This is a genomic window from Methylosarcina fibrata AML-C10 (assembly GCF_000372865.1).
In the GTDB taxonomy this organism is placed as follows: domain Bacteria; phylum Pseudomonadota; class Gammaproteobacteria; order Methylococcales; family Methylomonadaceae; genus Methylosarcina; species Methylosarcina fibrata.
In genome coordinates, this window is record NZ_KB889965.1 from 837,553 (window position 1) to 895,223 (window position 57,671).

The 57,671-nt window shown below is 53.5% G+C and carries 35 protein-coding genes and 3 tRNA genes (1 of these 38 running past the window's edge); 26 read left to right on the plus strand and 12 right to left on the minus strand.

Going from position 1 to position 57,671, the window contains the following annotated elements; genetic code table 11:
* The 3 genes from gltB to A3OW_RS0104245 all read right to left on the minus strand — a co-directional run.
* Positions 1 to 70, minus strand: partial view of a glutamate synthase large subunit gene (gltB, locus tag A3OW_RS0104230; protein ID WP_020562182.1) — the start only. Its footprint begins 4,550 nt before the window's first position; the window shows 70 of its 4,620 coding nt (coding positions 1–70); its start codon is at positions 68 to 70; the stop codon falls past the left edge of the window.
* Between the two features lie 702 nt (positions 71 to 772).
* Complete coding sequence (locus A3OW_RS0104240) at positions 773 to 1,483, minus strand: TMEM165/GDT1 family protein (protein WP_026223323.1); 711 nt, start codon at positions 1,481 to 1,483, stop codon at positions 773 to 775.
* Between the two features lie 185 nt (positions 1,484 to 1,668).
* The gene (locus A3OW_RS0104245; RefSeq protein WP_020562185.1) at positions 1,669 to 2,625 is read right to left on the minus strand and encodes a ZIP family metal transporter; all 957 of its coding nucleotides are present in this window, start codon (positions 2,623 to 2,625) and stop codon (positions 1,669 to 1,671) included.
* Positions 2,626 to 2,900: 275 nt separating this feature from the next.
* Here A3OW_RS0104245 and A3OW_RS0104250 point away from each other — a divergent pair, with 275 nt between their 5' ends.
* Positions 2,901 to 5,198 carry a TonB-dependent receptor gene (locus A3OW_RS0104250; RefSeq protein WP_020562186.1) on the plus strand — a complete coding sequence of 766 codons (2,298 nt, stop codon included), beginning with the start codon at positions 2,901 to 2,903 and terminating at the stop codon, positions 5,196 to 5,198.
* 740 nt (positions 5,199 to 5,938) lie between these two features.
* On the opposite strand, the gene A3OW_RS0104255 is transcribed toward A3OW_RS0104250, so the two are convergent.
* The gene (locus A3OW_RS0104255) at positions 5,939 to 7,393 is read right to left on the minus strand and encodes a beta-barrel assembly-enhancing protease (protein ID WP_020562187.1); all 1,455 of its coding nucleotides are present in this window, start codon (positions 7,391 to 7,393) and stop codon (positions 5,939 to 5,941) included.
* A 401-nt stretch (positions 7,394 to 7,794) separates the two neighbouring features.
* Between A3OW_RS0104255 and A3OW_RS0104270 the strand changes: the two genes are divergently transcribed.
* On the plus strand, positions 7,795 to 8,676 hold the full coding sequence (locus A3OW_RS0104270) for a c-type cytochrome (protein ID WP_020562190.1): 882 nt from the start codon (positions 7,795 to 7,797) through the stop codon (positions 8,674 to 8,676).
* 45 nt (positions 8,677 to 8,721) lie between these two features.
* On the opposite strand, the gene A3OW_RS0104275 is transcribed toward A3OW_RS0104270, so the two are convergent.
* A complete protein-coding gene (locus tag A3OW_RS0104275) occupies positions 8,722 to 12,324 on the minus strand; it encodes an EAL domain-containing protein (RefSeq protein ID WP_157385788.1) in 3,603 nt (1,200 codons plus the stop codon).
* A gap of 432 nt (positions 12,325 to 12,756) precedes the next feature.
* Between A3OW_RS0104275 and A3OW_RS0104280 the strand changes: the two genes are divergently transcribed.
* Complete coding sequence (locus A3OW_RS0104280) at positions 12,757 to 13,875, plus strand: glycosyltransferase (RefSeq protein WP_033411558.1); 1,119 nt, start codon at positions 12,757 to 12,759, stop codon at positions 13,873 to 13,875.
* A gap of 147 nt (positions 13,876 to 14,022) precedes the next feature.
* Here A3OW_RS0104280 and A3OW_RS0104285 read toward each other — a convergent pair whose 3' ends face one another.
* Positions 14,023 to 15,027 carry an OmpA family protein gene (locus tag A3OW_RS0104285; protein ID WP_232422327.1) on the minus strand — a complete coding sequence of 335 codons (1,005 nt, stop codon included), beginning with the start codon at positions 15,025 to 15,027 and terminating at the stop codon, positions 14,023 to 14,025.
* Between the two features lie 725 nt (positions 15,028 to 15,752).
* Here A3OW_RS0104285 and gltX point away from each other — a divergent pair.
* The 4 genes from gltX (at position 15,753) to A3OW_RS0104310 (ending at position 17,549) form a co-directional block, all read left to right on the plus strand.
* Positions 15,753 to 17,156, plus strand: coding sequence for a glutamate--tRNA ligase (gene gltX, locus A3OW_RS0104295; RefSeq protein ID WP_026223325.1), 1,404 nt, complete (start codon positions 15,753 to 15,755; stop codon positions 17,154 to 17,156).
* A 48-nt stretch (positions 17,157 to 17,204) separates the two neighbouring features.
* Positions 17,205 to 17,280, plus strand: a tRNA-Ala gene (locus A3OW_RS0104300).
* Positions 17,281 to 17,306: 26 nt separating this feature from the next.
* Positions 17,307 to 17,382 (plus strand) — tRNA-Glu (locus A3OW_RS0104305).
* A gap of 91 nt (positions 17,383 to 17,473) precedes the next feature.
* Positions 17,474 to 17,549, plus strand: a tRNA-Glu gene (locus A3OW_RS0104310).
* 169 nt (positions 17,550 to 17,718) lie between these two features.
* Here A3OW_RS0104310 and A3OW_RS28180 read toward each other — a convergent pair.
* Positions 17,719 to 17,889 (minus strand): hypothetical protein, encoded by a 171-nt coding sequence (locus A3OW_RS28180; RefSeq protein WP_020562196.1) that lies wholly within the window; start codon positions 17,887 to 17,889, stop codon positions 17,719 to 17,721.
* A gap of 541 nt (positions 17,890 to 18,430) precedes the next feature.
* A complete protein-coding gene (locus A3OW_RS0104325) occupies positions 18,431 to 19,771 on the minus strand; it encodes a dicarboxylate/amino acid:cation symporter (protein WP_232422328.1) in 1,341 nt (446 codons plus the stop codon).
* 369 nt (positions 19,772 to 20,140) lie between these two features.
* On the opposite strand from A3OW_RS0104325, the gene A3OW_RS0104330 reads away from it, so the two are divergent.
* The 11 genes from A3OW_RS0104330 to A3OW_RS0104380 all read left to right on the plus strand — a co-directional run bounded on the left by A3OW_RS0104330 (position 20,141) and on the right by A3OW_RS0104380 (position 33,748).
* Complete coding sequence (locus A3OW_RS0104330; protein ID WP_020562199.1) at positions 20,141 to 21,826, plus strand: SulP family inorganic anion transporter; 1,686 nt, start codon at positions 20,141 to 20,143, stop codon at positions 21,824 to 21,826.
* A 44-nt stretch (positions 21,827 to 21,870) separates the two neighbouring features.
* Entirely contained in the window at positions 21,871 to 23,997 is a 2,127-nt protein-coding gene (gene hyfB, locus A3OW_RS0104335) for a hydrogenase 4 subunit B (RefSeq protein ID WP_020562200.1), read from the plus strand.
* Positions 23,997 to 24,941, plus strand: a complete 945-nt coding sequence (locus A3OW_RS0104340; protein WP_033412065.1) for a respiratory chain complex I subunit 1 family protein — start codon at positions 23,997 to 23,999, stop codon at positions 24,939 to 24,941. Before hyfB ends, A3OW_RS0104340 begins: the two co-directional genes overlap by 1 nt.
* On the plus strand, positions 24,941 to 25,618 hold the full coding sequence (locus A3OW_RS0104345; RefSeq protein ID WP_020562202.1) for a formate hydrogenlyase: 678 nt from the start codon (positions 24,941 to 24,943) through the stop codon (positions 25,616 to 25,618). The genes A3OW_RS0104340 and A3OW_RS0104345 overlap by 1 nt, the downstream gene beginning before the upstream one ends.
* Complete coding sequence (locus A3OW_RS0104350; protein WP_020562203.1) at positions 25,615 to 27,099, plus strand: hydrogenase 4 subunit F; 1,485 nt, start codon at positions 25,615 to 25,617, stop codon at positions 27,097 to 27,099. The genes A3OW_RS0104345 and A3OW_RS0104350 overlap by 4 nt, the downstream gene beginning before the upstream one ends.
* Positions 27,096 to 28,724: a hydrogenase large subunit gene (locus A3OW_RS0104355; protein WP_020562204.1), complete on the plus strand. Its 1,629-nt coding sequence runs from the start codon at positions 27,096 to 27,098 to the stop codon at positions 28,722 to 28,724. Before A3OW_RS0104350 ends, A3OW_RS0104355 begins: the two co-directional genes overlap by 4 nt.
* Positions 28,725 to 28,733: 9 nt before the next feature.
* Entirely contained in the window at positions 28,734 to 29,255 is a 522-nt protein-coding gene (locus A3OW_RS0104360) for an NADH-quinone oxidoreductase subunit B family protein (protein ID WP_020562205.1), read from the plus strand.
* A gap of 49 nt (positions 29,256 to 29,304) precedes the next feature.
* On the plus strand, positions 29,305 to 29,901 hold the full coding sequence (locus tag A3OW_RS24025) for a DUF2780 domain-containing protein (RefSeq protein WP_157385789.1): 597 nt from the start codon (positions 29,305 to 29,307) through the stop codon (positions 29,899 to 29,901).
* Positions 29,902 to 30,181: 280 nt separating this feature from the next.
* A complete protein-coding gene (locus A3OW_RS0104370; protein WP_232422329.1) occupies positions 30,182 to 30,823 on the plus strand; it encodes a DUF2490 domain-containing protein in 642 nt (213 codons plus the stop codon).
* Between the two features lie 67 nt (positions 30,824 to 30,890).
* Positions 30,891 to 32,363: a sensor histidine kinase gene (locus A3OW_RS0104375; RefSeq protein WP_026223326.1), complete on the plus strand. Its 1,473-nt coding sequence runs from the start codon at positions 30,891 to 30,893 to the stop codon at positions 32,361 to 32,363.
* Complete coding sequence (locus tag A3OW_RS0104380) at positions 32,360 to 33,748, plus strand: sigma-54-dependent transcriptional regulator (RefSeq protein ID WP_020562209.1); 1,389 nt, start codon at positions 32,360 to 32,362, stop codon at positions 33,746 to 33,748. The genes A3OW_RS0104375 and A3OW_RS0104380 overlap by 4 nt, the downstream gene beginning before the upstream one ends.
* 84 nt (positions 33,749 to 33,832) lie before the next feature.
* On the opposite strand, the gene A3OW_RS0104385 is transcribed toward A3OW_RS0104380, so the two are convergent.
* Both A3OW_RS0104385 and A3OW_RS0104395 read right to left on the minus strand, forming a co-directional pair.
* Positions 33,833 to 35,647, minus strand: a complete 1,815-nt coding sequence (locus A3OW_RS0104385; protein WP_020562210.1) for an ABC transporter ATP-binding protein — start codon at positions 35,645 to 35,647, stop codon at positions 33,833 to 33,835.
* Positions 35,648 to 36,044: 397 nt separating this feature from the next.
* A complete protein-coding gene (locus tag A3OW_RS0104395; RefSeq protein ID WP_020562212.1) occupies positions 36,045 to 37,412 on the minus strand; it encodes a cytochrome-c peroxidase in 1,368 nt (455 codons plus the stop codon).
* A gap of 465 nt (positions 37,413 to 37,877) precedes the next feature.
* Between A3OW_RS0104395 and A3OW_RS0104400 the strand changes: the two genes are divergently transcribed.
* From A3OW_RS0104400 to recJ, 8 genes are all read left to right on the plus strand, one after another.
* Positions 37,878 to 39,356 carry a NarK family nitrate/nitrite MFS transporter gene (locus A3OW_RS0104400; protein WP_020562213.1) on the plus strand — a complete coding sequence of 493 codons (1,479 nt, stop codon included), beginning with the start codon at positions 37,878 to 37,880 and terminating at the stop codon, positions 39,354 to 39,356.
* A gap of 31 nt (positions 39,357 to 39,387) precedes the next feature.
* Positions 39,388 to 41,118: a bifunctional protein-serine/threonine kinase/phosphatase gene (locus A3OW_RS0104405; protein WP_020562214.1), complete on the plus strand. Its 1,731-nt coding sequence runs from the start codon at positions 39,388 to 39,390 to the stop codon at positions 41,116 to 41,118.
* Between the two features lie 306 nt (positions 41,119 to 41,424).
* Complete coding sequence (nirB, locus tag A3OW_RS24030; RefSeq protein ID WP_033411560.1) at positions 41,425 to 43,992, plus strand: nitrite reductase large subunit NirB; 2,568 nt, start codon at positions 41,425 to 41,427, stop codon at positions 43,990 to 43,992.
* Positions 43,989 to 44,321 carry a nitrite reductase small subunit NirD gene (gene nirD, locus A3OW_RS0104415; RefSeq protein ID WP_020562216.1) on the plus strand — a complete coding sequence of 111 codons (333 nt, stop codon included), beginning with the start codon at positions 43,989 to 43,991 and terminating at the stop codon, positions 44,319 to 44,321. Before nirB ends, nirD begins: the two co-directional genes overlap by 4 nt.
* A gap of 3 nt (positions 44,322 to 44,324) precedes the next feature.
* Positions 44,325 to 45,236, plus strand: coding sequence for a PhzF family phenazine biosynthesis protein (locus A3OW_RS0104420; protein ID WP_020562217.1), 912 nt, complete (start codon positions 44,325 to 44,327; stop codon positions 45,234 to 45,236).
* Positions 45,237 to 45,347: 111 nt separating this feature from the next.
* Positions 45,348 to 47,540, plus strand: a complete 2,193-nt coding sequence (locus A3OW_RS0104425; protein WP_020562218.1) for a molybdopterin oxidoreductase family protein — start codon at positions 45,348 to 45,350, stop codon at positions 47,538 to 47,540.
* A gap of 14 nt (positions 47,541 to 47,554) precedes the next feature.
* Complete coding sequence (locus A3OW_RS0104430) at positions 47,555 to 49,471, plus strand: DmsC/YnfH family molybdoenzyme membrane anchor subunit (RefSeq protein ID WP_020562219.1); 1,917 nt, start codon at positions 47,555 to 47,557, stop codon at positions 49,469 to 49,471.
* 180 nt (positions 49,472 to 49,651) lie between these two features.
* Positions 49,652 to 51,397 carry a single-stranded-DNA-specific exonuclease RecJ gene (gene recJ / locus A3OW_RS0104435; protein ID WP_020562220.1) on the plus strand — a complete coding sequence of 582 codons (1,746 nt, stop codon included), beginning with the start codon at positions 49,652 to 49,654 and terminating at the stop codon, positions 51,395 to 51,397.
* 14 nt (positions 51,398 to 51,411) lie between these two features.
* Here the strand turns inward: recJ and A3OW_RS26245 are convergent, their stop codons facing one another.
* Positions 51,412 to 55,617, minus strand: a complete 4,206-nt coding sequence (locus A3OW_RS26245) for an EAL domain-containing protein (protein ID WP_020562221.1) — start codon at positions 55,615 to 55,617, stop codon at positions 51,412 to 51,414.
* Between the two features lie 534 nt (positions 55,618 to 56,151).
* Entirely contained in the window at positions 56,152 to 57,276 is a 1,125-nt protein-coding gene (locus A3OW_RS0104445) for an aminotransferase class V-fold PLP-dependent enzyme (protein ID WP_020562222.1), read from the minus strand.
* Positions 57,277 to 57,671: the final 395 nt, after the last annotated feature.

Consider the following 57,671-nt stretch of genomic DNA (forward strand, 5'->3'; position numbering starts at 1 on the left):
CGCCGCACGCATCATGTTCATTGCGGGGATCATATAAACCCTGTCTGGCCGGTAGTCTGTTCTGATTCATTGTCACCTCCAAAAGTGAATTAATTTAAGGGTTATTCTCCCGTCCCTTACAAAACCATAGCCCCAAGTGCACGAAGTGCTTTTACTTTTAATTGAATTTAAAGGGTTCATGTGGGGGCAAAACTGTTAAATTATACGTATCAAGGGCTTCCTTGTCACGCAGTCTTTTCTGCCCGAGTGGCGCCATGAAAGTCAAAAAATGCCGTAAGTTGAAGATTGAATTAGAAATCGATTCCATCTCGCTGATTTTTAATTGAAAGTTCATTATTTTCTTCTTCAAACCGTTTTCATCGCTGACCATTGCCGCCTTGCAACGCGCCAAACAATAACCGACCTCAGCCCAAGTGAGTGGAGCGCCTTTTTAAAAATCAATGAAATTCGGGTTTTCGAGTGGTCTCGGCTTATGGGACGGTCCGCTTGTGGCTAATAAATTAAAGCGCCGCTATCGAATTTTTTTTGCAGCGCGTCGGTAGCTCATAACGATGCGCTTTGTGACGAATGACGACGTCCGGCGTTTGATTTGTTCGGGATGTGTCTGAGTTCCAATATCGCTCATTGAGAAAAACAAAGAAAAAACTTTTCAAAGCAGTGACGTTATGTTAACGGCTATGATCGTTTTGTCAAACGGAATTATCGGCGGCCGCATTCGGCCTTTATTTTTCAGTGAGATGGAGACGGTTCGCCATGACATCGGCGCTTTGGGCTACCGACTCGCATATTCCAGATAACTGCGATAGCCGGCGAGGATGGCAATGGTAAGAAAGATGAGCCCACTGATTTTATGCAATAAAGTCAGGGGCAGTTTTTGTAGAATCGTCCGGCCGGCCAGAATGCCCAAAGCCGAAGTGAACGCCAGCGCGGCGGTCGAGCCTAGCCATATCGCCGCGGGCGTGGCCGTGCTGCTGAGCGCGACCACGGCCAGTTGAGTTTTATCGCCGAATTCGGCCACGGTAATCATTAGAAAGGTTGTGATAAAGATGCCGTGTCCGCTTTTTTCCTTAATCTCGTCATCGTCGTCATCGCCATTGGCAGCCAAAAGGGCGTGAATTCCAAAAACGGCAAACAACACCGCGACCGCCGCAGCGATCATGCTCTCGGGCAGCCAGTGAGCGATGGCGGCACCAAAGACAACCGCCAGCGTGTTCAAGAAGGCAAAAGCGATCACGGCTCCCCACAGCACCGGCATGGGCCGATGGCGCGAGGCAAGCGTCATGCAAACCAACTGACTTTTATCGCCTATTTCAGCCGCCACGATTAAAAGAAAGGTGGTGGCTGAAGCGGCCGAGAATTCGGCGATGTTCCATTGCCCCAATAGTAACAGTATGGAATCCAACGCCTGGCGGAGTATCTCGTCAGGATGGAGCGCATTTATCCGGGAGAGAATGTGTTCAAGACAATTGGAATACTTATCCATGGGAAATAGCGGAGTTGATGCGTTGGAAGAGTTGCAGAGGATTGGCGCCGGTTCGGAAAAAATTTTTTGAATCGATTAATCGGCGGGAAGAAACCCGAGCGGAAAACGTACGGGTTTCGAGATGGCAAGCAATTTCCGGAGCGCAGAGTTTTTTTGATCTTGAGATGGCGTACTCAAGCCTCAATTCAGCCCAGCAAATTATCCAGAATCATCATGATGATGAAGCCGATCATCAAGGCAAAGGTGGCGTAGCGGGAACGGTTGCCCGTACTGCCGTGGGTTTCCGGAATAATTTCCTCGCTGATGACGAACAGCATGGCGCCTGCGGCAAAGCCCATGGCAATCGGCAGGATGGGCTGGAATAAAGTCACCATGGTGATGCCGAGCAATCCTCCGACCGGCTCGACCAAGCCGGTGACGGTGGCGATGCCGACCGCATGCCATTTATTGTAATTCAATCCGACCAGAGGCAGGGCGACGGCCAGCCCTTCCGGAATATTCTGCAGGGCGATTGCAATCGCCAACACGGTGCCCGTTTTCATCTCTCCGGTACCGTAGCTGACTCCCACCGACATCCCTTCCGGAAAGTTATGAATGGTAATGGCAATAATGAACAGCCAGATTTTATTCAGCGATGTTCTGCGAAGATCGGCCACCGCGTCGAAATGAACGTGTGGCAATTGCCGGTCGGCGTAGTGCAAAAACAAGGCGCCCAGCATCATGCCGAACGACACGAAATAAATGCCTTTGCCGGGCCAGACGGCATTACCGAAGCTCATGCCCGGAACCAGCAGGGAAAAGGCGGTGGCTGCCAGCATGACGCCGGCGGCTCCGCCCAGCATGCTGTTGAAAAGATTGTTCGAGATGTTTCTGAAGAACAGCGCGGGCAAGGCGCCGACGCCGGTCGCCAGCCCGGCCAGAATGCTGGCCAGAAAACCGATGACGACGATTTTGCCGAAAATGACGTATAAACCGCCGAAAACGATCGCCTGAGACAATAAAAACAGCCCTGCCACGCTCGCCCAGCGTTGTACAGGCGGAAGACTCATCAATTTTCGGTAAGATTCGCTGGCCGTAATCCGGGCCAGTTGCGCAGTCAAAAAGAGCTGCAATTTTTTTACGGTTTGAATGCTGGTTGTCATGAAGGGTGCCTGTTCCGCCTTTTGCATCGTATGAGTCGAGCATTATAACCAAATCCCAACAATTTGTAAGGTTACTGCGGTTGACGTGGAGAAGGAGCCGGTTGGGTTTGTCTCTTCGACAAAAGACCGGGGAGTACCCGGAGACAAAAGATCTGCAAGTTTTCACAGGAGCGGTCTCGGCCCGATGGGAAATTTTCCTTTTTGCGGCCCGCTTATGGTTGTTGAAAAACGATTTGTCTATGATGCCGCCTTTGTCTAATTCATCAGAGTCGAATATGAAAAAACTTGCCTTTATGGCGCTGTCCGGTCTGACGATTTTCTCGACGGCGATGGCCGAGGACCGGTCGGCCGACGAACTGGAGACGGTCGAGGTTCTCGATGTCTCGCCTTTGCAGGGGAGCGGCGTCGAGGCCGAAAAAATACCGGCCAATATTCAGACGGCGAACGCCAAGCAACTGGAGAAAGCTCAGAGTCTTTCCTTGTCGGACTACATGAACCGTTATCTCGGCAGCGTTCATGTCAATGAAGCGCAAAACAACCCGTTGCAGCCGGATATTTATTACCGGGGCTTTGTCGCTTCGCCGTTATTGGGACTGCCTCAGGGTTTGTCGACTTACGTCAACGGCGTTCGCTTCAACGAGCCGTTCGGCGATTCGGTCAACTGGGATTTGATCCCGCGCGGTGCGATCGACACGATGGAGTTGTATCCGGGATCCAATCCGCTGTACGGACTGAACAGTCTGGGCGGCTCCATTTCGCTCAAGACCAAGACCGGTTTTTCGGCCCCCCGGCATCAATTCGAAGCGTACGGCGGCTCCTGGGACCGGCATTCGGAAGAACTGATGAGCGGATGGAATAACGGGACCTGGGGTTATTTCATCGACCTGCACCATTTCGACGAGGAAGGTTGGCGCAATTTTTCACCGACCGAAGCCAATCAAGTATTCGGCACGTTAAGCTGGCGTAACGACCGAGGCTCGCTCGACCTGACCCTGGGCGCCAACGACAACGATCTGCGCGGCAACGGCGCGGTGCCGATCCAGTTGCAACAACAAAACCGGGAGGCGGTGTTTACCCATCCCGATCAGACCATTACCCGGATGTTCTTTTCCGAACTGGCCGGCAGCTATGCGTTGACCGACCAGATTGAGTTGAGCGGCAACGCTTATTACCGGCAAAACCGGATCAAGACTTTCAACGGCGACGACAGCGACTTTGAAGAATGCGGCACGTTCATGTGCGATGAAGAAAATGAAATCGCGGAAGATGTTTTCGGCAATCCGATTGCGGCCGGAGACAACGTCGAAGGCGGCACCAACAATACCAGCGCGACCTACAACCGCAGCCGCGGCGGCACCGTGCAGGCGATGTTCGACCATGACTGGTTCGGACATAAAAACAATCTGCTTCTGGGCGGCAGCTACGACTATGCGGACGTGCATTTCGAGTCCGATACCGAATTGTCGCAGTTGACGCCGGACCGGGGCACGATCGGCAGCGGGATTCTGGTCGAAGAGGCGAGAGTGCGTCTGAATACGGTCACCGAAACCTACGGCTTTTACCTGAGCGACAGTTTTTCAATTACCGACAAACTGACCGCGACGCTGGCCGGGCGGTACAATCACGTCAGCATCACGATGAAAAATCAGTACATCGAAGACAGTGAAGACAAGCTGAGCGGCAAACACAGCTACGAACGGTTCAATCCGTCCGCGGGCCTGACCTATCAGATCTTCGACAATCTGGGCGTGTACGGCAGTTACGGCGAATCGTCCAGAGTGCCGACGCCGATGGAACTCAGCTGCGCCGATCCGAATGATCCCTGTCGGCTGCCGAATGCGTTCCTGTCCGATCCGCCGCTCGATCAGGTGGTCGCGAAAACCTGGGAAGGCGGTTTTCGGGGCAATTTCAACAAGCTGATCGGCAAGGGAGACACCCGATGGAATCTCGGTTATTTCAATACCACCAATCACGACGACATCATTTTCCGGCGCGATGGCGACAGCATCAGCGAGGGCTACTTCAGCAATGTCGGAAAGACCCGCCGCTATGGGGTCGAAGCGGGCGTGAGTTCCTTGATTCCTGCTCTGTTCAGTCCGATTGACGACTGGAATTTTTCGGCAAACTACACCTATCTGAATGCCCGTTACCTGGACAGCTTTTTGATTCAAAACCCGTTGGATAATGATCAAGCGGCGACAGTCGAGCGCGGCGACAAGATTCCGGGCATTCCGGAGCATATCTTCAAAGCATCGGTCGGTGTCCAGCTTTGGCAGCGCTTGTCGTTGGCGATCGACGGCTTGTACAGCAGCGATCAGTTTTTCCGGGGCGACGAGGCGAATGTAACCAGTCAGTTGCAAGGGTACTGGCTGTTCAATGCGCGGGCCGAATACAAGTTCAACAAGCATTTCACGTTGTTCGGCAAGGTCGATAACATTTTCGACAATAACTACAATTCCTTTGGTACATTCGGCGAGCCGGACGAGGTGCTGGGCGATGCCTACAACGATAACCGGTTTGTTTCTCCCGGCGCGCCCAGGGCGGGGTGGATCGGAGTTCGGCTTACCTTATAAATAGGCCGTTTTCTTTCATGGGTTGGGCTTCCGTTCGCCGGAGGCTCGGCCCCTTCGAAAGCCTCGGATGAATGCGGGGATGTCTTTGCCGGTTTACTCTGCGCATGTTGCATAAGCTTCCGCAAGCCGTTGCGAAAGGACATGCTTGCTTAACTCGGCGGACGTAGGGAAATAGAGGGCTTTAAGCGAATGCCGGACCATTCGAAAATCTTTTTTCACCGGAAATAAAAAGCCCGCATAAAGCGGGCATATTGAGCTGTTTTCTTATTATTATTGCGTTGTATTTACGTATCGCAAATACAACTTTTTTACTCAAGTTAGGTTAACTTCATTTATTATTGTTATCAGCATAGTCTAAAAGACTATCCTCCTCAATGCCGGTAGCTTAACCAGGCTTGCTCGTTATGAGCGGGCTTATTCTATTACTAAGAGTTATCGGTGTCTATTAAAAAAAATAATTTTTTTGTTAAAAAACTCATAAATTAAAAAAATATAATAAAAACATAGCGATATATATTAGTTTAAAGCATGTCCGATCCGCATCGCCGGTAACCATTGCTTCCGTTAAGCTGGCGTTCATAATTGTTGTGATAGAAGCCCCGAATTCACTTCATTTTTACTGAGCCGGCGGAAGTTTTATTCGCTGAAGCATCCCTTTTCTTCGGCATCGCGCTTTTCATTGATTATCCGGAAATTTTCATGTGGCAGGCTGTTCGCTATCCATGAAATTATCTGTCTGACTAATCGTGTTCTCTTGCTTGTTTTTCTTCGTTAATGAAAAAAACGAGCCGGTCGTTAAGAATGGAAGACAAATGGAAATTCAGCCCCTTCGATTTTTGGGCCAATCGGATTTGCAGGATGGCGTCCCGGGTCTGGCCGACCGCATAGTAGTATTCGGCCAGATAACGATGCGATTCGGCCGGCTGATGCAGAGCACCGTAAGTCTGAGCCAGAAGCTCGAAATAGATCGGCAATTGCCGGGTTTTAGGCGGAAGAGAAAATAAACAGGTTTTTGCCGGTTCCGGTTTGCCGGCTTTCAATAGAGCGGAAATGTATTCGAGCTTGACGGATTCGTTATTGGGAAATTGTTTGATTGATTTTTCATAACGAGCCAGGGCGGCCGGATAATTTCTGGCTTCCTGAGCGGTATGCGCGAAGGCGGCGGCATATTGCGGCTGGTCCGGAAAATCGGCCGTCAGTTGGCGAAAGATCGTTTCCGCTTCGTCGCCGTTTTGCGATTTCAGCGCCGCCAGACCCAGGCCATATTTGGCTACCGTGCGCTGCTCCGCCGTTCCCTGAGTCAGTCTGGACTGAAAATATTTCCGGGTTTCCGCCAGATCGGTACTGGTCAGGACACGGAGTTTGGCTTTGGTCAACTGATAGCCGAGAGAGTCGGGATATTGTTTGTAAGGATAGGCTTCCGCGCGATTGCGGGAATCCGATATGCGCGACTCGGTGACCGGGTGAGTACGCAGAAATTCCGGAATATTCTGGCCATAATAGCGGGTGGATTGCTGCAGACGTTCGAAAAAAGTGGGCATGCTGCGTGGATCGTAATGTGACTGCGACAAGGTCTGCATGCCGACGCGGTCGGCTTCTTCTTCATTTTCGCGGGTAAAATCGATTTGAAATTGAACGTTTCCCGCTTGTATTGCAACCAAAGCCGCCTGACCGAGAGCGGGCGCCTGAGTGCCCAATAAAATGGCCGCCAAAGTGGCCGCCGCGGTAGGAATCGACAAGCGGCCGGCCGCTTCGGCGGCCCGGTACAGGTGCCGTTGAGTCACGTGCGCAATTTCGTGCGCCATGACCGAGGCCAGCTCGCTTTCCGCTTCGGTGGTCAGGATTAAACCGGAATTCACGCCGATATAGCCGCCGGGACCGGCAAACGCGTTGATGTCGTTCTCCATGACGACAAAAAAATGGAAGGGATTCCCTGGCGCATCGCTGTTAGCCACCAGCTTTTGCCCTACGGACTGGATATACTCCTGAATTTCCGCGTCCTGATTGATGGTGATTTGAGAATGCAGGCTTCTGAAAAAAGCCTCGCCCAACTGTTTTTCTTCCTCCGGAGTGATCAAGGTTCCCGAAGAATCCCCCATATCGGGCAATTCGATTTTACTGATCTCGACGGCTTGTTGCGCAGCAGGATAAAAGGCAAGTAACAAGGCCAGGATTAAAATAGGTTTTTTTGACATGACGGGCCAGATTATACAGTCGGTTTGGTTATGAGCCGCAAAGTAAATTGCATTTGACGACAACGCCATGCGCCGACTGAAGAAAAATCGCCGAAACCTTTAAATCGAAAAAGGGATAACGCATCCTCATGCATCCGGCCGGTAATGTCCGGCCCGCCTCCAGAAAAAACGAGAGTTTTTGCCACAAGAAGATCGTCGACGGTTCCGAAATTATCATTGATACAGAAATCGGCAATAAGTTTCAGCAGGCAAGAATGTATTGCGCGGCATTTTCAGGCGGCAGTTCAAACAAACCAATATTTACGTTTATTAACAGTCTAGGCGTTCGGCAATAAAAAATCGATCGGATTCGCCGGAGTTTGAAAAAATTGTTTTCGGCTTGTCCGGATTTCGAGGCACGCATGAATAAAATGCCGGAGAATCATGAGCAATGGGTATATAATCCGGAAATCGACAACCAATCAATGAGAGCCGGCATGGGTATGAAAAATCGGGGGCTTTTTTATATCTTGTTTTTTTTGTCTTTAATGATTCAATCGGTTTTTGCCGCCGAAAAATGGCCTGAATTCAATCTGATCAAAGCCGGAGATTCGCAGTTACCGCCGGCGCGAACGGTCGCGGTCGGACACGATCCTGTCTATAAAACGTCCAAAGAATACCAGGCTTATTCTCTACGGGAAATCCTTGAAAAACTGCCGATGCCGCCCTCGACTGCCGAAGATCGGCTGATCGTTTTTACCGCGGTCGACGGCTATAAGGTGGCGATGGCCTACCAGGATGCCCTGAGCGAAGAAGGGTTTATTGCTTTTAAGGATAATGCGGCGCCGGCAAATAAGAAATGGCTGGAATTCAAATTCGGCAAACAAACGATGACCCCGGCTCCGTATTATCTGGTCTGGTCCAGGAAAGGCCTGGACGAATGGCGCTATCCATGGCCGTTTCAACTGGCTTCCGTTTCCTTGCAATCCGCCAAATCTTATTTCGGCGCCGCTGCGCCTTCGGTGACGGATAAAAAAATCAATAACGGCTTTAATCAATTCAGCCGTTATTGCATTCGTTGCCATTCGGTGAATCTGTCGGGCGGAGAAGTCGGTCCCGAACTCAACATTCCGAAAAACATTACCGAGTATTTTAAAGAAGAAGAACTCGTCGGATTCATTTTGAATGCAAAGAATTACCGAGCCGGCACCAAAATGCCCGTTTTCGAAGAACTGATCGGTAAGGACGGTGCCGAGGACATTGTCAGGTATCTGAAGCAGATGAAACTGGAAAAGAAAAATTGATGGGGAATGGCCTTCGAGGTTTCGGCGCAGGCAAGACGGTTATTTTTAATTCAGGGCGTTGTCCTGCTGACTCAGGACCGGCCGGTTTGAGTCCGCCAAATATTTTTCGGCGTACAGAATGGACGAGATCGGCTCGCTGAAATAATAGCCTTGAAAATGGCGGCAGCCTTTTTGTTTCAGAAAGTTCATCTGGTGAAACGTTTCCACCCCTTCCGCGATGACGTGCAGATTCAAATGACGGGCCATGCTGATGATGGTTTCAACAATCACGGCATCGCTGGCATTGTCGGTAATATCCTGGATGAACCCCCGATCTATTTTCAATACGTCGATCGGCAATTGTTTCAAATACATCAACGAAGAGTAGCCGGTACCGAAATCGTCGATGGCGATGGCCACGCCCAACTCTTTCAGAGCTTTCATTTTTGCGATGGTTTCTTCGATGTCGGCAATCATCAGGCTCTCGGTGAGTTCGATTCCGAGTAAACCGGCCGAAATTCCGGTGTTCTCAATGGCCTCCTGAACCTGGCCTACAAAGTTTTTCTGTCTGAATTGCCGGGCGCTGATGTTGATGGAGATATGGGGCGAGACAATTCCTTCTGCTTGCCAGGATTGAATTTGCCGGCACGCTTCCATCAGCACCCAGGCACCTATTTCCAGAATGACTCCGCTTTCTTCAGCCACGGAAATAAAGTCTTTCGGAGTCAACACGCCTTTTTCCGGATGATGCCAGCGAATTAAGGCTTCGGCTCCGGATACCGTGCCGTTTTCGCGGACCTGCGGTTGATAATACAGAAAAAATCTGTTTTTCTTCAGGGAATCCCGGATGTGGGATTCCAGATTGACCCGGTGGTTGGCCTCTTCCTGCATGGCCGGATGGAAAAAACTGATGGTATTGCGCCCGCTGGCTTTGGAACGGTACATCGCGATATCGGCTTGTTGCAAAATTTTAGCCGGAGTTTCCTGGTCCGACGGAAACAGAGCGATGCCGATACTGGGCGAAAGCTGATGCTGATATTGATCGAGGAGAAAAGGCTCGTTCAGTTTTTCCCGGACCTTTTCCGCGACGGTCAACGTGTGTTCTGCCGCAATAGCCGGGCTGTCGGACTGGGCAGGGAGCAATACGACAAACTCGTCTCCGCCGAGACGGGCGGGAGTATCCTCTTTTCTCAACACCGAGGACAGACGCGCGGCGACCTGAATCAGCAATTGATCGCCCACCAGATGCCCTTGCGTATCGTTGAGCCATTTGAAATGGTCCAGATCGAGGAATAAAAGGGCGCCGAACTTTTTGTTTCTTTGGGCCACGGCCAATTCATGATCGAACCGGTCCAGCAATAATCGCCGATTGGGCAAGCCCGTCAAGGGGTCATAAAAGGCCAGGGCATGAATTTTGTTTTCGGCCTCTTTTTTCTCGGTAATGTCGGAAAAAACCGAAACATAATGAGTAACTTCGCCTGAGTCGTTCCTGACGGCATTGATCGTTTGCCATTGCGGATAAATTTCGCCGTTGCTCCGCCGGTTCCACATTTCTCCTTCAAAGCGGCCTTCCTGGATTAATTGGTTCCAGAAGTTTTCGTAGAACTCTTGGTCGTGAAGACCGGATTTTAGAATGCCGGGAGTTTTTCCTTCGACTTGTTCCTGAGAATAGCCGGTGATTTCAGTAAAGGATTTGTTTATTCTGAGAATCCTGGCGTTTTTATCGGTAATCAGAATTCCCTGCTGGCTTTCGAAAGTGGTAGCCGCCAGGCGAAGCTGCTCTTCCGCCTGCTTTTGCCGGGTAATATCGACCATGAAGCCATAGAGTTCGGACACTTCGCCGTGCTCTACAGTCAAGTCGATAAAATTTCGCAACCATACGCAACGCCCGTCCGCAGCGTACATGCGAAATTCGACTTGATGGCTGTTCTGCCTTGCGGTTTCCGCCATGCAAACCGCTCGGGTGCGTTCGAAGTCGTCCGGATGAATATGTTTTTGACAAAAAGAAGGGTCGTCCAGCCAATCCCTGACGGGATATCCCAGGATGTTTTCGGCTTCGTCGTTGACAAATAAAAATTGCATCGTCAACGGATTGGCCCGCCAGACGATGGCGGACTGGGTATGCACCAGCTTTCTGAACTGTTCCTCGCTGGCGACAAGCTTGCTGTTGCTGAGTTTGAGTTCTTCGGTGCGTTTGTAAACTTCCGAGCGGACCGATTCGGTATGTCCGGTAAGAACCAACAAAGAAATACCGGTCAAGCCGGTGAGAAACATGCCGCCGGCCAACAACTGCCATACCGACCACGAGTAATTTTCGCTCAGAAATTTATTGTCCGGAGTCACATTCAACATCCATTGGCCGGGACCGAGCACCACCGTTTGCCGATTGAACAATGCCAGAGAATTGGCGCCGTCCTGCCCTACATGCGATTGAAAAATCGGTAGCCTCCTGTTTTCGCTCCGATTGTTGAACAGTACGATGGCCATATGATTCACGTTAATACCGGTCAACGAGTCCTGGACAAAGCGGCCGATATTAAAAACTCCGGCAACCACTCCTTTCAGGCAGTGGCAACCGTTCTTACGAGTATCGGCTACGGGCATCAGAACAAGAAAATCGTATTGTTCGGTTACGACCACCGTTCCCGAGCCGAAGTCAACTTTCCGAACCGTCTCGGTTATGGACGAATCACTGGTTTGGCCGGTCCATTCCTGCACCGAATAGCGTTTAATCCAGCGCGAACCGGGCCTGTTGTCGACCGGCTCCAGCCAGATCAGATTGGCAGCATTCGAAAGCTGATGGATGATTGAAAGCGAAACGGTGCGAAAATTATCCTCTTTTATTTGGGTAATCCCGGCCAGACCTTTGTAGACGCTCATGATCGTCAATTGATGCCGAAACTGATTCTCCAGATTTTTCCTGAGGTTGCAGGCTTGATCTTCGATGATTTTTTGTAAACGTAGAACCTCGTGTTGCTGCGCAAATAAATAAGCGGATGCGGTGATGAGAAACATCACGATGAGCGGAAACCCTACCGCAAACGACCGTTGCCGCCAGATCGGGCTGGAGCGGTTGAAAATGATGAAAAACAGCGGAGTGAAAACGGCAATCCCGGTGCAATCGCCGAGCCACCACGTCAGGAATGCGAATACGATATCCTCCCGGATGATGACGTTGTTATATAATAAGCCGAAGACGCTGAAAACGGCGGGAAAAAAAGTGGCCACCGGGCCCGCCATCAAAAAAAACAAGGCAATCAGCCTGGCCGAGACCATGTCGTGGGGATAGGCGGCGAATTTCCTGACCAAAATACAGCCGAGCCACGCTCTTGCCACGCTGTTGACGGGGTTAAGAAAAAAGACCAGCAACACGCCCGGCGAATCGACCATGGACGGAGTATTGTAGACTTCATAATGAATCATCAATTCGGCCATGAAGATTCCGGGCAACACCTTGCCTCCCCAAAGCAAGGCAGCGCCGAGAGCAATGCCGGCAGGAGGCCAGATCGCAGTAGCGTAACTGGGCGGCACCGAAAGCGGCAGAGTCAGTTTCCCGGCGATATAAAACAATACGGCGGTGATCACGATATGAAGCAAGCTTGTGCCTATCGTCGTTTCTATAACGCTTTTCTTGCCGCCGTATTTGCGAGGATGAAGCAATTCTTTCATGATTTGTATGGGAATTTGAAAATCCGGAGTTTTCCCGATGCCGCAAAGCGGATAATCAGATGAATTCACGGAATGGTTCTGAAAGATCTTCGAGTAGGCGCCCGGTATTAATTCTAGATCAAAACTCAGTGGTTTGCTTGTCGATAAACTCTCGTGGCCGGACGTCAATTCCGGCAGAATTCGAACACGACATTGAAAACATGGGATTGAAGTTTTCTTATCCGTATGTCTATTGTATACGGGGGTTTCGGAATTTCAAGAAAAAGACTAGTTGCCGTACTCAGGTTCCTTGGTGAAGCGGATGAAAAGCCGCTGGCTTAATCTTATCCATGACCTAGAATGACCAAAGTTGGAAAATGGCTTCGGAGAGGATATTGCCATGAATTCATGTTCAGCATAAAGCTTGTTTGTTTATACACAAGGATTCCTGCCATGCGAGACAGCCGCATTTGTCTTAATATGATCGTCAAAAACGAGACTCCCGTGCTCGGGCGTTTGTTTGCCTCGGTGAAGGACGTCATCGGTTACTATGTCATCGTCGATACCGGTTCGACCGACGGCACGCCGGAGTTTATCAAACGGTGGATGAACGAAGCCGGAATTCCCGGAGAGATTCATCATCATTCCTGGGTCAATTTCGGACACAACCGTAATCAGGCCCTGGAGCATGCTTACCGCTGCGGACAGGCGGACTGGGTATTGTTAATCGATGCCGATGAAGAGCTGGTTTATTCGGATCCCCTGTTTTACCGGAAGCTCGAACCCGGAATGACGTACACTCTGGAAAAACAATATGGCGAATTAAGTTATGCCGTCGCCAATTTGATCGATATCCGGAAGACGCGATGGCAATGGCAGGGCGTCGTACACGAATATTTGCATAACGTTGCCGGAACGGGAGAAAAAAAACATTTATCCGAAGTCCGGATCATGGTCAGGCCCGGAGAAGGAGCCAGATCCAGAGGAATCACCGCCGAAGAAAAGTTCCTCAAGGATGCGCAGCTTTTGGAGGCCGAATTGAAAAAACATCCGGACGATTGCCGCAGTCGCTTTTATCTGGCCCAGTCCTATCACGATGCCGGTCGTTTCAAGGATGCTTACGAGAATTATCTGATTCGGGCCGAAATGCCCGGCTGGGATGAAGAAAATTTTGTTGCCCAGTATCGCGCGGGAAAACTGGCCGTCCGGCTCGACAAACCCTTCGGCGACATTCTGGCCCTCTTGTTGAAGGCTTTTGAAATGCGTCCGGACCGCGGAGCCGAACCCTTGCATGAGCTGGCCGTCTATTGCCGCAATAAAGGATGTTTCTGGCAAGCCTACATGTTTGCTAAAACCGGTTCGGAAATTCCTTGTCCGGACGACATTTTATTTGTTGAAAAAGAAATCTATCAATGGCGCATTTACGACGAACTGGCCGTCGCCGCTTATTGGACGGGACATTACCGGGAAAGCCGGGAAGCTTCGGAAAAGATTCTCCGGTTGCCTTTGAATTTGCCGGATGCGGAACGCATCAGGAAAAATCTGGACTTTGCCCGGCAGAAAATAGGGTAGGGCCAAGAGGGCTTGACAAGGGCGGGGTACGGAATGGGCCGGCCCGAGAAAGCCGAAGACGGCTATCTTGCCGCTGGCTTTCGGTCCGGCCACAGTGACTTTGGCGGATCCGGGAATTTTTTCATTCCCGGATCAAGGTCAAAAAAATTACCGGAGGACTTTCAGTTCCACGCGGCGGTTATTGGCGCGGCCTTCTTCGGTTTCATTGGTATCGATGGGTTGAGTCAAGCCGTAACCCCGCTCCGTCAAGGTGGCGTTTGCGCCCACTTTGTCGCGCAGGTAATTGGCCACCGCCCGGGCGCGGCGATCCGATAAAGCCAGATTGTATTCGGCCGATGCTGTATTGCTGGTATGGCCTTGTACTTCAATGTGAACGCCGGGATTGTTCATGATGACCTGGACAGCGCTGTCGAGCTCGCTGTAATATTCAGGCTTGATATTGCTCTTGTCGTTATCGAATTTAATGTCGACGATCCAGCAGCCGAATTGATTGACGTGAGCTCCTTTCAATGTGTCGGGACATCTGTCGTCGCAATCGTTGACTCCGTCCGCATCGGTATCCATGGATTTGCAATCAGGCGCTGCGGCAGGTTTCAGAAACACGCTCTGAACGAATTTGGCCATGCCGCCGCTGGAAGCAATGTCTTCGGCCTGCGCTCGAAATCCGCACCTTGCGATATCCGAAAGCTGATTCAAAAGGAGTTTGCCGCCTTCTTCCTCTTTATTGCCCACCCAGACCGAATAGACGCAGAGCCGGTCGCCGTATTGTTGTTTTAATGCCTGCACCGCAGGCACCGGACTGCCGTCCAGATCATGGCCGTCGCTCAGGATCAAGACGGCTATTTGACCGCTGGTGGCCGATAAATCCATCGTGGTGCCTTCAATTGCACTGGCCATCGGAGAGCCCCCGCTTGAACAGGCCAAGGCATCGATACCCGAGTTGAAAGCGGGTTTCGAATAAGCCGTAGGAGGCAGATTAAGCTGAGTGTCTCCCCAGGAGGTGCAGGGGCCGAAGCCAAAACTGCGGATACTCGTAGTCAAATTCAAATTAGGGATGGTCTGGTTTATTCTGTTTAAAATTTCCTTTTCGATTGAAAACTTGTCGGGTTCCTGATCCAGATTGAATCCTCCCCCTTCATATTCTTCCGACATTGAGGAAGAGGAATCATTGATAACAAAAAAATTGTCGGTTTTTTGCTGATATAGGCCGGAGGCAAGCAGCGGATTCAGGTCGGTCGCTTGAAAGGATTCGGAAATGCTTGTCGGGTGCGAGGCGCATCCGACAAGGAGTGCAACTGCAATTGACGTAGCCGTTATTAGTGTTTTTTTCATTTCAATATCTCCTTGTTCACAAAACGATGAAATTTTATCGGTATTACAGTTTCGAGCATTTTCGATTTTAGCATTGTGCCTATTGATTTCAAAACAGTAGATTTTGTCTTTAATTTCCATAACGAAATAATTCTTTATTTAATAAATATTAAATAAAGAATTATTTCGAATTAAAAGCGATTCTCATTAAGTGCGGTTATTTTTTTCGGCGATCTCGGTCGGTACTCTGCTCCGAATGAATGTTAAAATTTGCCTGCCGGAAAAGCATGGGGCCAAAGCGTCTGCTTCTTGGCCGGCATGGACGAGGCCATCGAATTGAATTTTGAAAATTTGCCGCACGGAACCCGGGCGGAAAGCCGTTTTTCCGTCCGTACTCCATAAAAGGATTGAATGAACCGGAGATAAAATGAGCGGAGAAATGTCAAAGCCGCCGATGATAAAAAGGACGCAGGAGCCAAGTGATTTAGACGTTTTGTAGTCATTGCTTTTTCTGGCCGAGCACAAGATGTGAATTTAAATTTTTCTTAACGACAATAACATTATCAATGAGTATCACGACACGTTTTGCCCCCAGCCCGACGGGTTATCTCCATATTGGCGGAGCCCGGACGGCCTTGTTTTCATGGTTGTACGCGCGCAAGCACGGCGGCAGCTTCATCTTGAGAATCGAAGACACCGATCTGGAACGGTCCACCCAGGAATCGGTGAACGCCATCCTGGAAGGAATGACCTGGCTGGGTCTTGAATACGATCAGGGGCCTTTCTATCAAACCCACCATTTCGACCGGTATAAGGAAATTATTCGGCAGTTGCTGGATCAGGGCGATGCGTATTATTGCTACTGTACCAAAGAAGAGCTGGAATCGATGCGTGCCGAACAGATGGCCAACAAGGAAAAGCCCCGGTATAACGGCAAATGCCGGGACCTCAAGGAACACCCTCAGGGCAGGGAGCGGGTGGTGCGGTTCAAAAATCCGACCGAAGGCGTGGTGACCATCCCGGATCTGGTGAAAGGGGAGATCGTGGTCGCCAACAAAGAATTGGACGATTTGATCATCGCCAGAGCGGACGGCTCCCCTACCTACAATTTAACCGTGGTGGTGGACGACATGGATATGAAGGTGACGCACGTCATTCGCGGCGACGACCACATCAACAATACGCCCCGGCAGATGAATATTCTGCAAGCATTGGGCGCTCCCGTGCCGCATTACGCGCACCTGCCGATGATTTTGGGCTCCGACGGCGCGCGACTGTCCAAACGCCACGGCGCGGTCAGCGTCATGCAGTTCCGCGACGACGGCTATCTGCCGGAAGCTTTGCTGAACTACCTGGTGCGCCTGGGCTGGTCTTACGGTGACCAGGAAATATTTTCGATCGACGAAATGGTGGAGTATTTCCGGCTGGAAGACGTCAACGTGTCCGCTTCCACCTTCAACACGGAAAAATTGCTTTGGCTGAATCACCAGTACATCATGAACAGCGATCCTGCGCACGTCGCCCGGCATTTGAGCTGGCATATCGGCCAGCTCGGCATCGATCCGTCCGAAGGGCCGGCGTTGATGGACATGGTCCTGGCGCAGCGCGAACGCTGCAAAACGCTGGTCGACATGGCGGCCGCCGGCCAATATTTTTATATCGATTTCGACCATTACGACGAAAAGGCCGTGAAGAAGAATTTTACGCAAGGCTCCGGCGAGGTTTTGGCCAAGTTGTACGACCGCTTTGCAGAAGTGACGTCCTGGGAGGGTGACGTCCTGCATCAGATCGTCGCGAAGCTCGCCGAAGACCTGGGATTGGGCATGGGTAAAGTGGCTCAGCCCTTGCGCGTCGCCGTCCTGGGCACGTCGGTATCGCCGGGAATCGACATCACCTTGAAACTCCTCGGTAGGGAAAAAACTTTGTCCAGAATTCGCCGCGCCATCGAATTTATAAAAAATTTAAATTAATTCTGGACATGATCGGTAAATGCTTTATAATGCCCGTTCTCAACTGATGGGGCCATAGCTCAGCTGGGAGAGCGCTTGCATGGCATGCAAGAGGTCAGCGGTTCGATCCCGCTTGGCTCCACCAAATACTTATCGACTGAACCCGTTTCAGTCCCCATCGTCTAGCGGCCTAGGACACTGCCCTTTCACGGCGGTAACAGGGGTTCGAACCCCCTTGGGGACGCCATAATTCAAGGCCTGCATCAAGTAGGCCTTTTTATTGGCTGCGCGGTGACGAGTATTTGCCGAATGTCAGATTGAGATGTAAATCCGTTTCAGTCCCCATCGTCTAGCGGCCTAGGACACTGCCCTTTCACGGCGGTAACAGGGGTTCGAACCCCCTTGGGGACGCCATATTCAAACGGGCTGCGATTTGTCATAGCCCGTTTTCTTCATATTCGAGAATTCCTTCCTTTCAGCCGTACCCAACGCCATCCGCTCGCCTTCAAGCGCCTGACAAAGTTCTATTGAACTTCGCCCGTTAAGGCAGTGGCGCCGTCTTTAGCTTGCAGAAAATCGCCTTCTATTGGTCATAAATCTGGTCTACCAGATTTTTAAACCAGAGCGGGCGAAAAATCATCACGAACAGGATGGTTACTTCCAGTATCGGAAGAGGAATGACGTGCAAAACAATCAAAACCAGCAGTACAACAATACCAAGAAGCAATCTTGGAAAAAAAGTAACTTTGGCCATCGTAAGATTCCTAAAAATAAAGCGAGGCATGGAGGAAAAACGACAGATCAATCTTCTTCTATGCTGCGCCGATTAAAATAACGATCCATTCAATTTCTCTCTCGTTCAAAATTCACTGATTTGATAAATTCCTGTCCGTCGAGTTTCATTCGTCACCGCCGGTCTTCAGATCTTCCGGCTTGTCTGGCCTATTTTGAATTATTTGAATCGATACGGTTTTTTATTTCGTAAATTTCCATCACCGCATCCCTGAACCAAATCGGACGAAACAGTAAAATATACAAGAGGATAAGCCCCAAAACGGGGAAAGGGGATATGTCGAGTATCATGACCAACAGAAGAATAAATATCCACTTTATTCTGGTAAAAAAAGCATTATGATTCATAGCGCGGAATCGACAGGAGGTACGGTTTATAAAATATCATTATTTCACTCGTGGCGATAATTAAAAATGGATGGCATTTTTTTGTTAAGATGAGTTCGGCATCATCGATGCCTGCCAGAATAAGCGGTTTCTGCGGTGAACAAGACGCAGACTGGTCAAGGCCGCCGATTCCGGCGGTTTTCCAGCCGATCGAGCAAGATCGCAATTAGCATGTCGTTCATTACATTGACGCCGGAGCGGCAACGGGCGATGATCCAGTCAATCGTGGTGATCAGAGGAATGGCCGTCATGATCAATGCTTCCGGCAGGCCCACCGTACTCAAAACGACCGGCAGCGCAATCAATCCCGCTTCGGGTATGCCCGAGACGCCGAGCCCCACCATCACCGAAGCCGCAACGATAACCAATTGCTGTGGCAGATCGAGATCCACCCCCGCCGCTTGCGCCAGAAACAAAGCGGCCATGGCTTCATACAAGAGGATGCCGTCGTTGTTCAGATTGGTGCCGATGCATACCGATAGCCGGGCCGACCGGCTCGAAATACCCATTTTCTCGGTCAGGCAGCGCAGGGTCACCGGCATGGTCGCGAGACTGCTGTTGGTCGACAAACCGGTCAGAATGGCGTCGGCTCCGAGGCCGAAATAGCGCCGGATTGGCATGCGGCCACCCCATTTGGCCAGACACGGATAATAAATGAGGGCATGAATCATCAATCCGCCCACCATGCTCGCCAGAAAGACCGCAACCAGCTCGAACACGGTCAGTCCCGATTTACCGACCACCTGAGCGACTACGCCGAATACCGCAAACGGAATGGCGTGAACGATCCACAGCAGCATCTGCAACAGCAACCGGTAGCCGATGCCGATCAGTTTTTCCAGCAAATCCAGCCCGGAACGATCGTCGGGCAAAGCCTGCTGCCGGAATCGGCGCAGCGCGGCTCCGGCGAGCAAGGCCAGCAAGATGATCGAGATCACGCTGTTTTTGACGAACGGCTCCACCAGGCTTTCCGGAATATAAGAAGATATATTCTTTAAAGGATCGAGCGTTAAAGCTTCAGGACGTGCTGCGGGCTGAAGGCGGCTCTGTTCGCCAGGCAGTTGCATCATTTCGGGAAACCGGCCTTGCCAACTGCGCCCAGGCTCCAGGGTATTCATCAGCGTCAGGCCGATCAGCAGGGCGACCGTCAGATTGAGGCCGCATAGAGCCAATAAGCGTCGCCCATGGCGCAGACTTATGTCGGTATTGATCATGGCGTCCATAATGGCGAAAAAAATCAATGGCGCCGCCAGGGCTTTTAGCAAGCGGATGACCAATTGACCCAATTGGCCCAGCGCTGCATTGCTCAGCAGACCGAAAAAATAGTGACCGGTGCCGAAAAAGACGCCGAAAAAAGTTCCCAGCAGAACTGCGAGAATGACTTGCAGATATAACGGAAAGGAGCGAAAGCCGAAGATTGCCATGAGTGTCGGTGAGTGAGATTGGTTTAAGGGCATGGGTTGTTTCGAATCCGCCTGAAGCTTTTCGGCCGCTTCAATACGGATCGGCATTGAGAGCCTTTTCGCTTCATGAGTACGCCGCTGGAATAAGCGAATCCATCCCTTCCATGCGGGATAAGAAGACGCCTGTGTGCTCATCGGCAGCATTTTATCCAGTAAGCAAATTTTAACCTGACGCATGAAAGAAGGAAGAGGGCATCGGTGTAAATCAACCGATTCGCATGGTTGTTTTGAACAGGTACCGGAGATTTTTTCTGCATTCTGCAAAACAACTTTATAAATATCAATGAAATGTAAAATATTAGAATATGTCAACAAGATGGCACAATTACTGCTACATCGATAATTTAATTCATGAGAATAGGCATGAGTGGAAATACCCCTTCATTTCTACCCAAAACCGGCCTGGCCGGATTAAAGAACCATTGGCGCGACGATCTGTTGTCGGGCTTTCTGGTGTTTCTTATTGCCTTGCCGTTGTGTCTCGGCATTTCGATGGCATCGGGTTTTCCTCCCTCCGCCGGCCTGATCACCGCCATTATCGGAGGTATCGTCGTCTCCCGCTTATCGGGATCTTTCGTCACCATCAACGGCCCGGCCGCCGGATTGATCGTGGTGGTTCTGGGGGCCGTGCAATCGCTGGGAGAAGGCGATGCCATGGCGGGTTACCGATACACGCTGGCGGCGATTGTCGTCGCCAGCGTTCTGCAGATTCTGCTCGGCCTCGGCAAAGCCGGCCGGCTGAGTTCGTTTTTTCCGGCCTCGGTAGTGCACGGCATGCTGGCGGCGATCGGGATTATCATCATGGCGAAACAGATTCACGTGATGTTGGGGGTGACGCCCGGCACCAGCAATCTGTTCATGACCATTGCCCAAATCCCGCACAGTCTTCTGAATCCCAATCCGGACATCGCCGTCATCGGCATCGCGAGCATGGGGCTTATGGTCCTCTGGTCGACGGTCAGGAATCCGAAGCTGAAAATGATACCCGCGCCCATCATCGTCGTGCTGCTGGGGATGGGGCTGGCGCGCTATTTCGACCTGGAACACGAGCACATGTATCTGTTCCTGCCGGATGCCCATTTCTTGCCGCATCACGAAGCGACGGTCGGGCCGAAGTTTCTGGTGGCGATCTCGGAAAATTTCTTGTCCAGTTTTTATTTGCCCGATTTTTCGAAAACGTTGACGCCGGAGTTTCTGGAAGCGGTCGTCAGCATTTGTCTGGTAGGCAGTCTCGAAAGCTTGCTGAGCGCGGTGGCGGTCGACAAACTGGATCCGTACCGGCGGCATTCCAACCTGGATCGCGATCTGACCGCGGTCGGAACCGGCAACCTTGTTTGCGGATTGATCGGCGGCTTGCCGATGATCGCCGAGATCGTGCGCAGTTCGGCCAACGTCAATAACGGGGCCAAGACGTCCTGGGCCAATTTTTTCCACGGCGCTTTCCTGTTGGTGTTCGTCGTTCTGTTCCCGCGCCTGATTCACAGCATTCCTCTGGCTTCACTGGCCGCGTTGCTGGTGTTTACCGGTTTCCGTCTGGCTTCCCCGAAGGAGTTCGCGAAAGTGATGGGGGTGGGCAAGGAACAGTTGTTCATTTTCGTCGCCACCATTATCGGCGTTCTGGCGACGGATCTGTTGATCGGCGTGGCGATAGGGATCCTGGTCAAGTTTGCGATCCATATGCTGCGGGGCGTCCGCGTCAACAATCTGTTCAGGATCCACTTCGTCGTCGAGAATCTGGACGAGGATTCCGTCGTCGTCGAAATCGTCGGCGCCGCGATTTTTTCCAACTTCCTCAAATTGAAGGCCGCCCTCGCCGGACTGGAAAACGGCAAAAAAGTGATTTTTCAGTTGAGCAATGCCTATCTGATCGATCATACTGTCATGGAATATCTGCATCATTTCCAGCACGACTACGAATCCCGAGGCGGCAACTGCCGCTTTTTGGGAATGGAATATCACGACACCTATTCGCGGCATCCTCTGGCGGTCCGCAAGATGAAGCGGAATCATATGAGCCGCAGGAAAAGCGACCATCACGGGTTGGTATGAATGGCGTACGTTGATTTTGCAGTCGGTATGACCTGGAGTTTATCATGATTCTTGCTCTGGCCTATCTTGCGGTGTTGCTGAGCCTTGCTTCCGGAGCAGCCGCGTTATTGACGAATCAGCAAAGCCGGCTGTTGGCGCTCAGCCGTTATGGTCACGGCAAATTCCCCAAACTGAAGGGCGCCTGTCGGCTGGGCTGCTTTACCGAAACCGACGAAAGACGATTTCCTCTTTTGCTCACGCGGTCCGTCTTTGTGCTGTTGGGATTGTCCGGTGTTTTCGCCGTCCTGGCCGGACTCGGCGTTCTGATCGGCCGACAGGTGATCATCGATCAGATCGGCTTCGGTTTGCCCTGGCTCCCCTGGCACGTCCGTTTCGACAACTTGTCCGGCTTTTTCTTTTTGATCGTCGGCATCGGCGTAGGCGCCGTCAGCCTTTATGGACCGGGCTATGTGCGTGCGTACAAGGAGGATGATCACCCGTTTGCCGTGCTGGGATTGTTCACCAGCCTCTTTGTGGCCGGCATGCTGCTGGTATTGCTGGCCGACGATGCGTTTTTTTTCATGATCGCCTGGGAACTCATGTCGGTCGCCAGTTATTTTCTGGTGTCCTTCCAGCATGAAAATCCGGCCAACCGACGGGCGGCCTTTCTTTATTTGCTGATGGCCGAAGTCGGGGCTCTGGCCATTATTCTCGGATTCGGCGTCATGGCCGGTTTTGCCGGCGGCTTTACTTTCGATGCGTTACGCAGCGCCCCGTTGTCGACGGCCTGGGCGAGCATTGCTTTTTCTCTGGGCTTGCTCGGTTTCGGCATGAAGGCCGGCCTGGTTCCGGTGCACGTGTGGCTGCCCGAAGCGCATCCGGTCGCTCCCTCGCACGTCTCGGCGTTGATGAGCGGAGTCATGCTCAAGGTGGCGCTGTACGGCCTGGTTCGTTTCTGTTTCGATTTGCTCGGGGACGTACTTTGGCAGTGGGGCGTCGTGATGCTGCTGCTGGGCACCGTGTCGGCGCTGGGCGGCATTCTTTATGCGATGATGCAGTCCAATCTGAAAAGATTGCTGGCCTACAGTTCGGTCGAAAATATCGGCATGATCGTCATGGTGTTGGGCCTTGCCGTCATTTTTCTGGCCACCGGTCATCCTCAATTGGCTGCTCTGGGTTTTCTGGCAGCGTTGCTGCATGCGTTCAATCATGCCCTGTTCAAAAATCTGCTGTTTTTGGGCGCGGGGATACTTCAGCATCAGACGCACGAGTTGAACATCGACCTGATGGGCGGCTTGATCAAGCGCATGCCGAAAACCAGCGTGGCGATGCTGATAGGCTGCATGAGCATCTCGTCGCTGCCGCTGTTTAACGGCTTCGTCTCCGAATGGCTCACCTTCCAGACGGCGCTGCAGGTCGACGTGCTCGACAACGGCGTGCTGCGCAGCCTGATTCCCGTCGCCGCGGCGGCTTTGGCACTGACCGCAGCCCTGGCGGCGGCAACCTTCGTCAACGTGTTCGGCATCGTCTTCTTGGGACAGGCGCGCTCCAGGCACAGCGAAAAAGCCCGGGAAGTCGAGGACAGAGGCATGCTGGCGGCCTCCGCGCTGCTGGCGGGATTGTGCGTATTGTTCGGTATTTTTCCGAATGGAGTCATCGGCGTGCTCAACGGCGTAGCCGCCCGGATACTGGGACACACCCTGCCGGAAAACTCCGTCACCGCCTGGCTTTGGCTAGCGCCGGTATCGCCCGGAAATGCGTCCTATTCCGCGCCGTGGATATTGGTCGGCGTCCTGGTCGCCGCCGGCATCAGTTTCCGCTATCTTCGGCGAAATCCCGCAACCGTAATGCGCAGGGCCGATAGCTGGGATTGCGGTTTCGGCGGCCTGACGCCGCGGATGCAGTATACCGGCACCGCGTTCACCATGCCGATCAGACGCATTTTCGCCAAGGTTTGGCTCGTCGACGAAACGATCGAAAAAAATTATCGGGAAGGAATGAATCAAGAGGTGGAATCGATGACTTATCACTTGCACGTTCAGGATCCTAGCTGGCCTCGGCTTTATCAACCGATCGAACGAAGCGTGAACAAAGCGGCAAAACGGGTAGGGCGGATACAAACCGGAAATATCCGGACTTATCTCGGATATTCGTTAGGGACTTTAATCGTTATGTTATGGGTGATCAGTTGATGACCTGGCTATTGGCAACCCTTCAAACCGCGTTGTTCGTCGCCCTGGCGCCGCTGCTGGCAGGCTGGATCAAATGGTGCAAGTGCCGCCTGCAGAATCGGCGGGCCCCGTCCCTGTTCCAGCCGTACCGGGATTTGATCAAGCTCACCCATAAACAGCCGGTGCTTTCCCACGAGGCTTCATGGCTTTTCAAGATCGCTCCTTACATCGTTTTTTCGGCAACGGTTCTGGCTGCCGGCGTGGTGCCCCTGATCGCCGTCGCCTTGCCGACCTCGGCGATTGCCGACGTCATCGTGATGGTCGGTTTCTTTGCCTTCGCCCGCTTTTTTCTGACTCTGGCCGGCCTGGACGTCGGGACGGCATTCGGCGGCATGGGCTCCTCCAGGGAAATGACGGTCGCCTCCCTCGCGGAACCGGCGATGCTGATGGCCGTTTTCACTCTGACGATGGCGGCTTCGACGACCAATTTGTCGCTGGCCATCGCTCACGTCTTGAATGAAGGACTGGTGTTGCGGCCGTCGTTCATCTTTGCCCTGTTTGCGCTGTGTTTGGTGGCCATTGCCGAAACCGGACGGATACCGGTCGACAATCCCGCAACGCATCTGGAACTGACGATGATCCATGAAGCGATGATCCTCGAATACAGCGGCCGCCATCTGGCATTGATCGAATGGGCCAGCCAGTTGAAACTGATGCTCTACGGCGTGTTGATCGCCAACATCTTTTTTCCCTGGGGCATTGCCGAAACCGTCAGCATTCGAAATCTGGCTTACGGTTTGGCGGCCATTCTCGGCAAACTGGCCGTTCTTTCGGTTTTTCTGGCCCTGGCCGAGACGCTGGTCGCCAAGATGCGGCTGTTCCGGGTGCAGGAATATCTCGGCTTCGCCTATCTTTTGGGCCTGCTGGGCTTGTTGAGCCACATCATTTTAGAGGCTTCCCGCTGATGACGATTACCGAACTGGATTTTTATACTCAGGCCATTTTATCGCTGGCCGCGCTGGTCGGCCTGAGCTCTTTTTTGATGCTGGGGCAGGGCCGTTTATTGCGGCTGATTCTGGTGTTTGCCCTGCAGGGGCTGTTGCTGTCGTTGACCACGGTCCTGGCCGCTTATACTCAACATAGCCAGCATTTGTATGTTTCCGCCTTGTTGACTCTGCTGCTCAAGGTCGTCGTCATTCCCGGCATGCTGAGACGGCAGGTGCGGCAGATGAACCTGCACCGGGATCTGGAAGCGTTGAGCAACAATACGGCGGTCATGCTCGGCGGCGCCAGTCTCATGGTATTCAGTTATTACATCCTGTATCCCATCGTCCAGACTTCGTCGGCGATCATGCTCAACGCGCTTGCGGTAAGCCTCACTGTGGTCTTGCTGGGCATGCTACTGATGATTTCCCACCGGCAGGCGTTCGCACACGTGGTGGGCTTCATGTCCATCGAAAACGGCCTGTTTTTTGCCGCGATCGTGGCGACCAACGGCATGCCGATGGTCGTCGAGCTGGGCATTGCCTTCGACGTGCTGGTCGCCGCCGTTCTGTTCGGCATCTTTTTCTTCCATATCCGCACCAGTATCGATTCGCTGGACGTCGACCGCCTGAACCGCTTGAGCGAGGTGGACAAATGATCGCCGCCTATCTTGTGCTGTTGATCCCGTTGGCCGGCATTTTTTATTTTGCCGTGATCGGGCATCGCCCCGACGTCGGCAGGCAGAACGTCTGGCTCAACGGTGCGTGTTTGCTGGTCACGCTCTGGCTGGCTGCGAACGTGCTTGACCAGGGCACGATCATTTCGTCCGGCAAGGGATTTCTGGTCGACTCCTTCAATGTGTACCTGATCGTCCTGACCGCATTCGTGGGTTTCACCACGTCGATATTCTCCGCGCCCTATATGGCGCACGAGCAGGCCGTCGGCAAGTTGAGCGATCGCCGCCTGAAGCTGTACTATTCGATGTACCAGGGCTTCATGCTGGCGATGTATCTGGTGTTGACCACCAACAACATCGGCGTGATGTGGGTGGCCATGGAGGGAGCGACGCTGGCGACGGTACTGCTGGTCAGTCTGTACCGTACGCCCGAATCGATCGAAGCGGCGTGGAAATATTTCATTCTTTGCGGCGTCGGCATTGCCCAGGCCCTGTTCGGCACGATTCTTTTGTATTACGCCGCGACTCACGGCATCGAAGCGCTCGGCCAGTCCGAAGGGATCGAGAATGCGCTGCTGTGGTCGGTGCTCTACCAGAATGCCGAGCAATTCAATCCGGACGTGCTGGAAATCGCGTTTGTATTTTTACTGATCGGCTACGGCACCAAAATCGGCCTGGTGCCCTTGCACAACTGGCTGCCCGATGCCCATTCCGAAGGCCCGACGCCGATGTCCGCGATTCTGTCGGGTCTGCTGCTGAACGATGCGTTGTATGCCGTAGTGCGCAATAAAATGCTGGTGGACGGCTCGACTCATTCCCATACCGCCGGTTATCTGATGATGGGCTTCGGGTTGGTTTCGTTTCTGGTGGCGGCGTTGTTTTTGCATCGGCAAAAGGACGTCAAGCGGCTGTTCAGCTATTCCTCAATCGAGCACATGGGCATGATGACGTTTGCGTTCGGCATCGGCGGGCCTCTGGCGACGTTCGCCGCGTTGCTGCACATGACGGTCCACTCGTTGACCAAGTCGGCCATCTTCGTCACGGTAGGGCACGCCGCGCAACTGGCCGGCACTCAGAGCATCGACAAAATCCGGGGACTGATCAAAACTCAGCCGGAGATCGGTTGGGGTTTATTGATCGGGACGGTGGCGATCGCCGGCTTTCCTCCGTTCGGGGTGTTTACCAGCGAATTTCTGGTGCTGCTGGCGGCAATGGACGATTATCCCTGGCTGACGCCGCTGCTCCTTCTGGGCATCGGCATCGCCTTTGCCGGTTTGTTCCGGCATATCCAGCCGATGGTCTACGGCGACAGGCCCGAATCCCAAAGCCCGGTTCAAGCCAATCTGTGGCCGGTGATGATTCATCTGGGGCTGGTCTTGTGGCTGGGCTTGGCGATTCCGGGATTTTTGGCCGACTGGTTTTCACAGGCGACCGTTTTGATCGCCGGGAGCGCTCCGTTATGAAAAACGCTCACAGCAGCGGTTGGGACGCCGAACTTTTATCCAGCCTGGCCGAGTCCGGGATAGTCGTTGAACAGGCCCCCCATCCTTACGCGCTTTTATGGCGGCTTCACCGCAGGGACTGGCGGCGCTTTGCCGAATTGGCGGCATCGATGAATTGCCGATGGGTTTCCGGCTGGGCGGAGCAGGTCCGCCTTCGTGAAACGTCTAAGGGCGAAGAAGAGGCCATGGGCGACGTTTTTGAGGTCAGCGCCTGTTTCGAGCATGAAGGCGTTTATCTGCTGATTCGTACCACCGTCGAGGACAAGGGGCCGCAATTGCCTTCGCAGGCCGCCGTTTATCCGGCGGCCGGCCGCAGCGAGCGTCATACCCAGGATATGTTCGGCGTCCATTTTACCGATCACCCCGATAACCGCCCCTGGACCCGGCACAAAGCCTGGCCGAAGCACCGTCATCCGCTGCGCAAGGACTTTCCGGCGCAGGGCGAACCTCCGGAAGTGACTCCGCCGGATCTCGATTATCCGTTCGTCAAGGCCCATGGCGCCGGCGTCTATGAAATTCCGGTGGGACCGGTGCACGCCGGCATCATTGAGCCGGGGCATTTCCGTTTTCAGGCGGTGGGCGAATTGATACTGAATCTGGAAGAGCGTTTGGGCTACGTACACAAAGGCATCGAAAAAATCGCCGAAGGACGAACGCCCGAGTCTTTGGCCCGTCTGGCCGGACGCGTTTCCGGCGATACCACCGTGGGCCATAGTTGGGCGGCCTGCATGGCCATGGAGCAGGCGGCAGGGATCCGGATTCCGCCTCGCGCAGCATTGATTCGCGGCATTCTGGCCGAACGCGAACGGGTCGCAAACCATCTGGGCGACGTCGGCGCCATCTGCAACGACGTGGCGTTTGTTTTTGCACAAATGCAGTTGACCCGTTTGCGCGAATTGTGGCTGCGCACGCATGCGGCGGTTTTCGGTCACCGTCTGCTCATGGATAAAATCATTCCCGGAGGCGTCGCCGTCGATCTTTCCGATGACGGCGCCGAGGCCATGATCAGCGAAATAGCCCGGTTGCGCAGCGACTTCGCCGAAATCGTCGAGGCGCTGGATTTGAATACTTCACTGGAAGACAGGCTGTACACAGCGGGCTATCTGTCTCCGGAAATAGCCGCGTCGTACGGCACCGTGGGTTATGTCGGCCGCGCCAGCGGGCAGAATTTCGACGTCAGGCGCGATGCCTCGTACTCGCCTTACGATCAGGCCAAATTCAAGGTCCCGGTGGAAAGCCAGGGCGACATTGCTTCGAGAGTATGGATCCGGATCAAGGAAATCAACGCCTCCTTGAAACTGATCGAGCAATTTGCCGGTCATTTGAAAAATGCGGCCGGCCTGGTCGCCGACTGGCGGATTCCGCCTCCCGGCAGCGAAGGACTGGGCGTCGTGGAAGGCTGGCGCGGAGAAATCGTCGCCCACATCCGCTTCGAGGCCGATAACCGAATCGCCCGGTACTATCCGCGCGATCCCAGCCTTCTGAACTGGCCGGCGCTGGAAAAACTGGTGTTGAACAATATCGTTCCGGATTTTCCGGTCTGCAACAAATCCGTGAACGGTTCCTATTCGGGCAATGATTTGTAGGACAAACCGATGTTGAGACTATTCAAGAAAATCCTCGCGACCGGCATGATCACGGAAAGGATCCGTCCTCCGACGGGCGATGAGCTGGAGCAACTGGGGATTGAGATCAAAAAGCAGATCGACAGCAAATTTTCCGGCAGCATCGCCATACGTCAAGTCGATGCCGGCTCCTGCAACGGCTGTGAGCTGGAGATTCATGCGCTGAACAATCCTTTCTACGACGTCGAACGGTTCGGCATTCATTTCGTGGCCTCTCCGCGCCATGCCGATGTCTTATTGGTGACGGGGCCGGTATCGCGGCACATGCAGACGGCGCTGTTACGCACCTATGAAGCGACGCCGAACCCGAAATGGGTCGTCGCAGCGGGCGATTGCGCTGCCTGCGGCGGAGAATTTGGTGTATCTTATGCCAGTTGCGGAGCTGTCGCGAACGTGATTCCGGTGGACGTTGTCATTCCCGGTTGTCCGCCCACGCCGTTGGCTTTGATCAAGGGTTTGCTGGGTTTGATGAGCGGCTCCAAGACTCGGTGAAAGCCGCATCGATGGCTTTGAATTCAATTGGAAACAGATCGAGGATGCCATGAAAACAAAAAAAATTATTACAACACAATCTCTTATGCTTCTGGCAATGGGCTTTGCAGGATGCACCGGCCCGGGCGGAACCGGTTACAATCCGGCCGTTCCCGGAACGTCTTCGGCGCTGGGACAGACCAGCCAGATTCTGGGCGCGGCCAACCAGGCCGTGCAAACCGGTCAGCAGGCGGTCAATACGGCGCAGGCGTTGCAGACGGTCAGTTTGACCGATTTATTGGCACAGCAGTTGGGAGTCACCCAGACGCAGGCTCAAACCGGCGCGGGCGCCTTGTTTCAACTGGCTAAAACCCGGATGCAATCCGAAACCTTCGCCCAGCTTGAGCAGGCTGTGCCGGGCGTGTCTTCGATGATTCAGGCGGCGCAGCAAGTTCAGCAGAATTCGGCTCTGGGCGGCATGTCTTCCGTGCCCGGCCTTTCAGGCAGTACCGCCGGCAATCTCCTGTCGACGGCGTCCTTGTTTCAGCAGCAGGGCATGTCGGCAAACATGGTGCAGCGATTTATCCCGGTGATGGTGGATTACGTCACCACCCACGGCGGCACTGTGCTGTCGAATTCCTTGAACGCCGCATTGCTCGGGCAATAAATCGCTTTGCCTTCTTTCAAGCTTTTCATGCGGCCTATGATCTATGGCAGATCGGTTTTTTTAAACGCCGCATTTTGACCCGGACTGAAAGCCTAATGAAAGGAATCGAGGGTATGATCCGCAACCGCCGGGCAAACAATGCCGGTTTATCGAGTTGCGCATCATCTCCCGAATTCTATTGGTCACGATAATAAACATGAAATTCAGCATAAAAAAATTATTATTAATAAAGAGGACGCTTTTATTGGCCCTCATCGCATCCATGCTTTCAAGCGCCGTAATGGCTAAAACCGCGGAAGACTTCCAAACTTGGGGCAACATTACCGCTACGGGAAGTCTCGGAGTGTTCAGTCCGGAATTGAAAAACTTTAAATATTGGCTGGAAGGGCAGGGCCGTTTCGGCGAGGACACTTCCCGATTTTCTCAAGGCATGCTGCGTACCGGCCTCGGTTATGCCCTCGACGGCAATACCAGCCTCTGGCTCGGTTACGCCTTCATTCCCACCGAAGAACCTTTTACCACGATGCCTTTCGACGAACACCGGATCTGGCAGCAATTGCTTTGGAACAAGATTTTTTCTTTCGGCACGATCACCAGCCGCAGCCGTTTCGAACAGCGCTTTGCCCAGACCGGCGACGACGTCGGCTGGCGCTTTCGGCAATTGCTGAAAATCTCGTCGCCGTTGCCGTTTGCGCCGGATTTCAGTCTCGTGGCCACCGACGAATATTTCGCCAATCTGAACCGGACCGACTGGGGCGCGGACGACGGCTTTGATCAGAATCGGCTGTTTACCGGAATCGGTTATAATTTCAATAAAAACGTCAAAACCGAAATCGGCTACATGAATCAGTACATCCGAAAGAATCAGGCACCCGACAGGATAAGCCATATCTTGTCGGTGAATCTTTATTTGAACTATTGAAGAAAATGGGGCGGCGCAGTTGCGATATTTGCTAACCGGTCTCTTGCCTCACGGGGAGTGATTCCGAATGAAATCGCCATCCTATCGTCCTGTGCAATTGCGGGGACTGATGTTTCTCGGGCTGCTGCTGTTGGCGCTGGCCATCCTCGGCAGCATGATGTGGCGCAATCTGCACCGGTTTGAAACGGTTCTGTCCTATGTGACCTATTCTCATCGCATTCAGAACGTATCGATGAGTTTGCAGCAGTCGCTGATCGAATATCTGTCCGAGTCCGTAACCGCCGCCTATCCCGAAGTCCTGACCCGCACCATTGCGTCTTTGACCCATACGATGAGCCAGATGGATGCGTTGACGACCGACAGCGATTTACTGCCCGCTCGCGTCAGACAATCGATGGCCACAGTCAGAAGCATGCTGAGCGATGTCCATAATCTGGACCGGATCGAGAAGAATTCGCGGTTGATCGGCGCCTTGAAATTGATGAGCGAGACGCTGGATCGCGAAGCGTTGCAGCAAGAGAAGCTGTTGGCCGACATCAGCCGCGATACCGAAACCGAATTGTCGATGGCGACCATCACCTTTGCGGTCATTCTCCTCGTTGCCTTTCTGTATTTCCAGCGCAGAATACTGCATCCTCTGAACGATCTAAAAACGTTGTTGCAGCGGCTCAGCGATGAAAATTACACCCGGATCACGACCGATCATCTCGACCCCTTGCTGCTGCCGGTCTTCAACAGTTATAACGAGATGGTCAACCGTCTTGCCGAACTGGAGGAAGAAAAACGCGTTTACGCGCAATCGCTGCAGCGGGAAGTCCGCATAGCGACCCAGGCGCTGCTGGAGCAGCAGGCCAGCCTGGCGCGGGCCGAGCGCCTGGCGGCGATAGGAGAGGTGGCCGCGGAACTGGCTCATGAAATACGCAACCCTCTCGCCGGCATCCAGATTGCTTTCAGCAATTTGCGCCGCGAAATCGACGATAATGCGCAATGCGAGCGCATGGAAATGATCGGCAGCGAACTCAAACGGCTGGCCCGGCTACTCAACGACATGCTCGATCAAAGCCGTCATTCGCCGGAGGCTTCTTCCATGATCGACGTGGCGGTGCTGATCCGGGATCTGGCCGCGCTGACCCGCTATCAGATCGCCGAAAACCTGGCGCTCGAAGTCGACGTACCGTCTTCATTGCCGGCGTGTTTGCCCGAGAGCGGTCTGCGTCAGGCCTTACTGAATCTGCTCCTCAACGCGGCCGAAGCACTGGAAGGCCAAGCCGGATCGATCGGCATCCGGGCGCGAAAAAACGAACACGGCGTGCAGATCGAAATATTCGATAACGGCCCCGGATTTTCCCGGGAAATGCTCGAGCACGGCATCCGTCCGTTCCGGACCAGCCGGCAGCGCGGCACCGGACTCGGCCTGGCGATGGTGCAGCGTTTCGTCAAGGACCTCGGCGGCACCGTTAAGTTGGCCAATCGGGAAAGCCGAGGAGCTCAGGTGTCCCTGTTTTTACCCGCCGGCTGTCCCACTGGAAATCACTCATGATTAAAACCTTACTGATTATCGAGGACGAAAAACTGCTCGGCTCGGAGCTCTCCCGCCATTACCGCCAGTCCGGCTGGGAGGTGGTTCTGGTCGATACGCTGGCCGCAGCTACCCGTGTTCTGCAGAAGGAGCAGTTGGAGCCGCTGCTGATCCTGTCCGACATGAATCTGCCGGACGGCAATGCGCTGGATTTCATGGAGTCGGTGAAAAAAAACGCCGGTTGCGCCGAATGGCTGTTTCTGACCGGTTACGGCAGCGTGCCCGACTCGGTTCGCGCCCTGCGGCTCGGCGCCTACGACTTTCTGGAAAAACCCTGCGACCTGGAACGCCTCGATCTGGTAATCGCCAGCGCGGCCCGCAGCGCGCTGATCCAACGGCGGGTGCAGGACCAGACCAAGAAGGAATACCGCCGCTATTCACCGGAAGCTTACGTCGGCCGCAGCCGCCAGGCGCAAGAGATACGCAATCTGTTGTTGCGGCTCACGCAAGTGCCGTTCAGCGCGCTGATCATCGGCGGCGAGAGCGGCACCGGCAAGGGCCTGGCCGCAAAAATCCTGCATTACGGGGGCTCCCGAGCCCAGCAGCCGATGATCGAAATCAACTGCGCCGCGCTGCCCCGTGAACTGCTCGAATCCGAGCTGTTCGGCCACGAGCCGGGCGCCTTTACCGGCGCTTCCGGCCGCCATCGCGGCCTGCTGGAACAGGCGGACGGCGGCACGCTATTCATGGACGAGATCGGCGAAATGCCTCTCGATTTACAGGCCAAGCTGCTCAAAGCCATCGAGGACCACAAGGTGCGTCGGCTCGGCGGAGAAAAGGAAATCAGCGTCGATGTCCAGATTTTAGCCGCCAGCAACCGCGATCTCGAACAGATGGTCAGGGACGGAGGCTTCCGCAGCGACCTGTATCACCGGCTCAGCGTTTTCCGAATGATGCTGCCGCCGCTTAGAACGGCCAAGGAAGACCTCGACGAATTGGTGCCGTTATTCATCGCCGAATACAATGCCAAAGCCGGACGCCAGGTGCGCGAGGTCCCGGACGAGATCTGGACGAAGCTGAAAGCCCATCACTGGCCCGGCAATGTCCGCGAGCTCCGCAACGTCATCGAACGTTGTGTTTTATTCGCCGACGGCCCGGTGTTTCCGGTGCAATGGCTGCAACTGCCGGGACAGGAGCCGAACGAAAGCAAGGCGGTCGACGCCGGAAATACCATTTCCCTGCCGCTGGACGGATCCATGGCGCTGGACGATATGGACCGCTTCATTATCAAAACCGCTCTGGAGCGGGCCGGCTACAATCTGACCGCCGCAGCCAGGGCGTTGGGCGCCACCCGGGAAACTCTGCGCTACCGGGTCAGAAAATATAACTTGAAGAGCGTGGAGTAGAGCGGCATCGCCCTATTCTAATTCGGTAATGAACCGATACGGAAGCCATGGTTTGCCCGACGCCGTCGATCGTGTTTCCTGAATTCAGGCATTCTTCTCAGGCAAAAAACCGCCGACCTGCATGCTCCATAAATGATGATAAAAACCCTGTCGAGCCAATAACTCCTCATGAGCGCCGTCCTCAACGATACGGCCCCGGTCGAACACAAGAATCCGGTCGAGGTGGGCAATGGTCGAGAGGCGATGGGCAACGGCGATCACGGTTTTTTGCCCCACGATCCGGTCCAGGTTTTCCTGGATGGCTTTTTCCGTAATTGAATCCAGGCTTGAAGTCGCTTCGTCCAGAATGAGGATCGGCGCATCCTTGAGCATGACTCTGGCGATCGCTATTCGCTGCCTTTGCCCTCCCGACAGTTTGACGCCCCGTTCGCCCACCAGCGAATCATAGCCCTCCGGCAAGGTTCTGATAAATTCGTCGGCATGAGCCAATTTCGCGGCTTTAACAATCTCTTCGTCGCTGGCTTCCAGACGTCCGTAGCTGATGTTTTCTTTCAGGCTTCGGTGAAACAGCGCCGGATCCTGCGGTATCAGGCTCAAATTGCGATGCAGGGAATCCTGGCTTACCTCGGCAATGTCGGTATCATCAATGAAAATTCGGCCCGCTTGCGGATCGTAATTGCGCAGGATCAGGTTGACGAACGTGGATTTTCCGGAGCCGGAGAAACCCACCAAACCTACGCGTTGCCCAGGTTCGATAACGACATTCATGTTTTCGAAGATGGGCAGCTTGCCGTCGTAGCTGAAATAAACGTTGCGGAACTCGATTCGCCCATGCGAAACCTGCAAGTCTTTCGCATCGGCTGCATCGACGATCTCGTGTTTTTTCACGATCGTATCCACGCCATTGGCGATATTGCCGAGGTATTCGAAAAACTCCAGAAAGCGTCGGGAAAGATTGCGCGCATCGCCGATGATCAACAGCGCGAGCCCGGTGCTCATGGTAAAGTCGCCGACTCCGATCACGCCTTTGTCCCAAAGGACCAGTGCATAATAAACGGTTCCGATTTTAAGAGCGGAGGCTGCGGTAAATTGAAACCAGCGGACTCGCTCCATATACCAGAAGGTGCTCTGGGCCGTGTTCACTTCGCTTTCCATAAAACCGTTCAAATAACGGCGCTCGTAATCCAGACGAGCAAACAATTTGGCGTTCATCACGTTGGTGACGCCATCGACGATCTTGCCGTTGACCAGGCTGCGCATGGCCGCATAATTTTGCGCATAAGGCTGGCAGCGGGTTGCCAGCCAGAAAGAGACCAGCACGTAAATCACTACCCATCCTGCGACGAACTGTCCCAAATTCCGGTGCACGCCGAACAGGAGGGCAACCGAGGTCGCGAAAGTGATGACGATCGGCCAGAAATCGCAGAGCACGGCCCATAAGGTATGGTTGAGGCTGACCGCGGTTTCGGTAATGCGATGAGCCAGGGCCCCTGCGAAATGTTCGCTGAAGAAACGAGGCGAGTGGTATTGCAAGTAGGCATAAAGAGATTTGGCGGTATGTTGCCTTAGCCTGGGCCCCATCGTAATCAATACGGCACCGCTGGCTCTGCTGAATAGAATTTCCGATAAATTCAGGGCCGCCAATAACCAGAGAGGCTTCTCCAGATCGGTCCACAAGGATCCGTTTGAAACAGGGTGGGTTACGCCGTCCATGATCTTTTTGATTGCATAGGGGACCAGAATATTGCCGATCGCTTGCCCTAATTCAAAAAACAGCATTAAAACAATCCACGTCTTGAATTGAGACAAACAATGCCAGACGAAGCGAATGGTGCCGTCAGGCAAGACAGAGGGTTCGGTGGCCGGACTGCGGGCGGTCTTGGATTGGGTGGAGCGCATGGTATGGAAGAGGCGGAGAAACAGAGTGTATTATACCGGTTCATCCAGTGTCCGGTCTTCGTCATTAACGAACGGCTTTCGCATGCGTTCTCAGGGCAGGCGCCGACTCAGAGCGTTGGAGACGATCTGGAAAATAGGGCAACCTCCCGGCCTCATCTTTTCATCATGAAAAAAATTGTCGACCCGACGAAGGCATGCCGTCAAAGAAGAAAACGTGAGAAAGGCAGCCGATGTTAACAGTCAACCGGCAATCCTATAAACCGGTTTCACGAGGCTGAAGATACCGGCGGATTGTCGGGCCTGGGCACTTCGGATTTCCGAAAGGCCCGGGCGACGGAGAGTCTGATCGGAAAGCCCACGATCCGGTTAGACCATGGGCTCGCCGGTTACGCAAAGATCAGTCCGCTACCGTCAAACCGCTCGGTACCGAGGTAGGCACCTGTTCCATCAAGTTATCCAGCGCATCCTGATCGGTCAGGGCATTCAAAAACTCGATCAGATTACTGATGTCGGTATCGCTGAGTGTGGATTTGGCAAGTTTGTTGGCGGTGGTGATCTCGTTCGACTTGGTCGAATCATCCATGACCGCGAAGTCGTTGACGACTACGCCGCTCGGCATTGCAGGCAGGATGGCCTGACTGCGGTCCCAGGTCTTGAACGAGTTCACCGGATCGAGATGATGCCGGATTACCGCATCGAGCGTGGCATAGGCGCCGGCATGGCCGTAAGGCGCGGTCTGTGCCACATTAATCAGCGAAGGCACGCGGAACTTGTATTTGTCGGCGGTGGAGCCGGTCACTTCGTAGCGGCCGACGTCCCGCTGCGCGGTAGCGCGTCCGGAAACGAAAACGCCGGGTCCCAACTGCGGCATGGCGATGGCGGCGAAGTTTTGATTGGTCAGGAACTTGCCGCTGTGGCAGCTCGCGCAGTTGGCGCTACCGTAGAACAAATTCATTCCGGTCACCTGAGCCGAAGTCAGCGCCGTGGTTTCACCGCGCAGATAGCGATGAAACGGGCTATTGTCGGCACGGAATGCGGTCGCTTCAAAGGCGGCAAGCGCATTAGTCAGGTGCTGGATCTTCATCTTGCTGGAATCGGTTACGTCCGGAAAAACGGTCTTGAACTTTGTGACATAGTCAGGAATCGCGCGCAGCCGGGCCATGATCGCTTCCCACATGTAGGGGAAGCGGTTGACTCCGGCGGTGCCGGTCGGTACGGCGTTGATGACGTCGTTCTCGCCGGTTTGCCCCGGCATCTCGTCGATGTTGACCAGCGGGAAGATGTTCTGGCCGGCGATGACGTTTTCGAGGCCGGTCGGACAGACGTTATTTCGGCCATTGGAGCAGGGCAGAGACAAGCCTTTGGTGTTTTGCTGGTGCCGGCCCTGCCAGTTCAACTTGGTAAACTCCTTGGCCCCGAGATTGAACAGCCCCGGAGAGTTGCGTCCGATCCGGGCCTTGATGGCGCTGCTGCCGCTGCCGGTGGTGCGCGCACTGCCGAGGCCGACGCCGCCTTCCCCGATGGAGACGGAGAGTCCGTCGCCGCCTGCAAACGCCGGATGATGGCAGGTGCCGCAGGAAATGTTCTTGTTGCCGCTGAGAATCTTGTCGAAAAACAGCAGCCGGCCCAGTTCGACCTTCTCGGCTGAAGGGGCGCCGTTGTTATAGTAATCCGCGTCGGTTGGGGCGGTGGGAAGAGTTGCCGCCTGGCTGCTGATCCAGGAGGCGGCAGTAACGATCATCAATAAAGTGGTGTTCTTTTTCATGGTGGCTCCTTGTGAATGATTGCTCTGGATCGGGCGAAACCGTAGTAAAACAAGCGCAGGTTTCAACAACAACGTTACGATAGAGAAAAAAAATTCTTTGCGCATCTAACGAATATCCCGATCTTGTATCGGGACAAATATCACTCATGCCCATCCTTAACATTAATCCAGTCAATCTCTGAAATCGTTCATTTCATGGTTCCGGTGTTTTTCAAGATGATCGGCGGATTTACTTCGCTCGCGGCTGAAAAGCATTGCCTTGGCAGTTGGACTTGTTAAACCCATGATGCACCAAGATAAAGCTTACCGCCTTATCTTGGTGCTTAACGTCCAGATTCGGCTCCAATGCATTGGCCGCGGATCCCGATTTTGCACCAAGATAGTTCCAGAATTTACCGACTCTGCTTCTGTTTGGCATACATTGTGCTTTTGTTTGAGTTTTAATGTACCGATAGGGAATAAACCATGTTTTCTCAACAGTTAAACCTGCTGGCTTTTTCAGGCAAGATAAAAATTCTGCATATGACCTGGATGGCTTTTTTTATCAGTTTCGTCGTTTGGTTCAACCATGCGCCGCTGATGTTGATGATCGCGAAAACCCTGGGCATGAACGAAGCGCAAATCAAGACCATCCTGATTTTGAACGTCGCCCTGACCATTCCGGCCCGGATCGTCATCGGCATTCTGGTCGACAAATTCGGGCCCAAACGAACTTATTCGACGCTACTGGCGGCTGGCAGCGTGCCCTGCTTCATGTTCGCCTTCGCCGAAAATTTTCACCAGTTGGCTCTAGCCCGCTTTTTGCTGGGCTTCATCGGTGCCGGTTTCGTCATCGGCATTCGCATGGTGGGAGAATGGTTTCCGGCCCGGCAAGTCGGGATCGCCGAAGGCATTTACGGCGGCTGGGGCAACTTCGGTTCGGCGGGCGCCGCGCTGGCTCTGCCGCCTCTCGCCCTGATTTTCGGAGGCGACGACGGCTGGCGTTATGCCGTTGCGCTCACCGGCGCCGTCTCGCTGCTCTACGCGGTAGTTTATTTCTTCAGCGTGTCCGACACCCCGAAAGGTTCGACCTATTTCAAGCCCAAAAAAGCGGGAGCGATGGAAGTGACCAGCTACGGCGATTTGATTTTCTACATAGTGATGACCTTGCCGCTCTATGCGGCCCTGACCTTGTTAACCTGGAAACTATCGCCGGCAGGAGTCAATTTGTTGCCCGAAACGCCGGCCCTTGTAGCCTATGCCGCCATCTGGATTCTTTATTTCTACAATGTCCATAAAATCATTCACATCAATAAAGAACACCTGCGGCATCCGATCGAAGAGATCCATCAATACAAATTCAAGCAAGTTGCGATTCTGGATCTGGCCTATCTTATTACCTTCGGTTCGGAACTGGCGGTCGTGTCGATGCTTCCGTTGTTCTTTTATAATACCTTCCATGAATCCCAGGGGCTGACGATGCTGCAGGCCGGTTTGCTGGGCGGCAGTTTCGCGATCATGAATCTGATTGCGCGGCCCATGGGAGGATGGTTCAGCGATCGTTTCGGCCGCAAAAGATCGTTGAATGTCGTGATCGTGGGCTTGACCGCAGGATTTTTCCTGATGTCGCAAATCCATTCGGAATGGCCTCTACTCCTGGCCGTAGCGACGACGGTGGCCTGTTCGCTGTTCGTGCAGGCCGGCTGCGGCACCGTTTTCGCGATGGTGCCTTTGATCAAGCGCCGCATGACCGGGCAGATCGCCGGGATGGTGGGGGCTTACGGCAACGTGGGCGGTGTGTTCTTTTTGACGGTATTATCATTCTTTACGCCGTCCGAATTTTTCATGATCATCGGCGCAACCGCCTTTCTGGTGCTGCTGGCGGTACAGTTTATAGACGAGCCCAAAGGCCATATGGTTGAAATTCAGGAAGACGGCTCGATCGAAATGATCGAGGTCAATTAAAACGGTAACGCGGATTTTTTCGAGGATCATCATGTCGGCACCCGAACTCAAGGCCAGCATCGGATTTGCCTGCGACAAAGGCATTAAAACCGATAACGAGGATTTTTTCGGATCCCTGATACCGAAAGGACATCAATTGAACTACAAAGGCATTACCGCGGCGATTGCGGACGGCATGAGCGCGAGCGAAGCCGGAAAACTGGCGAGTCATTGCTGCGTGGCCAGTTTTTTAAGCGATTATTACAGCACGCCCGATTCCTGGTCGGTCAAATACGCCGTGGAGAAAATTCTTTCGGCGACGAATTCCTGGCTGTTCAGCCAGGGGCAAAACCGCTTCCAGTCGGTGAAAGGCATGGTCAGCACGCTGACCGTCCTAGTCCTGAAATCGGCTACGGCCCACATCTTTCACGTCGGCGATTCCAGAATCTACCGCTGGCGGGACGGCAATCTCGAACAGATCACGAGGGATCATCGCGTCTGGATATCGCACGATAAAAATTATCTGAGCCGGGCGATGGGCATCGAACCGCGCCTGGAAGTCGATTATCACGCACTGCCGCTGGCCAAAGGCGACCTTTTTTTGATGACCACCGACGGAGTTCACGATTTTCTCGATGAAAAATCGTTAAAAAAACAACTTCAGGAAAAGGCCGATCTGACTTTGACCGCCGAACACATCGTCCGTGAAGCCTTGACCAACAACAGCGACGACAATCTGACCTGTGTCCTGGTTGCGGTCGACGAGGTGCCGACGGCCAGGGAAGACGAAGTGCTCCGACGTCACACCAATTTGCCCTTTCCGCCGCTGTTGACCGGCGGTATGGTCGTCGACGGCTACCGGATCGAAAAAGAACTGCACGCCAGCAAGCGCACCCAGATTTATCTCGCGTTCGATACCCATACATCCACGCGAGTGATATTAAAAACTCCGTCCGTTCTCTATGAGGACGATCCTCATTACATCGAGCATTTTCTCTATGAAGAATGGGCCGGGAAGCGCCTTGCGCATGATCATGTGGTGAAAGTGCTGGGGGCCGACCGGGAAAAAAGCTTCATCTATTACGTCACGGAATATCTGGAAGGGCCTACCTTACGGCAATGGATGGACGACCATCCCGCTCCCGACCTCAAGGAAGCCAGGAAAATTATTGAGCAGATCGCCCGGGGACTGCGTGCGTTTCATCGTATGGAAATGCTGCACCAGGATCTAAAACCCGAGAATATCATGTTCGACCGGAACGGCGCGGTTAAAATAATCGATTTCGGCTCAGTCAAAATCGCCGGTATTTCGGAGCTGACTCCATTGGAACGTTCCGAGGACGAGAATGTGCTCGGAACCTTGAATTATACCGCTCCGGAGTATCATCTGGGACTGCGCGGAGGAGTCAAATCGGATTTATATTCTCTAGGCGTCATCGCTTATGAAATGATCAACGGGGCCCTGCCTTTCGGCCGCAACATGCCGGAAAAACCGAACCGGATCCGTCTGGAAAAACTTCGCTACGTGCCGAGCATTCATTGCAACCCGATGGTGCCTGTCTGGATCGACGGCGCTCTCAAAAAAGCCACGGCGATCGTTCCCGAGTTCCGCTACGATCACTTGTCGGAGTTTCTATACGATTTGTCCACCCCGAATCCGGCTTTTTTGCGTGGAGAACACGCAGTTCCGTTACTTCAGAGAAATCCCTTGCTGGTCTGGAGAAGCCTGTTTCTGCTTTCGCTGCTGGCCAATATCGTTTCGGTTTATTTTTTGGTGCGTTAAACTCGCTCTGTTCGGGCGGGACTTAAACCCGAGCCGTGTCAACGGTGGCTCACTCCGAAGGCAGGATCGTGCCGCCTGTCCCTGAAACCCCTATTCAAACGCCTGTTCTTTACCCCTTTTGCACTACTTCGGTGTGATCACTTGCACCAGAGTAGCCTTTTCGCACCATCCTGATGCATTTTGCTTGATATTTGAGCGAATTAGTCGGTTATTGGATTTAATAATAAAGAAAAAACAAAAGCTTGGCCTCTATGGCATAGTCATTGCTTAAACTAAGGGGATGATATTAGCTTACCGAGGTGGGTTGTGAGTACAAAGCAAACCTTGATCGTTATCGGCAATGGCATGGTCGGCCAGAATTTCCTGGCGACTTTGGCTTCAAGCGAAAGGTATAACGATTTTCATGTAGTAACTTTTTGTGAAGAACCGAGACCGGCTTACGATCGGGTTCACTTGTCTTCTTTTTTCTCCGGAAAGACGGCGAACGATTTATCGCTGGTCGAGCCCGGCTTTTTCGAGAATCACGGCATTACCCTGCATCTTGGCGACAAGGCCGTCGCGATCGACCGCCGAGCCAAAACCGTGACCTCCGCCAAAGGCCGGACGATTCCCTACGACAAACTCGTGCTGGCGACCGGATCCTATCCGTTCGTTCCTCCGGTTCCAGGGCACGACCGCGCCCATTGTTTCGTCTATCGCACCATCGAGGATCTGGAAGCAATATCGGCCGCGGCTCAAAGCAGCAAGGTCGGCGTGGTCGTCGGCGGCGGGCTTTTGGGACTGGAAGCCGCCAAGGCATTGACCGACCTGGGACTGGAAACGCACGTGGTCGAGTTTGCGCCGCGTCTGATGGCGGTGCAGCTCGACGAAGCGGGCGGCGCCATGCTGAGGCACAAGATTGAAAATCTCGGCGTGACCGTTCACACCGGAAAAAACACCAGCACTATTAAAGACGGCGACCGGCACGTGCATAAAATGTGCTTCGCCGACGGCACGGAACTGGAAACCGACATTATCCTGTTCTCGGCAGGCATCCGCCCGCGGGACGAACTGGCCTCGTCCTGCGGTCTGGAGATGGGTTCGAGAGGCGGCATCGTGATCGATAATCAGTGCAGGACGTCGGATCCCGACATCTATGCGATCGGCGAATGCGCGCTCTGGAACGGCATGGTGTTCGGACTGGTGGCGCCCGGTTATGCGATGGCGCGAACCGTCGTCGCCGATCTGACCGGCGGAGAAGGCCGTTTTACCGGCGCCGACATGAGCACGAAACTGAAGCTGATGGGCGTCGACGTCGCCAGCATCGGCGATGCCCATGCTAAAACCCCGGGCGCGATGGTATACACCTATCAGAACGGCGCAACCGAAGTCTATAAGCGTCTGGTGGTCAGCCAGGACAAAAAACGGCTGCTGGGCGCGGTCCTGGTCGGCGATGCCTCCGGCTACGGCACCTTGTTGCAGTATTGCCTGAACGGCATCGAGCTTCCGGAAAATCCGGACGCCCTGATTCTGCCGAGCCGCTCCGACGAATCGGTGGGCCTGGGCCCCGACGCGCTGCCGATGTCGGCGACGATCTGCTCCTGCTACAACGTGACCAAAGGCGACATCTGCAAATCGATCGACGGCGGCTGCACGACGATCGGCGGATTGAAGGCCGAAACCAAAGCATCGACCGGTTGCGGCGGCTGCGCAGCGCTGTTGAAATCGGTGCTGAATTCTGAGCTGGCGAAACACGGCTATGAAGTCAATACCGACCTTTGCGAACATTTTCCCTACACCCGCCAGGATTTGTACAACCTGGTCATGGTCAAGCAGATCCGAACCTTCGACGAACTGCTCGAAAAATACGGCAAGGGCAGGGGATGTGATGTCTGCAAGCCGGCGGTCGGTTCGATTCTGGCCTCCTATTGGAACGATTACATCCTGAAAAACGAGCACCTGGGCCTCCAGGACACCAACGATACTTTCCTGGCCAACATGCAAAAGGACGGCACTTATTCGGTCGTGCCGCGCATCACGGGTGGCGAAATCAAACCCGACATGCTGATTGCGCTGGGACAGGTCGCGCAGAAATACAAACTGTATACGAAGATCACCGGCGGCCAGCGCGTCGATCTGTTCGGCGCGCGCGTCGATCAGTTGCCGTCGATCTGGAAGGAGCTGATCGATGCCGGCTTCGAATCCGGCCATGCTTACGGCAAGTCGCTGCGCACGGTCAAATCCTGCGTCGGCAGCACCTGGTGCCGCTACGGCATCGACGACAGCGTCGGCCTTGCGATCGAGCTCGAAAACCGCTACAAGGGGCTGCGTTCGCCGCACAAACTGAAATTCGCCGTGTCCGGCTGCACCCGCGAGTGCGCCGAAGCGCAAGGCAAGGACGTCGGCGTGATCGCGACCGAAACCGGCTGGAATCTCTACGTCTGCGGCAACGGCGGCATGAAGCCTCGGCATGCCGATCTGTTTGCGACCGGGCTCGACAAGGAAACCCTGATCAAATATATCGACCGCTTCCTGATTTTCTACGTGCGCACCGCCGACCGCCTCCAGCGGACGTCGGTCTGGATGGAAAACATGGAAGGCGGTCTCGACTATCTGAAATCGGTCATTATCGACGACAAACTGGGCCTTTGCGAACAGCTCGAACAGCAGATGCAGTACGTGATCGATACTTACCAATGCGAATGGAAGACCACGATCAACGACGAGCAGCGTTTGAAACGCTTCCGTCATTTCATTAACAGCGACCAGCAGGACGACAACATTCTGTTCGTCGAAGAGCGAGGCCAGTTCCGGCCGGCAGGCAAAGCCGAGCGCAGGCATTTCGAATTGATTGCCGAAAGAGAAAAAGAAACGGTAACCGGGGAGGTGGAATGACCGAATGGATCGATGTATGCAGCACGGACGATCTACAGCCCGATTCGGGCGTTTGTGCGCAGGTGAAAGGACGGCAAGTGGCTATTTTTTACTTGTCCAGGGAGCGGGCCTTATTTGCGATCGGCAATTACGATCCGATCGGCCGGGCGAACGTCTTGTCGCGTGGGATAATCGGCGATCTCGGCGGTCAGCCGGTCGTGGCTTCGCCCTTGTATAAACAGCATTTCAATCTGCAGACCGGAGTCTGCGTCGAAGATGATGCGGTATCGGTGCCCGTTTATCCGGTCCGGATCGAGAATGGCCGAGTCGCAGTCGGCGTCGGGAGCTAAAGGATGAATTATCAGTATTACATTGCCGACGTGTTTACCCATGAAGTTTTCAACGGCGCTCAAATCGCGGTGTTCCCGAATGCGGACGGACTCGGCGAAGACCGGATGCGGAAGATCGCCAATGAGCTGAATCTGTGGGAAACCGTTTTTGTCTTCCATCCCGGCGGCGATCTGCGCAAGCTCAGAATGTTTTCGCCGAAAGCCGAAGTCGACTTTGCCGGCCATCCGATCGTCGCGGCCGCCCACGTGCTGGGCCTGTGCGGCGACATTCTGCTCGACGAGGCCATCACCCCGGTCGTATTCGAACAGAATACCGGGCCGATCGAAGTGAACATCACTTCCGAGAATGGCAAGCCGACTTTCGTGCAGTTCACCAACAAGGTCTCTTCCATTGTCGACCGGTTTGCGCCTTCCGATGAAGAAATGGCGGCTTTTTTGTCCATTCAGCAATCCGACCTGGATCACATCCGCTATTCGGCCCGTCTGGTCGCCTGCGGCGTGCCTTATCTGATCGTGCCTGTCTGGAAATACGAGACGGTGCGCAAGGCCCGCTTCGATTACTCGGCGTGGAGCCGTTCGGTGGCGCCTCAAACCGCCGCACAGGAAATTCTGTTGTTCGCGCCGAAAACGCCTTATCCCGATTCGGATTTCAATCTTCGGTTATTGGGGCCTCACATCGGCCATGACGACGATCCTCCGGTCGGCGCGGCGGTGCCGGCGTTCGCATCGTATCTGTGCTCGTTCGAGCACACCCGAAAAGGCACCCATACGTTTGCGTTGGATCGGGGCGACGCTCATTCCCGGCGCAGCGTGCTGAACATCGAAATGGATCACAAAGGCAAGGCGCAATTGACTCTCCGGGTCGGCGGCAGCGCGGTGATTTTTGCCCAGGGCACGGTATTTTTGCCGGATTAATTGTAGGGTACGCACTGCGTACCTTATGCAGGGTCTCTCGTTTTGTAGTCTTCAAGGTGCACGGTGCACACCTTACGGAAACATACGATCACTCATCAAAGTTGACGATTTATGCTATTCGGACGAAATGTTAAAAATCCGGTCAAAATGGCCGACAAAGGCGTGGTGAAATGGACCTATTCGACCTGCGGCTACTGCTCGACCGGTTGCTCGATCGAAATCGGCAGCAATGCCGCCGGCAAGCCGGTGAGTACTCGCGGCGTCGGAGGCGCGGACGTCAATCGCGGCAAGCTGTGCCTGAAAGGGATTTTCGAATATCAGGTGTTCGAGGCACCGGGACGGGGCGAAAAGCCGATGATGCGCAACGGCATCCACGAACCCTATCGGTCGGTTAATTGGGACCAGGCCCTGGATAAAATGGCGTCCGAGATCAAAAGGATTCAACGCAGTTACGGCCGCGATTCGTTTGCGATCGTTTCCACCGGCCAACTGTTGACCGAGGAATTCTACACGCTGGGCAAACTGGCCCGCGGCGTTATCGGCAGCAACAATTACGACGGCAATACGACCTTGTGCATGGCCTCGGCAGTATCTGGCTATAAACGTTCGTTCGGTTCGGACGGTCCGCCGGGATGCTACGAGGACTTTGAGCATACCGACTGTCTGATCGCCTGGGGTTCCAATCTGCCCGAGCAGCATCCGATCATTTACTGGCGACTGAAGGAAGCACTGGAAAAGCGCAAGTTTCCTCTGATCGTGGTCGATCCGAGAGTCACCATGCTGGCGCAGTTTGCCGACATTCACCTCGCGATCACGCCGGGCACCGACGTCGTGTTGCAGAATGCTTTAATTCACGTGATTCTCGCCGAAGGCTTGGAGGACCGGGATTATATCGACGAGAATACGACCGGCTTCGAGGAACTGGCCGCGGAAGTCCAAAACTACGATCCGGAAACGGCGTCCAAACTTTGCGGCATTGACGCCGAGACCATCCGCACGGTCGCTCGATATTACGCCAAAGCCGATCGGGCGATGAGCATCTGGACGATGGGCATCAACCAAAGCACGCACGGCTCGGACGGCGTCGTCGGCATCAACAACCTGAATCTGGTGACCGGCAACATCGGCAAGCCGGGCGGCACCAGCCTGTCGATCACCGGCCAATGCAATGCGATGGGCACCCGGGAATGGTCTTCCTGCTCGGGCCTTCCAGGCTATCGGGTGCTTGAAAAGCCTGAAGAGCGTGAGGAAATTGCAAAATTCTGGGGCGTCGATCCGGAGTTTTTCCCGAAGCAGCGCGGCCTCACCGAAACCGACATTTTTCCTGCGATTGAAGCCGGTGACATCAAGGGTTTGTGGCTGGTCGCGACCAATCCGATGACCTCGATGCCGAATACCGACCGCATTCGGAAGACCCTCGAAAAGCTGGAGTGCCTGGTAGTGCAGGACTGTTACGCCGACGCGGAATCCAACCAGTACGCCCACATCTTTTTGCCCGCGGCGACCTGGGCGGAAAAGGAAGGCGTGTTCACCAACACCGAACGCCGGGTCAATATTACGCGCCAAGTCAAGGCGCCATACGCCGACTCGAAATCCGATCTTGAAATATTCAATCTGCTGGCCAAACGCTTCGAGCAAGGACAAAAAATTGAATTTCCGGAGCGCCCCAGTGAAGTGTTCGAGGAGATGAAACAACTTTCCAAAGGCCGCCTGTGCGACATTTCCGGCATGAGCCACGATCTGATCGAACAAAAAAGAGGCATTCAGTGGCCTTATACCGAGGATCAAGCCAAGCGGGGTGAAAAAGGCGCCCAGAGGCTGTACACAGAGCCCCGTTCCTTTCGTTACAAGGACGGCCGGGCCAAATTGATTCCGCTGCCGTTCATCAACGACAACGAAGTGCCGGACGAGGAGTATCCGTTCTGGCTGAATTCGGGTCGCCTCGTGGAACACTGGCATACCCGGACCAAGACCGGGAAGATCGGCAACAACAACAAATTCAGCCCGATCCCGTTCATGGAAATGAATCCCGAAGCGGCCGAGGAGCTGGGCATACGACATCAAACCTATGCGCGCGCGGTCTCGCGCCGGGGCGATGCGGTGGTGATGGTGATGCTGACCCAGCGCGTGCCAAAAAACATGGTGTTTATTCCGTTTCATTTTTTTGATTGCGTCAACCGGCTCACCCTGGGCTTGCTCGATCCTCATTCACGGCAGCCCGCGTTCAAGCAGCAGGCGGTCAGGATTGAAACGGTCGATCAAGACGTCGCGGCCCGAATGAACAAGGCGTCGCGCAATTATTAATACCGGAGAACCTCATGGCTGAAGTGCGGGCTGACGAACCCAAATATGCTTTTTTGAACGACAAGGCGGCGCAAAAACAGAATCGCTATGGCCAGAACATAGAACTGACCCATAAAGCCAGCGAACTGAGAAACCGCAGCCTGAATATCAACAACATTCCCGTTATCGGAGAAAATCCCAACCGCTATAAACAACACGGATTCTATTTCAACGCCGACAACTGCATCGGCTGCCATGCATGTGAATCGGCTTGCAGCGAAAAAAACGATCTGCCTGTGCATCTGGCTTACCGTTCGGTGGGCTTTGTCGAAGGCGGCTCTTATCCCGCTTACAAGCGCCTGAATATTTCGATGGCGTGCAATCATTGCGACGATCCGGTTTGCTTGAAAGGCTGTCCGACCCGCGCCTACACCAAGTTCGCCGAATACGGCGCGGTGCTGCAGGATCCCGACATCTGCTTCGGCTGCGGCTATTGCACCTGGGTTTGCCCTTATAACGCGCCGCAACTGGACCCGGTCAAGGGCGAGGTGTCCAAATGCAATATGTGCGTGGACCGGCTTGAAGTCAATCTGAAACCGGCCTGCGTTGCCGCCTGCCTGGGCAATGCGCTAGATTTCGGCGTGATTGAAAACATTCCGCAAAACCGGGTGCAGGCTAAAACCGCAATTCCGGGGTTCCCGTCCACCGAAATTACCCATCCCAATATCCGTTTTCAGCAAAACCGCCCGATGCCGAAGGAAATCACCCGCACCGACGCGATGCCGCTGAAATACCTGCGCGACGACGAGGAAGAGAAAGGCCTGTTCAGGACGGCCGTCGATGACAAGCACCGATGGGAAAAACATTGGAACTTGAAAAAACTGCTGACCAGCCATGAAAGCGCGCATGTTATTTTTACCTTATGCACCCAGGCGACGGTCGGGGCTTTTATCATGACGGTCGCGGCTTCCTGGCTCGGCTTGCCTTTGCTGGCGGCATTGCAGGAACCGTATCTGAAATGGCCCTTGCTGATCGCTTTGGTTATGATCGCAACGACTGGGCTGTTCAAATTGAACATGCATCTTGGCAAACCGCATCGTTTTTACCGGGGATTCAATAACCTCAGATGGTCGCCGGTGAGCCGTGAAATCGCCGGCGTTTCGCTGTTTTACACCGGCTTGCTGGGCCATGTCTTTTTTGCCTTGTTCGATCATGCTTTCGCCCGGTTTCTGGCGAATGCTTTTGCTTTGATCGGCGTAGCCGGCGGCGCGGTCGGCCTGTTCTATATGTACAAACTGTACCGGATTCCGGCCCGGCCCTTCTGGAACCACTGGCAAACCGGATCGGCATTCCTAGGTTCCATGCTCGGTTTGGGAGCGTTGATCATTGCCGCGATGTGCGTCGTAACGCAGCCGCTGGCCGTTGAAAGCACCCGAACAGTGCTGCACACGCTGATCCTCATCATGATGACGGGACTGGCGCTGGAAGGCATCGGCCATCTGGCGCATGCCCATGACATGCGGCACAGCAATCACGAAGGCGCGGCGTCTTACTATCGCCAGGTGACCCAATACGGGAAATCGTATATTTTCCGAAACGTCCTGCTGGGCGTCAGTCTGATGTTGACTCTCTTCCTGGCTCTCCACGGCTTTTCGGATTATCTCGGTTTAATCGCAGGTCTGGCGTTATTGCTGTCGATGCTGACCGGCAGCGCTTTCGGCCGTTCGCTGTTCTTCGTGCTGGTGATTCCCACCACCATGCCCGGCGCGTTCTTCTGGAAAAACAGCGGTTTCATCGAGCACGCCAGGGAAACCGGTCTGGCCGAAATGCCCCAGCACGGCGTCGCTTACGAGCATCATCACCCGTTCAAATTAGGGGAACTGCTGGAGACGATCAGGGAAAATTCAATTCAGGACATGATCGCGCATGTGAAAGGGATATTCGGCAAATAAATTATTTGCTCTTCTGATTCGCATCGGCCCGAGTGAGTTGTAACTCGGGCCTTTTTATTTTTTGATGGAGCGAATTTATTAAATGCCGGACGTGCATGGTAGGCGCTTATTCACGTTATAATGTCCGCCAATTCCCATCCGTAAAAGACCGGCAGCCGCCGGTTTTTCTTTAAACCATCTATGTATTATCACGGCGTCAAGAAAGTCATCGAAATTCGTCCCATGATCAACAAACGCGCTGAATTCGGCGAGATGCACCCGATGTTGGCGCGCATTTTACGGTCGCGAGGCATCCGTTCCCAAGAGGAACTGGAGCGAACCCTGGCGAAATTACCGTCGCCCTGGCTACTTTCGGGCATGGAAGAAATGGTCGCCCATCTGATCACGGCGCTGGAACAACGGCAGAAGATTACCGTGATCGCCGATTTCGACGCCGACGGCGCCACCAGTTGCGCCGTGGCGATGAAAGGGCTGCAAATGATGGGGGCAGGGGGGGTGTCGTTCGTCGTGCCCAACCGGTTTGAATACGGCTATGGCCTGACGCCTGAAATCGTCGAGCTGGTCAAACAACAGCAGCCCGACGTGCTGATTACCGTCGACAACGGCATCTCCAGCCTCGACGGCGTCAAAGCCGCGAAAGAAGCCGGGATGACCGTACTGGTGACCGATCATCATTTGCCGGGCCCGGAACTGCCCGCAGCCGACGCCATCGTCAATCCGAATCTGCCCGAAGACCGCTTTCCGAGCAAGGTCCTGGCCGGGGTCGGGGTGATTTTTTATATCCTGATGGCGCTGAGAAGCCGCCTGCGCGACAAGAAATGGTTTGCACAACGTGGATTGCAGGAGCCCAATCTGGCCCAGCTTCTGGATTACGTCGCCTTGGGCACGGTGGCCGACGTCGTGGAACTGGACGCGGTCAACCGGATTCTGGTGCATCAGGGATTGCTTAGAATCCGCATGGGCCGGGGCCATCCGGGCATCAACGCCCTGATCGAAGTCGCGGGGCGCCGGGCGGAAACTCTGCTGGCTGCCGACCTGGGTTTTGCCTTGGGCCCCAGGATCAATGCGGCGGGACGTCTCGACGACATGTCGCTGGGCATTCAATGCCTTCTAACCGACGATCCGACCCTGGCGAAGGAGCTGGCGCTGCAACTGGACGATCTCAACAGCGGCCGCAAGGAGATCGAAGGCCAGATGAAACACGAGGCGATGCAGTTATTGAACGAAATGCGGGTGCTCGACGAAAACCATCTGGCGGCCGGCGTGTGCCTGTACGACGCCAACTGGCATCAGGGCGTGATCGGGATCCTGGCTTCGCGCATCAAGGACCGCCTGCATCGGCCGGTGATCGCCTTTGCTCCGGCCGGCAAGGATCTGATCAAGGGTTCGGCCCGTTCGATTCCAGGCGTGCACATCCGCGACGTACTCAGCGACATCGCCGCGGCCCATCCGAAACTCCTGAGCAAATTCGGCGGCCACGCGATGGCGGCCGGGTTGACTCTCTGCATGCACGATTACCCGCCCTTTGCCCTGGCTTTCGACGAAATGGTCAGAAAGCGTCTGCACGAAGTCGATCTGGAACAGAAAGTCCTATCCGACGGCGAATTGTCCGAACAGGATATGACCGTGGCTTTTGCCGAACTATTACAGCAGTCGGCCACGTGGGGGCAGGGCTTTCCGGAACCGGTGTTTCACGGCGTTTTCGAGGTGGTGCAATCGACCGTTGTCGGCCAACGTCATCTGAAACTGGTGCTTAGAATACCGGCAGGGAGCCTCTTGATCGACGCCATTGCCTTTTTCATCGATCACCCGGAACAATGGCTCGGAATAAGATCGTGCCTCGCGGCGTATAAACTGGACATTAACGAGTTCAGAGGCCAGCGCAGCATTCAGTTTATTGTACAGTATCTCGAAAAAATCGCCTGACCGGGCTCGATCGTTCATCCTGAATTTTTTTCCGATTTTTTTTGTAAACTGACCGGCTGCAAGCGGCGAATGGGGATTTTAGCCATAAACTCTTGCTTGATCAGACGATTAAATTCATCGGCCGGCAGCGGCGGACTGAAATAGTAGCCTTGAATTTCATCGCATTGTTTTTGCTTGAACAGAGAAAGTTGCTGCTCGTTTTCCACCCCTTCGGCGATCGTTTTCAAATTCAGGCTTTTCGCCAGACTGATGATAGCATCGACGATGTTTTCGCTTTCCTTGTTATGCAGCATTTCTTTGGTAAAGGACTGATCGATCTTGAGTTTGTGCAGCGAAAAGCGCTGCAGGTAATTCAGAGAGGAATAGCCCGTGCCGAAATCGTCGATCGAGATCTCGATGCCCAGTTCGGTTAGTTGCCGAGTGATTTCTATCGCCATCTCAACGTTCTGCATGGCCACGCTTTCGGTCAGTTCCAGTTCCAGAAAGCGCGGAGCCAGTTGATAACGGGCCAGTGTGGTTTTTATTTTTTCGTATAAGGTGTCGGCTCGAAATTGAGCCAGGGATAGATTGACTGCAACGGTCAAAGGGAAACCGTCCAGATGCCATTGGCTGGCATGGGCTATCGATTGTTCCAGCACCCAATCGCCAATGCTCAGGATCAAGCCGCACTCTTCGGCCACCGGTATGAATTCCGAAGGCGAAACCATGCCCCACTCGGGATGCTGCCAGCGCAGCAAGGCTTCGGCGCCGTTGATCTGACGCGTTTGAGTATCGATTTGAGGTTGAAAATAAAGCGCCAATTCATTCCGTTCCAATGCATGTCTCAGTTGATGCTCGATTTCCATGCGTCTTTGCATCTGATTTTGCATTGCTTTGGTGAAAAACCGGTATTGATTTCTGCCCTGGATTTTGGCTTGATACAGTGCAGTATCGGCATTCCGCGTCAGTGTTTCATAACTGTCCCCGTTTTCGGGATAGAGGCTGATGCCGATCGACGGCTTAATATACAATTGATAATGTTCGTATTGAATGGGTTCGGCCATGAGGGCAATAATGTGATTGGCGGTTTTGGCGGCGCCCTGCCAGTCACAGTCCATCAGTTGAACGTTGAACTCGTCGCCTCCCACTCGGGCAACGGTATCTTCATCGCGCACCGCGCTGATCAATCGTTTACCGACTTCGATCAGCACCTGATCGCCAACGGAATGTCCCAAGGCATCGTTGATGTTCTTGAAATGATCCAGATCGATGAACAACAGCGCGAAGGTTTTTTTATGACGCTCGGCAATGACGATTTCATGATCGATCCGTGCCTTGAACAGCAGTCGGTTGGGCAAGCCGGTCAAAACGTCGTAATGAGCCAGACGTTCGATCTGTTGTTTGGCTGTTTTGTACTGGGTTATATCGGAAAATATTCCGATGAAATTGACGAATCGGCCATCTTCATTCCGGACCAAAGTGATTGTCAGCCAGGCCGTATAAAGACTGCCTTCTTTTTTCCGGTCCACCATCTCGCCCTGCCAGAAGCCGGTTTCCGTCAAGGATTTCCACATGGAGCGATTGAAATTCTTGTTATGCAGACCCGAAGAAAAAATCCGCGGTTTTTTACCCAGCACTTCCCGTTCCTCGTAGCCGGTAATTCGTGTAAATCCCTGATTCACGGAAACAATCTTTTTATCACTGTCGATAATGACGATCGCTTCCTGACTTTGGTGAAAGACTCTGGCCGACAATTCCAGCTTTTTTTCTGCGGATCTCCGGGCTGCGTCCTGCGCGTACATATTTAACGCAAAAGACAGATCCAGGCCGAGTTCGGCCAGTAGATCGAGCACTTCCAGATCGAAAAAATTTTGCTGATTCGAATAAACGCTCAGCACGGCGTAAGGCTGCCGGTTAAGAGTGATCGGTATCGCGCAGCACGATTCCCAGCCCTGACTTTTTTCGATCATGGACAGCCCGGCCGGCGTTTCGGCGTCGTTCCGGAAGTCGTTCACGACGATGATCCGGCTTTCAATAAATGCCCGGCTTGTCGGGCATAAATCCTGAGGCGTATCCGCCTGAAGGGGAATCCTTTGTTGATGCAGGCAGTCGAGTCTTTCTCCGGCCGCGGCGACAGCGTACAGAAGATGACCGCCGGCATCCGGCAGGCCTATCCACGCCATCTTCACGTGATTGATCTGAGCGGAGATCTTGCAGACCGTTTCGAACAAATCGGCTTCATTGTTGATTTGCACGATGGCTTGGTTTATTTTGCTGAGAGTGGCGTAAAAATTATTCAGGCGTTTGATCTTTTCTTCATGATTTTTACGCTGCGTGACGTCGAGCGCAATGGCGACCAGAGAATCCGGCGTATTACGGTACAATTGCAGCCATACTTCCACCGGATAACAGGATCCGTCCTTGCGCCGGTGAATCGTTTCGAAATGCAGACGGGACTGGTCGCCGCTTAATAGCGGCCGGATTAAACGCGCATAGGAGTCGGAACAATATTCGGGATAAATCTCCAGTATTGACCTATTAACGAGTTCCTCCAGACGGTATCCCAGGTTGTCGACGCAGCCCTGATTGACGTGGATGAAATGCAGGGTCCGGCTGTCGATGATATGGATTTCATTAATGGACTGGTCGAGCATTACGCCCATCATCTGATTTTTTTGCTCGGCTATCCTGGCGTCGGTCATGTCGATCCAGACGCCCATCAGTTCGGTTACTTTCCCCTCCGAATCGGTTAAAACCGATAAATGATCTTCAATCCAGCGATAATTGCCGTCGGCATGCAAAAAACGATAGTGTTGTATGACCTTGCCTTTGACAAGTACTTGCCGATTTGCCAGCTTGACCTTGGCCAGATCGTCCGGATGAATTCTGGAAAGCCATAAGTTGTCCATGGTTTGCCAGTCGTTAAGGCTAAAACCGGTCAGTTCCGTAATTCTGGCCGAGCCGAAATTGAATTTGAAGCCGGTTTCGGTCTTCGGTGCCGGCGCGAGCGTATAAATCGCTATGGCGCTGTTGTCGAGAATGTGATGAAGATATTGTTTCTCGCGGCGAAGTTGATCGCGCAGCCGGCAGGTAGCGGTAACGTCGGTAAAAGTCAGTACGACTCCATGAAATTGGCCGCTTTCATCGACAATGGGAGCCGCATTACTTTCGATGTGAAAATGGCCGCCCGTTTTGGAAAGCAGCAGGGTATGGTTCGCTTGCCGAATCGTTTGACGGGTTTCGAGCACCTGCCGGACAGGGGACGGAACCGATTGATGCGTTTCGGCATGAATGACGTCGAACACTGTCTCTATGGGCTGCCCGATGCATTCCCGGCTTTGCCGGCCGGTCAACTGTTCGGCGGCCGGATTGATCCGGATAATGATGCCATGGTTATCGGTAGCGATCACGCCGTTACCGATGCTTTGCAAAGTCACCACCAGTTTTTGTTCCTGGCGCTTCTGTGTTTTCAGGGTCTGTTGCAACGATTGATGCATCCGTTCCAGAGTCTGGCCCAACTGCATCAGTTCTCCGGAGCCTGTTAAAGGATTGACGGCAGAGGGATGGTTCTCGCCAATTCGATGGATGAACGCAAGCAACTGCTTCAAAGGCTGAGTGACCAGATAATTCTGAATCAGATAGAACAGGCCCAGGGCGAACAGAATCAACGACCAGACGAGAGCGCTGTTGCTGACGATTTGCCGCCAGATGGCTCTTTCTATGGAAGAATGATCGTGAACATAATACACGCCTCCGGTTCCGGCCGGCCTCAGGGTCTGTCCGGAGCCGGGAAATTGCACGGGAACATAGGCTATATGGAGGCGGGTATCCGGATGGTATTGCAAATCGATGCGGAACGATTCACGACATCGCTTGTATTGCTCCTTATTGAAATAGGGAAGCGACGACGCATGTTTATGCCGCCATTGCCCTTGGTTTGACGACAGGATCAGATCCTGATCGTCAATCAACGCGATCACGAGGGTTTCAGCCGTTAAATCGATGTAGCTGATTTCACGATCCACGCCAGAGAAATCGTTCTTGATTAAATCATCCTCCAAAGACATTTGCAGCCGTTTCATCGTGTCCCGGATCCTACGCTCGGATTGCTCATGCGCCAGTTTGAGCGCATTGTGGTAGTCAATCCAGACAATGCCGATCCATAAGCCGCCAAAAAGCAGGAAGCTACTGAGCGGCAGCCAGATTTTCAGATTGTATGAACGGCGAGAGATAGCTTTCATCGATTGACGGGATTTATGACCTGGAAGGCGGTAATAAACCGCCTTCAACCGGATATTGAGTGGCAATGGGTCTGAACGGCAAGCGATTCATAACCAATCCATTGGTTGGCTCCCGTTTTGAGGGAGCGATGTAAAGCCGGCTTGTATCCTATCAAGAATGCGTTTGATAGTTCTCATGGGGTTCAAATAGAGCCGGATTCCGATAGCCGGGCAGGGTTGCGGACTGACTTTTTTCATAAAATCCCAAGCTTGGGTTATTTTCGTGTTTTATCGCATTGAACAGTCTGGTACCTCTTGAATGGTGGTAAAGAAGTCATCAGGGGTCATAGCTGCCTTTAAGGGAGCTTATAATTAAGACTGCGGCTCTTTATGCGGAAGTTATTGTTTTTCTGCAAAGAATTTTTTATGGATGTCTTTTTTATTATTATAGATGATGTAAACAGTAGGATATAAAATAATATAAAATGCCCAACAATGAGCTTGTTGTCAAACGGTTTAAATCAACATCGGACATCTTGCGGCGCTCGGTTTTCATTATTTCAATTCGGCCAATAGGGCCAAGGTAGTCTCAAGATCGTTCCGCGTTGTGTAAAAATGCGGAGAAAGACGTATTCCGGCGCCACGCAAAGCACAAACCACGCCTCGCTGCTGCAGATGCCGAAATACTTCCGAGTTGCCTATCGTGCGGTGCTGGAAGACGACAATCCCCGATTTTAGCTGTGTATTGGCGGGTCCCAGTAAGATAAACTGGGCGTCGTTCAGGATTGACTCCATTAAATAGCCGGTTTTTTCAAGCAATAAGGATTCGACGGCGGCCATGCCTGTTTCCAACAATAAGGAAAGGCTTGCGGATAAGGCATGAATGCCCAGCATGTTAGGGCTACCGCATTCGAAGCGGCGGGCCGTAGGATGGATTTCCCAGGGCTTGTTTTCATAGTTATGGGTATCTTTCATCATGTGCCAGCCGAACTGGCTGAGCTTCAATCGAGCCCTGGCTTCCGGCGTCGAATAAAAGACGCCCAATCCTTCCGGCCCCAGCATCCATTTGTGACCGTCCGCCATGACAAAATCGGCTTGGCAGGCCTGAACGTCAAATTGAACGGCGCCCAGGCTTTGAATCGCATCGACACAAAATAAAATGCCGCGGTGCCTGCAAAAAGCCCCGATTTTGTTCAGGTCCAGCCGAAGGCCCGAGGCGAACTGGATCGAGCTGATCGTCAACAAGCGGGTACGGCGGTCCACCAGGGCAAACAACGCCTCTTCCGGTGAGCCGGCTGCGCTTAAATCGGCTTGACGGAATTCCACGCCTTGATCGGCCAGGGTTTCCCAGGGAAGACGGTTGGACGGAAATTCTTCATTACTGGAAACAATGTTGTCTCCCGACCGCCAAGTCAGACCGTACGCGACAAAAGACAACGCTTCGGAGGTGTTTTTGACCAGAGCGACGTCATCAGGAGAGGGCGCATTGATCAGACTTTGAAGCTGCCTGCGCAATTCCGTTTCCTTGTTCAGCCAGGACGGGTAATTAAAAGCGCCGTATTGCATGTTTTCTTCGGCAAACAGCTTCACCGCCGCACAGGTTCTTTTTGGCCAGACGCCCACAGCGGCATGGTTTAGATAGATCAGTTCATCGGCCAGCGGAAATTCCGGATGTTTCATGACAACAAGAGAAAATGGATTATAAAGAAATGACGATCTCATTATGACAGACGAAGCTCAGTTGATATTCATTTTTTAAAAGAATTATCAATAAAACAGCCGTGAGTTCATCACAATGAACTGACGAGATAAACGAACAATACAGAACTCGCGCACCACCCAAGCGGCCAGCGGCCGCGTAACAAGCCCGGAAGGATCAGTCATTAAAAGGAAAGCGGGCGTACAGTCTATCGATCAAGAATAGAAAAAAACATCAAAGTGAATGGCGTTGGCTTTATTTTCTGCCAAAATCGATTTTTATAGGCTCGAATTAAACAGTTTTTAACATAATATACATTATGCGAAGTATCGGATTAGTAATAATTGTAATGGCTGGAATCGGCCCGACTCGCATT

Bases quoted from the DNA above. Each gene is read 5' to 3' on its own strand.
- A3OW_RS0104350 (WP_020562203.1), top strand. From the start codon at position 25,615: ATGATCGCCGCCTATCTTGTGCTGTTGATCCCGTTGGCCGGCATTTTT.
- recJ (WP_020562220.1), top strand. From the start codon at position 49,652: ATGTATTATCACGGCGTCAAGAAAGTCATCGAAATTCGTCCCATGATC.
- A3OW_RS0104330 (WP_020562199.1), top strand. From the start codon at position 20,141: ATGAGTGGAAATACCCCTTCATTTCTACCCAAAACCGGCCTGGCCGGA.
- A3OW_RS0104380 (WP_020562209.1), top strand. From the start codon at position 32,360: ATGATTAAAACCTTACTGATTATCGAGGACGAAAAACTGCTCGGCTCG.
- A3OW_RS0104345 (WP_020562202.1), top strand. From the start codon at position 24,941: ATGACGATTACCGAACTGGATTTTTATACTCAGGCCATTTTATCGCTG.
- A3OW_RS0104385 (WP_020562210.1), bottom strand. From the start codon at position 35,647: ATGCGCTCCACCCAATCCAAGACCGCCCGCAGTCCGGCCACCGAACCC.
- A3OW_RS0104285 (WP_232422327.1), bottom strand. From the start codon at position 15,027: ATGTCGGAAGAATATGAAGGGGGAGGATTCAATCTGGATCAGGAACCC.
- gltX (WP_026223325.1), top strand. From the start codon at position 15,753: ATGAGTATCACGACACGTTTTGCCCCCAGCCCGACGGGTTATCTCCAT.
- A3OW_RS0104430 (WP_020562219.1), top strand. From the start codon at position 47,555: ATGGCTGAAGTGCGGGCTGACGAACCCAAATATGCTTTTTTGAACGAC.
- A3OW_RS26245 (WP_020562221.1), bottom strand. From the start codon at position 55,617: ATGAAAGCTATCTCTCGCCGTTCATACAATCTGAAAATCTGGCTGCCG.
- hyfB (WP_020562200.1), top strand. From the start codon at position 21,871: ATGATTCTTGCTCTGGCCTATCTTGCGGTGTTGCTGAGCCTTGCTTCC.
- A3OW_RS0104445 (WP_020562222.1), bottom strand. From the start codon at position 57,276: ATGAAACATCCGGAATTTCCGCTGGCCGATGAACTGATCTATCTAAAC.
- A3OW_RS0104270 (WP_020562190.1), top strand. From the start codon at position 7,795: ATGAATAAAATGCCGGAGAATCATGAGCAATGGGTATATAATCCGGAA.
- A3OW_RS0104400 (WP_020562213.1), top strand. From the start codon at position 37,878: ATGTTTTCTCAACAGTTAAACCTGCTGGCTTTTTCAGGCAAGATAAAA.
- A3OW_RS0104240 (WP_026223323.1), bottom strand. From the start codon at position 1,483: ATGGATAAGTATTCCAATTGTCTTGAACACATTCTCTCCCGGATAAAT.
- A3OW_RS0104405 (WP_020562214.1), top strand. From the start codon at position 39,388: ATGTCGGCACCCGAACTCAAGGCCAGCATCGGATTTGCCTGCGACAAA.
- A3OW_RS0104280 (WP_033411558.1), top strand. From the start codon at position 12,757: ATGCGAGACAGCCGCATTTGTCTTAATATGATCGTCAAAAACGAGACT.
- A3OW_RS24025 (WP_157385789.1), top strand. From the start codon at position 29,305: ATGAAAACAAAAAAAATTATTACAACACAATCTCTTATGCTTCTGGCA.
- A3OW_RS0104340 (WP_033412065.1), top strand. From the start codon at position 23,997: ATGACCTGGCTATTGGCAACCCTTCAAACCGCGTTGTTCGTCGCCCTG.
- A3OW_RS0104420 (WP_020562217.1), top strand. From the start codon at position 44,325: ATGAATTATCAGTATTACATTGCCGACGTGTTTACCCATGAAGTTTTC.
- A3OW_RS0104395 (WP_020562212.1), bottom strand. From the start codon at position 37,412: ATGAAAAAGAACACCACTTTATTGATGATCGTTACTGCCGCCTCCTGG.
- A3OW_RS0104360 (WP_020562205.1), top strand. From the start codon at position 28,734: ATGTTGAGACTATTCAAGAAAATCCTCGCGACCGGCATGATCACGGAA.
- A3OW_RS0104375 (WP_026223326.1), top strand. From the start codon at position 30,891: ATGAAATCGCCATCCTATCGTCCTGTGCAATTGCGGGGACTGATGTTT.
- A3OW_RS0104370 (WP_232422329.1), top strand. From the start codon at position 30,182: ATGGCTAAAACCGCGGAAGACTTCCAAACTTGGGGCAACATTACCGCT.
- A3OW_RS0104325 (WP_232422328.1), bottom strand. From the start codon at position 19,771: ATGCCCTTAAACCAATCTCACTCACCGACACTCATGGCAATCTTCGGC.
- A3OW_RS28180 (WP_020562196.1), bottom strand. From the start codon at position 17,889: ATGGCCAAAGTTACTTTTTTTCCAAGATTGCTTCTTGGTATTGTTGTA.
- A3OW_RS0104275 (WP_157385788.1), bottom strand. From the start codon at position 12,324: ATGAAAGAATTGCTTCATCCTCGCAAATACGGCGGCAAGAAAAGCGTT.
- A3OW_RS0104425 (WP_020562218.1), top strand. From the start codon at position 45,348: ATGCTATTCGGACGAAATGTTAAAAATCCGGTCAAAATGGCCGACAAA.
- A3OW_RS0104255 (WP_020562187.1), bottom strand. From the start codon at position 7,393: ATGTCAAAAAAACCTATTTTAATCCTGGCCTTGTTACTTGCCTTTTAT.
- A3OW_RS0104245 (WP_020562185.1), bottom strand. From the start codon at position 2,625: ATGACAACCAGCATTCAAACCGTAAAAAAATTGCAGCTCTTTTTGACT.
- A3OW_RS0104250 (WP_020562186.1), top strand. From the start codon at position 2,901: ATGAAAAAACTTGCCTTTATGGCGCTGTCCGGTCTGACGATTTTCTCG.
- nirD (WP_020562216.1), top strand. From the start codon at position 43,989: ATGACCGAATGGATCGATGTATGCAGCACGGACGATCTACAGCCCGAT.
- A3OW_RS0104355 (WP_020562204.1), top strand. From the start codon at position 27,096: ATGAAAAACGCTCACAGCAGCGGTTGGGACGCCGAACTTTTATCCAGC.